The organism is Rhodopseudomonas sp. BR0C11 (assembly GCF_010820945.1).
GTDB classification, from domain to species: Bacteria; Pseudomonadota; Alphaproteobacteria; order Rhizobiales; family Xanthobacteraceae; genus Rhodopseudomonas; species Rhodopseudomonas palustris_H.
The window spans coordinates 1-53,078 of the sequence record NZ_QTKI01000001.1 but is presented as its reverse complement, the minus strand read 5'-3'; the positions used below and the strand labels follow the sequence as shown (position 1 = coordinate 53,078).

Here is a 53,078-nt window from a genome sequence, read left to right as displayed (position 1 = left end):
CGCGTCGATGATGGCAGCGCGAGCAGGTTCGTTAGTACGGAGAGACCTAACGGCTGCAGCTTCCCAGTAGTCCCAACGATAATCGTCGACGACGTTGGCGGATGGCTTTTCCGCCATCCCAGAAAGCTTCAGGACGGCATCGCGATAGGCGAGCACATCGCGGTACGGAATGCGCTGCTCTCGCGCGACCCGGAGAAATGGATAGCTGGTATCGGTCATCTAGATCACCACGGTCAGTGTTTCTGCGGCGCGGGTCACGCCGGTGTAGAGCCATCGGCTGCGCTCTTGCCGAAAGACCGAACTCTCGTCGAACAGCACGACGTCATTCCACTGTGAGCCCTGGGATTTATGGACGGTGAGCGCGTAGCCGAACGTGAACTGCTGGAATCCGATCAGGTCGTCATGATTGAGTTCGCCTTCGCGGCCTTCGAAAAAGTAGGGATGAACGTTGACTTCGGCCGGTCGCGCTGTGTCGCCGGCGTCCTCCGGCGCAACGATCATCCGGACCGACGCTGCGTTCGCCTTCCTGATCTCGACGGCGTTCCAGATGCCGCCGTTGAAGAGATGGAGCTGTCGATCGTTCTTCAGGCAAACGAGGCGCTCGCCAGGAACCGGGATCAGGCTGTCGATCTTGTTGAGCTCACGATGTCGTCGGTTGCAGCTGGTTCTAGTCTGGTTCTTCCCGACCAGAATCATGTCGGTCGAGATAGCCTTCTGCGGATCCAGCTGACCACGGGGGATGACCTTGCAAGCGCCGTGGTCGCCGATCTCGAGCGCGCGGCCTTCCCGAATGTCCATCGAAATGCGGATGATCGGATTATCGCGCGCCTGGCGGTGCACCTCGGTGAGCATGAAATCAGGAGGAGCGTTCGTGAAGAAGCCGGCATCCTTCACCGGGGGGAGCTGAGCCGGGTCGCCCAGGACCAGCACCTTGGTGCCGAAGCTAAGGAGGTCATGGGCCAGCTCGGCGCCGACCATCGAGCACTCGTCGATGATTACGAGTTTCGCGTCCCGGACGTCGCTGTGCTCGTTGAGAACGAACTGCGGGATCCCGGCCGTCTCCTCGTCGATCCGGTAGATCATGCTGTGGATGGTCGAGGCGCCGCGGCAGCCCTTTTTCCGCATCACCAGCGACGCCTTCCCGGTGAAGGCGCCATACAGCACGTCTCCCTTCCGGTCGGCGCCGCGCTCGCGCACGATCGTCTCGATCTCACGAGATAGGGTCGTCTTCCCGGTACCGGCGAAGCCGAACAGCCGGAAGATCTGCGGGCCGTTCTTCTTCCGGTACCAGGCCCGAGCTGCCCTGAGCGCTCGCTCTTGTTGAGCAGACCACGTCATGAACTACAAAACCTTGGTCTGATCGTCGACGTCGCTCTGCACCAGCACGACGTCGTGCTCTTTGCATCGCCACGGCCGCTTGAGGATCAGCGTCACGAGGGCGAACAAGAGAACGAAGGTGAGGATGAGCAGCTCGATTGTGTCGTACATCCGCGCTGCCTCGACTTGTGCGAAGTGCATGTCAGTTGTCCGCTGAGTCATTGTTTGACCGTGGCGTCGGCGTTCAGCCGACAGGACCCGCTATCGGGCGTGGCGCCCGAAACCGCGTCTCGCGGATTTCCCGCGGGATCGACCGGTCAGCCGGATCACGGCCGATCTTCGATTGCAGTTCGACAAGATCGGTGAAGGTGTCGGCCTGACGCCGCAGTTCATCGGCGATCATCGGCGGCTGGCTGGAGATGGTCGACACCACGGTGACGCGCACGCCGCGGCGTTGCACAGCTTCGACCAGCGAACGGAAATCCCCGTCGCCCGAGAACAGCACCATCTCGTCGATGCGGTCGGCCAGCTCCATGGCATCGACAGCGAGTTCGATGTCCATGTTTCCCTTGACCTTGCGGCGGCCGGAGGCGTCGACGAATTCCTTCGTCGCCTTGGTCACCACGCTGTAGCCGTTGTAATCGAGCCAATCGATCAGCGGCCGGATCGATGTGTACTCCTGATCTTCGATCACGGCAGTGTAGTAGAAGGCGCGTATCAGATTCCCGCGCGACTGGAATTCGGACAGCAGCCGCTTGTAGTCGATGTCGAAGCCGAGGGTCTTTCCGGTGGCGTACAGGTTCGCACCGTCGATGAAGACGGCAATACGTCTGTTCGTGATGGTCATGCAAATCTCCCTTTGGGTTGTGGTGATGGCGAATTAGTTGATCAGGCGGTGCCTTTGGTGGACTGCCGCAAATGAAAATCGTCGAGTTTTGCCAAGCGTTCGTACTCGGCGGGATCTTCGTTCTTCATGATGAAGGCCTTCATCACCGCGAGCATGTCGGCGCGATCGACCGTCGAGCCGTAGTTCATCGCGGGGAGTCGGTTCTCCGCCGCTGCAGCCTCCGGCGGCTCAAACATGAAGAGTGTGAATTGCCAGCCCGGCATGATCTTCTGCAAAGAGTTGAGTAGCTCGGTCATCACGTCCCGCTTGCCGAGCGTTTCGAGCCCGCGTACTGGCGCGAACGATCCGGGGAGGATGTCTTCCGGCCGAGCATCTCGTGCCAGCTTTTCGGAGCGGCGACGGTCTTTCCTGTTCATGCGGCGCCCCCGAACAGGTCCGATGTTTCAGCGCAACGGTAAGGTGCAGGCTGCGCTTGCTCATCGTAGATGCGCGGGCGCTCCTGAACGCGGAGGTCAAGCGGCCAATACTGCGGATCGTCGCCCTTGCCAGGAAACGAGAGCGGCTTGCCGAAGTCAAAAGGCGCATCGCCCATCTGCTTCTGCCAAAACGGTACCGGTCGCGAAGCAGAGCGACATTGCCGTAGAAGCGAGCGTGGCCAGGCCAAGTCGTATGGCCGCGGCAGATGTCCTGTCTGTTTGGACTCGCCGCCGCTGATCACCAAGTCGACGTCCGGCAAGATGCCATTGATGTCGATCATTTCGAGTTGCGGCTCGATCGACAGGCCGGTCCATTTCACGCCGAAGTCATACTTAACGCGGCGGATCTTGTCGGCGTCACGGTCAAGTTCGGCCTGGTTCACGGTGGTGGCGACGATGCCGACATGCTGGTAATCGCTGCCGTCGCCCCAGTCCGCCGGCAGCATTTTCGGAACGTTGCCGATGCGCTTGGTGAACAGCATCCAGCGTAGCGAGGGGGTGTTTCGGATGATGGCCCAGGCGCGGTCGCGCAGCCCATCCGGCCACTCGTTGTCGAAGAAATCGCTTAGCGAGCACGCGAAGATCCAAAGCGGCAGCAAGACCTGCTCGCCGGCGATCGTCATGGTCGACTTGCCAGCCATGCGCGCGGCGTGCCATCGCAGAGGGTCTTGGAAGGCGACTTTGGTCGGGCGGCGCTCGCCGCCGGCTTCGAAGACAATCCTCCACTTCTGAAATGCAAAGGCGGAGGCGTAGCAGCCGTCGCAGCCAGGCCCAACCGGAGTACACCCGATCACGAAGTTGACGGTCGCGCAGGCGTAAGAAATCCCAGTCCTCGCAGCCATCACCGATCTCCCCGTGGGCTGACGGTGGAGGCCATCCCGATGATCAGGTGTTGGAGCCGTTTCTCCGCATTCCAAACCGTCGAGCGGTCGCGGCACATCTTTCGGCCGACTTCCCCCCTCGTCGCTGACGTGACTACGCATCCGAGCATCATCGCGATTTGGCGAATTCGAGTGACGCCGAGAGCTCGGCTGGGCCCGAAGATCGCGTCCTCATCGACTTTGAAAGCTCCGGATACGGCGCGGCGGAGCTGGAGAAGGGCATTATCCGTTGGGCGGATTACACGAGCCCTGGCGAACCCCGCCAGAGCTCGCCGGATCGCGACGGCCTCAACGTCGAGCGGAAGCCGGCGAACATCTCGCGCATCGCGACGCCGCTGATCGGTGACTATGTCGCTGACTACGCTGCGCTCGATCTTCGGCGCGCGGGCAAACATGCTGGCGCCGAACCGGCGCGCAGCAAAGGCGCTTCGATTATTGGGGAGTGCCGCCGCCATCGGCAGCACCACGCCGCCAGACGCCGGATTCGATCGATGAAGCTCCGCCCGCGCTGCCGTCATCCGATGATCCTCTCGACTGCAGCCTTGCAAGCCTCCACGTCGGCCTCGCCGGTGACCCGGCGAAGGTGCTCCGCGTAGATCTTGGCCCTCTTGGTCTCACCAGCCCCGGAGAACGGTCCGTTCTGTTGAAGCCAGGCATCCGATTGCTGGCCCAGCTTTTGAGGGGAGCCAACGCGAAGCAGAGCCCCGCTGTAGCCGCGCAGGCGATCGGGGACGGACGGCGACGCATCACCAACACCGTCCGTCCCCGCGGCGCGCCCCGTGGTCGAGGGCTCACCAGTCTCGCCGCCGGCGGCGGATTGATCTCCGGTCGGCTCGCTCCGCGTCGCCGAACCGTTTCCTGCGGAATGGTTCTTTGCCGGGCCGGCCTCGGTCGCATCAGAACCCGATGCCGCTGCCGATGCGGCAGCATCGGTCGCCTGCGCCTTCGGCGCGCCGCCGTTCCGGACCAGCGGATTGTAAGTCGGGTCGGCGGACTGCTTTTCGGGCCGGCCGAACATCTCTTCGACGGTTGCCTCGCCATTCTTCAACGCAGCGAACATCCCGCGCATCACTGGGATGTGGTCGAGAAGGATGTCTTCGGCTCCGATGACGCCCAGCGCGCCAAAGACCTGCTCCGGCTTCACGCCGTAGATCGCAAACGCCTGAAGCGCGGACTCCCGACTTTGTGCCAGGGTCTTGATATCACCGGCGATGATCCGAACTACGGCGTCATACGCCTCGCGCCACACCGGCTTCGGCACCCCCTTGAGGATAGCCTCTCGCATCGCGATCGACGATGCAGCGTTCGCGGTGGCGCGGATCATGTCGTCTTTGAAGATCTTTCCGTGCCGATCGGAAATGCTCCTCTGGTGGCTGGCCTCGGTGACGGCATTCGTCTCGAAGTCGATAAACAGGCCGACCGACTCGACGAATTTTTCTTCACGATTGACTCGACGCACTTCGGACGAGGCCCAGCAATTCCCCCACGCTTGCTTGAGCGCTTCAGCAAAGCGAATAGAAGGTCCAGTGACCGGCTTGCCACCACGCGGGATCGCATACATCGATTCAACGGCGGATGCCGGATCGAGGGTCACAAGTTGAAGAAGATTAGTACGCACACGCGTAGGACTTCGCGGGCGACGTACCGCGATATCGTATTGTAAGGTCAGGCGCGAGCTAAGCGAGGCATCCCCCGTGATCAACACGGAAGATGATGACGCGTCGGCGATGGAACCATTCGCCAGGCTGTCGAGAATGCCATCGGTTTCGCGCTTAATGATGTCGGTCATTTGCTACTCAAAGCTCCATGGATTGAAATCGCCGTCGCCCCAACGTTGAACGACGGAGGCCGGCGCCCAGTCTTGGTCCAAACCGAACGTCTCGACGTTCGCCCGGTAGATGTTGACCGCGTCTTCGATCTCCGCGCCGGCGTGGCGGAAGATGTTGCTGCAAAGGTCGAATTCAGCGACGACGGGCTGCGGAGCGCCGGCCGCCTTGATCATGACCCAAACCCACTTCAAGGCGTCTTCGCTCTCGGGCGACGTCTTGGCGACATCGAGGGCGCGGAAGACAGCCTCGAGGAAACTGGAGTCATACGGGTTGTTGAAAACGCGACCGCTGGAAAAGAGATCAGCAGCGGCCCGGAGCGCGCGGAGGTAGGCCGCAGCCTGCAAGTCGTAGCGCATGCGTGAGATTGCACGCTTAGCGGCTCCGTTCTTGCGCTCGGCCATGATGGGCCTGAACGACTTGAGGTCGATCACGGCGTGGGAAAGGAGATGGTCTATCCTCGCCTTAAGCCGAACCCCATTGTCCTCGTAGAAGATGCTGACTTCGCTGGCGCCGGCGGTGATTGTGCCGTCCTCCATCACCGGCGCAAGCAAGCGATCCCGCTGCATCCACGCGCACGCTTGCTCAATCTGCCGGAGAGCCTCGCGCGGGATAATCGTTTTGCCGATGTTGTCGGCCTCGAACTTCGCGATGATTTCGTCCCAGATCGGAACGTCGGTATCGAAGTCGCGGATCGCTTTGATAGTCAGATCCTTGGTCTTGCCGGCCTTAACGCCGATCAGATTGGCGTAGGCGCGGAGTTGGTCCATCGTAACCAACAAATCGTCGCCGTAATCGGCCATCACCGGAGCTATCGGGAATCGTTCTTCGAACGACGCTCGACCTTCAAGAGCCCGGCAGTGAATTGCCGAGCCCCACTTCAGGGCCATTGTTTCCTTCGGTTCACTCCCATGCAGCCGCGCGTGCTGAAACTCGACCGGATCGAGGACGATGTCCTTGAGGTCGTGGGAGCCGAGTGACGAGTCCGCGTGATAGTCCTTCTCGGGCAGCCCGAAATAGATTCCAGGCTCAAAGAGGACGTTTTCCATTGAGGAAACGGGCATCACTTGGCCGCCAGCTTCTGGCCGCGCACATGGCCATCCTCGATGACGACCGCTGTGGGCCGGCTGCTGTTCACCGTCTCTGCGATGATCAGCAGATCTTTCTCCTCGGCGAGCTTCGTCATCGCCGCCCATGACTCATCGTCGAGCAACGCGGCATTCTTCGTGGTGATGAAGCGAAGCCGGGGCTGCATCGCTTCGGCGACAGCGATTGCGATCTGAAGCTTCTGCGCCTGGCTGGCGTTCTGGAGTGGGTGCCCCTCGTAGAGGATGATCCCGTCTCCGAAGGAGATCCCAGGAACCGGCATCTCGGCTTCTGAGATTGCCTTCTCCTTGGCGGCCTTGCGGCTCTCGATCGCGGCAGTGAGCGCGGAAGACTGTTCCTCGAGGATCTTGAGATCCGCCTCCAGCCGCGACCGTTGAGCGATCGCCCGCTCGTTCTCTTGCACGCGGGTGTTGTGCGCGCGGGCCTCGTTGATCTTCGTTCTCAGCGCGGTCGGATCAATCGGGTCGGGCAGATCCGGCGCGCTGTTGACGGACTCAGCAAGTTGGGTGGCCTCATCGCGCAGCGTTGCGGCATTCTGATCGAGATCATCGGCCCGCCGACGGAGATCTTGGGCCTCATCAACGAGCTGCTGAGCACGGCGAAGCGTTTCGATCGCACGGTTTTCGTTCGTTTGGATTTCGAGCTTCTGGCGCTCGATGGCCGCATTGTGATCCGCAGCCTTCGTCAGTTCCTCGAGGAGGGCGTCAACATCGATCTGTTCGGACGCCTCGTCGACCTTGATAGCATCGAGTTGAGCTCGGCGGTTCTTGATGTCGCGGTTTACGTCCGTGCGAATGCTGAAGTCGTCAGCGTTCGCCTTTTCGATTGCCTCGAAATCCACTCCAGGGACGAAGCGTTTGAGCAGGTCGAATTGGTCCTTCGGCTTCATGGCGATGAAGTCGAGAGGATCGCAGCTCAGCGAGCCGATCAGCGCATTGAGGATGGTCTGCGCGTTGCTGATCTTCGCGCCGTCGGCGTTCTCGATAATGAGACTGGGGGCGATCTCACCGTTCTCTTTCTGTTTGATCCGCTTCTGCACCGAATACTTGAGGCCGGTGTCGTCGCCGATCTCCACCAGGACCTGTCCCATCTCGGCGCCATCATGGATCGGATCGGGAGGAATCTTGCCGCCCAAGGCAATCCAGAGAGCGTCGATCACAGAGCTCTTACCGGCTCTGTTCTTTCCAGTGAGCTCGAGCACTTGGCCGTTTGGCTGGAGCCGAACAGCTACCACCCGAAGGATGTTTTCGACCTCCAGCGAGAGAATTCGAAGAGGCGATTGCTGTTTCTCGTCTTTGCCGGAGGTCATCTGTTGGACTCGCATTGGATGGGTTGGTGAGGGTTAACGGTTGTGAGTGAGAGTGGCTGCTAAGAACTGGATCGGGGGCAGACGCGACCGGGTCGGTAGAAGATCGTCACCAGCGCGATCAAATGGGGCCGGCCCCTGGTGAAGAAACGCTGGGATGGCATCTTCTTTGCCGTCGATCGGAGCTACTTCGTTGTCGGCGTCGGCGATCGTGGCCGTGGTGTCGGGATCCTCGAGAAGCGCCGTCTCCGCTTCGGTGTTCACGCTGGCGGTGGCCGGCGGAGCAGGTGAAGCGTTCGTCTCGCCGCGCGCCCCGGCGGAGGCGAAGCGGATAACGTCAAGACCAGCTTCAAGCTTTGCCAACCGCGACCGAAGCTGATCATTTTCAGTGCGCGCCTTTGCGAGATCAGCCTCAAGAAGGTCGGCTCGCTCGCTCACATGGTCGAGCAGACGTCTGGTACTGACGAGCTCGTCTTGAGCCGCATGCAGCGCGTCCACGTCGGCAATCCACGCCTCACGAATGGAATGAACCGATCCCAGGAAACGGTCCAACACGTCAGGGGCTAGGAGAGGGCGATGCTGAGTCAACGGTCACCTCTAGAAAGGAAGAACGGACTGGACTTGCACGACGATCGCGAACACCAGGCCCGCGATCGCAATCGTCGCTGCTGTCGTTGCTGCCCAGTTGGACAAACCGCGCAGCATCAATTGCCGCCGACGCACTCATTCGAGCACCATGTCTGTCGATATCGGACCGAGATGGCGCACCAACGTTGTGATCACGCCAAGGCGGGGCTTGAGGTCGTTCCACGAGTATGCGGGCTCGCGGTCACGGCGTGGCCGCATCATCAGGAATTCAATGATGCGGTCTTCAACCTCGGCCGGCTGACCACCGACGTCCTTGACACCAATCCGCGAGATGGTGGCGAGCGACAGCGTCAGGTCATCCACGTTGTCGAGATCCGCAGGGTCGAGGGACATTTCAGTCACCATGAGGCGCCGATGCGCCGTTCTGCGCGAGCGCGTTCATCACGCGGACCACCACCTGCCGATCACCAACGCCGATCCTGGTGAAGGATCTTGCGACATCGATTCCGCCAGGAGTGGCGATCATGGAGTTGATGGCGGAGGCGCCGACCAGATCATCCCCGGTCGCCTGCGGGAGCCCGTCGAAGAACCAGGTCATGGGTACCTTGAGATGCTCGGCGAAGAACGCCAGCAACCCGGCCGACATCCGGTTCTTGCCCTTCTCGTACTTCTGGACCTGCTGGAAGGTGAGGCCGACCGCCGCGGCCAGAGCCTCCTGGGACAGGCCGCGCTGAAGCCGGGCGGCCCTCAGCCGCGTTCCGGCGTACTCGTTCGCGCGTTGGATTTTCGCTTTCGCATCGCCGATAGAGGCGCCGCCGCGGCTCGTATTACATTCGCTGGTCATCTCGAAAGCACCTGTTGGTTGATGCGTCAGGTGTCGAAATGAAAGCATGGCTTTCAGTCGGCTGCAAGCGAAAAGAAAGCTTGGCTTTCAATTTTGCCACCGGTATAGCTCGGCCGATCCCGAATCTCAGCAAATTGGTGCGATGTCAGACCCATTCGCCCGGCAGGATGACCGGGAAACGCCCGGCCAGAAGCCTCCGCCAACTCCGCGTTGCCTGCGCGTTTTGACGGCAACGCGCCCATCGCGCGCTTTCCAGGGGAACGCATGAGCTCCCGGGGGTACGTCAGGCTCTACCGTTCAATCTTCGCGCACGAATTCTTCCGGCCGCCGTTCAGCGACCGCGAGGCGTTCATGTGGCTGATCTGCGAGGCGGCATGGCGGCCGCGGCAACGCCGCGTCGGTCAGTTTCTGGTCGCCCTCTCCCGAGGAGAGGTCGCTGCGTCATTGCGGCATTTGGCCGGCGTCTGGGGTTGGAAGGTCGGTGCCGTTCGCAGTTTTCTAGTCCGGCTGGAGCGTCAGGAGATGGCCCGGTCTCGAGCCGAGATGGGTGTCAACATCATCACGGTTCTGAATTACGAGAAATATCAACTCGATATTCCGACTGACGGCGAGCTCCAAGAGCCGGTTCTTCCACCGGCCGCCTGCTTGAGACCAGGTAATTCAAAGCCGCGTCGAACAGATGCAGCACAGTGCTTGGTCTATGTGATGGCGTCCAGCGATGGATGCCTGAAGGTCGGAATTTCCCGGAACTTGAGCCGGCGGCTGGGTGCATTGCAAACCGGAAACCCCAATCCAATTCGAGTGCTGGCGGAATCCGTTCCGTTGTCGGTGAACGAAGCGCGAGCGATCGAATCCGCCGCCCTTGCGGCACTGGCTTCTCACCGCGCTAAAGGCGAATGGCTCGTCTGTGAGAAGAACTCGGTGATGACCGCAGTCAACGCGGCGCTGGCGATCTCTGGAAAGCCAGCGATGAGCGAGCGGAGGGCGGAATGAGCGAGCGAGGGTACATCCGGTTCTATCGCTCGATCTTTACCCACCCCGCGTTTCGGAAAGAGGCGTTCACCGAGCGAGAGGCGTGGGTCTGGCTCTGCGCAAAGGCGGCATGGAAGCCGGTCCGACAACGTGCCGGCGACCATGTCGTTGACCTGGATCGGGGGGAAGTCGTTGGCGCTGTTCGGTATCTCGCCGCCGAGTGGCAGTGGACTCGAGGTAAGGTCGAGAGGTTCATTAGTAGGCTCAAAAATGAGGAAATGATCGAGACACGAACCGGGACAGGCGTAACCGTCATAACTATCAGAAACTACAGCGATTATCAGGGCGATGACTCGTCAGGCGGGACAACAACGGTCAGCGATTCGGGACAAGCCCGAGACAGGGCCGAGACAGGGCCGAGACAGGGCCGAGACAATAGAAAAGAAACTAAACCATTAAGAACTGAAGAAAGAGAAGAAGGGGAGGGGTGTCTACCTGGCTTCGATCCACCGGTCGTCCGAGCGGACGACCGCTCTCCACAGCTCCCCATGGCCTTGGGGACGCAGGAGGTGCTGGCGCCTGCACCAGTGAGGAAGCCTAAGCGCGCCAGGCCACGAACAGCGATCCCGGACGATTGGCAGCCATCGGAAGCTGATTGGAAATATGCCAGGTCGATGGGGTATTCGGATCGCGAGATCCCGTTCCAAGCTGAGCGCTTCAGAAACCACCACGTCAGCAGGGGGAACCTGATGGCCGATTGGCCGGCAGCTTGGAAGACATGGATCGGAAATGGTTTTGGGCCTCGAAGCCCCGGCGGTGGTGCCGGCCGGCCGCCGCAGAGCAGAGCGGATTCGGCCATTGAGGGAATGCTATCCAGCATGCCGAGAGAGGATTTCTGATGACGACGCCGGTGCCATCGAGGCGCGGAGACCCTGCGCCGCCGCCCGAGTATCGCGACTTCGAGGTGCTTGCCCAAGATCTCTTGGCGCTTCGCGTTTCCTGCCTCAACCAGGCTTCGTCGCCTGAAAAGCTGATCGAACGGCTGGATGCGGTGGCCGCCCGGCTGCCGATGGCCGAACTGGAGATCGCGGGCGCACGCGCGGAACGAGCCGAGGCGATGATCCATCTCGGTTTGCTGGTCAAATGCTACCCCGTCGGGGTCCAGGATGCGAAGGTGTTCGGGCGGCTGCTCATCGACGACGTCATGGCGCTGGAGCCGCAGTCGGCTGCAGTTGCCATCGCTTGCCGCCGCTGCCGGCTGAAGCACAATTTCATGCCATCGATAGCCGAGGTCGTGACCGAGCTGCGCGGGACCATCAGCTTGGTGACCAGCGCTTTGGAGTTTGCAGGTAGGATTCGTGCTGAGCGAGATCGACTGGCCGCGGATCGCTAAGGTACTCGGCCGACCATTACCGGAGCGCCGGCGACATGGACGCAGAAGAACCGAAACGTGGGGGTCTGCCCGGCGGAAATAGCGTCGATCTCGATCAATCGGTAGTCGGCGCCTGGCTGAACCTTCGCTGCCAATTCCGGCGGAAGCGGTTTGACCCGTGGCTGTCCGACGATCTCGATACCCGGAATCCGGGGCAAATGTGATGCCGCAGTAATCGAGCAGTTGTTCTCAAAATCAGCTGTAATTGCCTGGGTAGTTGAAGCAGCGATCAGTAGCGCTGCGAGTATTGCGCGTGTCATATCGGCCCGCTCATGACAATTCGGTGTACGGAAACTACGTCTTTTGACTTGAAGGTAATCACCTTCTTCGGGTTGAGCTGCCGGACCTTGAGGGTCTTCTCATCCCAGGACACGAAGCGTTTGATCCATCCGGTCCGCTCGCCGTGTTCGCTGGTGCGGATCTGGATGACACAGTCGTCGTCTTTGCGCGGTCGGAGGTAGGGATGAACGAAAACGACCTCCCCATCTCGGAAACGTTCCAGCATGGAATCGCCGACGACATAAACAGCGTAGGCGCCGGGAACGCCATGAAGTACCGGGGGCGCGAGTACGTCGCCCATGTTCTGTTCGGAGTCGAAAAGCAATGCACCGTAATTGCCACCCATTCCCTGACCACGCACTGGAACCCTCGTAAATCCATCAACCAGTTCACCTATCCGAGCATTGTTCGCGAGTTTCTCGGATGTTCCAGCAGGATTTGATTCTGGGATTAACGGGGCAGTAACGGTGGTTAACTCGGTGGCGTCGCCCGCGCCGGTGTCCGCCGGCGAACCAATTCCAAGCTCGAGCCAGTCCAGACGGACCTTGAACGTCGACGCGATCGCCCGGAGATTTTCCCGGCTGATACCGCCGCCGAGCTCCCAATTCCCGACAGCGCCGCGGGTGATCTTCTGGCCATCGACCTTGCCTAAGGCCTCCGCGAAACGCTCCTGAGAGAGCTTTGCGGTCTTCCTTACGTGCTTGATGCGGCTTGCTAAATCTTCCATCGGCATCCCCAGACAAAGGCGTTTGATACCTTCTCCGTCAACGGCTTTCATCGACAGAGACGCTTGCAATCAGATGAAAGCCGTGCTTTCAATTTCGGTATGAGCACCGAACCGAACCGCACGAATGATCAGATCAAGACCGCCGCTCTTGAGCGCGCGAAGCAGGTCTGCGGCGGCAATACCGGACTGTCGACTGCTTTGGCCGGGCTGGTAGCCGCGGCGCGGCCTCCGACGCCTCAGGCCATCTCCCAGTGGAAGCAGATTCCGGCTGAGAGAGTGCTTGCGGTCGAGGAGGTGACCAAGATCTCGCGCAACCTGCTGCGTCCGGACATCTACGGCCGGCCGAGCAGCGCAGTCATCGAGACCGTCTTCAACGAAGTCGAGGCGGCCGACGGGGTGTGACGTCATGCGAGCCATGTCCTTGCATCACGGTACGATGCTGCGAGGGCCGCGATCCTTCCGGCTCGCTCAATCAGCTCACGCTCCCGGTGCGCCCGTCTCGAATTCGTTCGGCAGCTGGCATGCAGCATCAACCGCGCTGACAGCTTGTCGAGCATTCCTGCGATCGAAGATCGCGGCACCAATTCTGTCTCGACGAGCAACACGATCAGCGCGTCGAAACTCTCTTCCGCGATGAGCGTGCGCGCGTCGTCGACCTCGCGGATCTTGCTTTCATCGCCCGCCGGAGCGCGGCGTCTCGCGGGCTCAAATTCATTCTGTGCAGAGGGGGTGTTCGTCATGCAGTCAGCATCGCTCGCGAGTGGAGTTCAGGCAAATTCACCCCTCTTACGTTCGTGTGAGTCGGTTCGTACGAACGTAAGAGCCGCGAAAATAACCTCTGAAATCATTCGTATTTGTCGTTCCGCGATCGGCGGAAATAGCTTCCGCAAGTCGATGGCGAAGCGAGCCCGTTGCTCGCTCAGCACGATCGACAATTGGATCGCGAGTAAGCGGTCGATCGACGTCGACCGTCTTCTGAACCTCCTCGAAGGCCCCGAAGGCATGGAGTGCTTCGAAGCGTTCCTTGCTCACGTACCGGAGGACCTTCGTGAGCGCTGGATCGCGCGTGAAAACCTGGAGCGCCGCCTTGCCGAGGCCGAGGCCGAGGTCCGCCGCGTGCGCAATGAGGTCGCGGAGCGCCAAATCAGCCTTGATCTGAACCGGAAGTAAGTCACGCGCCGCGCGTCCCGCGGTGAATATCAGCTGATCATGGAATGCGCCGTGGACCGATATCTCGCCGATGCCGCCTTTTGGATCAGCAAGGCATGTATCTCCGTTTCCGAGAGGATGACGGAGTGGTCACGATGGTGGCTCGACGTGCAGAGGTGGTTGCTCGGCGGCCGGGCGCGGCCGTTCTCCCGCATTCGGGAAGACCGTGAAGCGCGACACCGGGCTGATCGGAGGAGCCGCGATGGAGCCCGCTGATCGGTACTTCGTCAACCTCTACGCACCCGGAATCGGGGGCTCTCTCGGCTCAGTGTTCCCAACAAGGGAGGTCGCCGACCGAGCAGCCAGCGGGCATCGGAGAGCCTGCATCGAGGTTGCGCCGATATCGGCCGATCGCGGCCTAAAGCTCAGCCGCGAAAACCTTGCGCTGTTGGAGAAGCATGCCCAAGCCCGCCGGACCACAGTCGAGAGCCTGGTCGCGGAATCCGTAGCCTGTTTTGTGTCGTTGCATCCGGAGGTCGTATCTGCGGCGCGCCGCTATGCAGCTGAAACGGGAGCTACGTTCGGCGTCGTGATCGCTGAGGCGACCAGGGCGTACTTTGGAGGTAGCAGGTAATGCTGTGGCCGTTCGGGAGTCTCCGCCCGCTCTTCTACGATGTCATCGTTGCCGACGTCCCGGCCTATTTTGAGACGTATAGCGAGCGAGGACAGCTCAAATCGGCGCAGGCTCATTACGACTGCATGCCGTTGGAAGACATCATGGCCCTCCCAGTCGATAGGTTGGCCAGAGCGGACAGTCTTCTGCTGTTTTGGTCGTGGGGGTGGGCGCTCGCCACGTGTCAGGCGCACAGGATCGTTAAAGCGTGGGGCTTCACGCCGATCACCACCTTTACATGGCGGAAGGTCACAGCCCGCGGGAAGGTCCGCATGGGGCCAGGTTACCGGGTGCGTACTACTGATGAGCACATCCTGCTCTGCACGATGGGCAACCCCGACCATAAGCCGTTTCGATCGTTCGATGGGATTGCGCGCGAGCATTCGCGCAAGCCGGACGAATTCTACCAGCAAGTGATCAAATGCACGCCTCGTGCATTTCGCGCCGATTTGTTCTCGCGCGAGATCCGTGAAGGCTTCGACGGCTGGGGCGATGAGCTAGGGCTCTTTAACAAACACGGAATTGTCCGCCCAAAGCGACAGAAGATCATTGCGCCGAGCGCTCTGCCGCTCTTCGACGAATTGCAAGCTCCCAGCATCGTAAGCGCTCAGATCGAGCGCGCCTAACAACTACCGGAGAGGACGGAGTACCAGCATGGCAACGAATGAACCATCCCAAGACGCGATTGATGCAACCAGTCTGGGCATCATCAGAGCCGCGAAGGGAGCGAAGGACAAGAAGCAAGGCGAGCTTCGTGCAGCGTACAGCACCGCTGACCTGCGCGGACTGAACACCGATGCTGCGAAGATCGCGATCAAGCTTCGCGATCAGGGGCAGGAAGCTATCGACGAGCATTTCAAGACGTTCGAACGAACGGCCCACTACCTCAAGCTTATGGGCAAGGAGCTGTCGCCGGCGCAGTACGAGATGTTCGGCCTCAGGCAAGGTCCGACCCCGGAGACCGAGCGGGCCGAGATCGAAGGCCGCGCGGCCGGCTTCTCGCTCGATGGTGAGCCAGGCTCCCAGGAGAGCGACAACCCGTACCCGGGCTCTGTGAAGGGCAATCACTGGCTGACGGCATTCCGACAGGCGCGGTCGGAGCGCAATTCCGTGCTCTCGATGAAGATGCCCGAGAGCAAGGGCTCGGACGGCGAAGCCGAGACCGAGGGCGGCGCGGACGATGAAGGCGAGGAGTGATCGCGATGAACGCGACTCGCATGATGTCTCAGCAAGAGATGGCCGCGGCCTTTGATGAATGGATGCGGCAGTACACCGAAGACCCGGCGGCGTTCGAAGCGGAATTCCAGACCGTGCAGCGCTTCGTAGCCGACAAGGCGGATGGTCGCGAACCCGACTACGGTCGATCGTGCGCAGCCCTGATGTTCAAACTGAGCGACGCGCTGCTGCAGGCGGAAGGCTGACCGATGATCCTCGCCGGCCTTGACGTAGCAACCGTAACGGGATTCGCGATCCTAAAGGGCGACAGCTATGTCACGGCCGGCGCGTTTCATTGGCAAGGCAAGACCTCCGGAGAGGTGTTCCGCCACTGCAGGCGCATCATCTACAAGATGATCGACAAGTATCAGATCACGCACGTTGGCGTTGAGCAGCCGCTCCGCACAGACATTGATCTTCCTGGAAGAGCACTCGAAGACGGCTCTACGGGCCCGACGACGCGCCCGCCGATGAAGACATTCCAAAGGATCTACGGACTCTGTGCCGTGGTTGAGGAGGTGTGCGCGGCTCAGAACGTTGATCACCGTTACATCAATCAGGGCACGTGGCGGAAGGCGTTCACTGGCAACGGGCATGCGACCAAACAGGACTCGCTCGCATACGCGCAGTTGGTCGACCGAAATATCACGTCGTTGGACGCCGCGGAGGCGCTCGGCGTTGCGTGGTGTCTGCGCGGATTGCTGGACCCACGTTATGCAGTGCCGCGCGGCGATCTTTTCGACCCTCAGAGTCAACAGACAGAAAGGACGCCGTTTTGACGAACAATCTCAAGGCCTCAGTTGAGCAAGTACCGCTGCTGCGGTGCCTCACTCGCATGACGCGGGTCATCGAAAAGCGGAATACGGTGCCGATCCTCGCAAACGTCTTGCTACGCTTTGACGTCGATCGACTGTGGGTCACCGGTACTGACCTCGACATCAAGCTCAGTGACTCTCTCGCAGCGCGGGTCGAGCGTTCCGGCGAGACGACGGTGCCTGCGCAGTTGTTGCACGACATCGTTCGGAAGATGCCGGCCGGCGCTGAGATCGCCATCGAGCAACCCGAGGGCGGATCCGGCGGGACCATCGTTGTGAAGAGCGGGCGCTCGCGCTTTACGTTGCCGACCCTGCCGGTGACGGACTTCCCCAACCTGTCGGAGCCAGGGAGTGATGACGCGAGTTGCTTCGCGATGCGTGGGGCCGATCTCCAACGGCTGATCGGACGGACGGAGTTCGCGATCTCGAGCGAAGAGACGAGATACTACCTCAACGGTATTTACCTCCACACTCATGGTGGAGACAATTCGCAGACGCTTCGTGCGGTAGCTACGGACGGCCATCGTTTGGCCCAAGCTGATTTTCCGGTTCCGGATGGCGCCAGGGGAATGAGGGGCGTCATCGTTCCCCGAAAGACGGTTGGCGAGATCGCTCGTCTCTTCGACGCCGAGGATGATATTTCCGTCTCGGTGTCGGCGAGCAAGATCGCACTATCGAGCGGCGAGCTCGTGCTGGTCTCGAAGCTGATCGACGGCACATTCCCCGACTACAATCGAGTGGTGCCGATCAACAACAGCAAGACGTTGTCGGTCAACCGGGTCGACTTCGAAGAGGCGACGGGCCGCGTGGCGGTGGTGTCGACGGAGAAGGGCCGTGCGGTCAGGCTCGCGATCGAGCCCGGCAAGCTGGTGCTGTCGGTGACCAACCCGGATTCCGGCAGCGCGGTCGAAGAGCTCGAGGTCGAATTCAGTGGCGAGCCGATGCAGATCGGCTTCAACAGCCAGTACCTCGGAGACATGCTTCGCCGGCTGTCGGGCGACAAGATCACGGTGAAGCTGGCTGACCCCGGTTCCCCGACGCTCTTCTCTGGCAGCGATCCGGATGCGCTCTACGTGCTCATGCCGATGCGGGTGTGAGCAGCATGGCGCGCCGAAAGATCTTGGTTGCAGACCTGCTGTGCGGGGCCGGGGGAAGTTCGACAGGTTGCGCGCGAGCGCTCCACGAGCTGGGTTTGGAGATGGACCTGGTCTGTCTAAATCACTGGCCGACGGCCATCGAAACACACGCAAAGAATCATCCTCAGGCGAGGCATTACTGCCAGGACATCGCGACGGTGCGGCCGCACCTGATTGTGCCGGAAGGTTACCTAGATCTGCTGATGGCGTCGCCGACCTGCACGCATCACTCTGTCGCCCGCGGCGGGAAGCCAACATCTGACCAGCAGCGCTCTGACCCCTGGCACATCATCACGTGGCTGACCGAATTGCGGGTCAAGCGTCTGATCATCGAGAACGTGTGGGAGTTCATCAGCTGGGGGCCTGTCGACGCGCGCACCGGGAAGCCGGTGAAGTCGCGGAAGGGCGAATACTTCAACGCATGGATCAACGTGATCCGAGGGCTCGGGTTCAACCCCGAATGGCGGAAGTTGAACTCCGCAAACTATGGCGAAGCCCAAACGCGACAGCGCTTCATCCTGAAGGCGCGGAACGATCGCCGCACTCTGGGTTGGGCTCCGCTGACGCACATGAAGATGCCGGCCGACGGCAGTGTACTGCCCTTCGGTGATCTGAAGCCCTGGCGCCCGGCGCGCGAGATCATCGACTGGAGCATCAAAGGACGATCCATCTTCGGCCGCCAGGTGCCGCTTGCGCCGAAAACGCTGGCGCGGATCCTTGCCGGTGCGATCAAATTCAAATGGCCAGACATCTTGCTCGAGATGCTGGCTGATGAACTGCAGCGGTCGCTGAGCCGCTCCATTGCCGATTGCTACGCTAAGCGGCACTCGCGCCGCACTGAGGACCGCCAGCGATATAGGTTTCGGGCGCAAGCCTATTTGAAGTGGATGAGATCGCTCCGGAACGGCGATATCGGGCAGGTGGCCGGCAATCATCGCGGAGCCGCGCCGATGCTGGTGACGCTTCGCAGGAACGCAAACGGGCGTTCGTTGGCCTTGCCGCTTCCGACGGTGGCGGCCGGCGGCACCCATATCGGGTTGGCTGAACCGTTTTTGGTAAAGCAGAACTTCCGTCGCGATGCGCAAGGCGTCGACCAGCCAGCGCCGACCGTTATGACGCAGGCTCGTCTTGGTCTTGCCGAGCCTCTCCTTGTCAACATGAAGGGCAGGTCGACCGCCTCGGATGTCGGGGCGCCGGCGCCGACACAGACGGCGCACGCTGGTCATCTATTTCTCGCCGAGCCCTTCGTTATGGCGCCTGGCAGCACCGGTGCACCTCGGGCGGCGGCGGACCCGCTGCCGACCATCACGACAGGCGGCGCCGGATCAGATGATCCTGGCTGCGCACGGCCCATGCTCGTTGAACCATTCGTTCTTAACCGACACGGAGAGAACGGTTCAGGCCGCGCACATGCCGTTCATGACCCGCTGCCGACAGCGGACTGCCGAGGGGCCGGCTATGTCGTGGAGCCATTCGTATTGTCGCGGCATGCTGAAGGCGCGCCGCACTCGGCGACGCCGCAGTACGACATCCTGTTCCGGATGCTCGAACCTCACGAGCTCGCGGCCGCGATGGGCTTCACCGACGAAGAGACCAAGTACGAATTCGCGGGAACCAAGACTGAGCAGATCAAGCAGATCGGAAACGCGGTCTCGGTGGCGATGATGAAGGCCGAGGTCAAGGCCATCATGGCGGATGCGGCTGACCTTGATACCTCAGCCACTGAACGGCGCCAGAAGAGAGCATCGGCATGAGCGGGTTGAACCTCATCGTCATCGCCGGCGCGGTTGCGGTCGTGGTTGTCGGCTCGGTGCTGGGAGTGCCCGTATTGGCGCGCCGCCGTCGGCCGCTCGGCCGCGAGTTCTTTTGAAGCAGAAGAAAGAGAAGACCATGCTCAACGATTGCGACGACGACTTCAGAACGGGAGAGCAGCTGCTCGCTGAATGGGGCTGCACCAATCGGCAGGAGCGTTTGGAGCGTGCTGCTCTGGCGTTGAGAGAGCAGATCAGTGAGTTCGACGCCGTTCCCGAGCAAGGGGACACCATCGAAGCAAGTGTCAGGGCGATGATGTCTCAGTTGGACCGGCTCCACGTCGAACAGAAGAACCAGAGCCTCGCAGGCAGCATCGACGATCAAGAGGTATTTTGCTCGTGTTCCGATGCGTACCGGATGGGCGCCGCGGCGCTCGATCACTGACGTTCGGTTTGCCTAGGATCTGAGATGCCGAAATCGTCGAAACCGTTCGCGTCGGAGTCCGAACTCTGCGCGCGCTTCATCAGCGTGCTACCGCCGGAATGGACGCCATACAACGAGTGGGGAGGTTGGGACATCCTGCTCGTGCGTAACTCCGACGGTTTCCAGATCGGCATTGAGGCAAAGCTTCGGCTGAACGCCGAAGTGATATCCCAAGCGCTCGAAGAATACGGCTCGTGGGCGGCAGATCTGCCTGGCCCGGACTGCAGAGCGGTACTGGTGCCATCGACCGAGCCGCGTGGATTCCACCGGATCTGTAAGTATATCGGCGTGACCGTCATCTACTGCCCATCAGAGGCGGAGGTTGCTGATTATTTTCGGAAGTATCGTCCGAACAGGATGAAGCCGCTCTCTCCACTGCTTCCTGGCGATCGCTACGGAAACAGTGATGACTGGTACGAGTGGGCGCCGAGGTCGAGGATCAAGCTCCCTGAGTACGTCCCCGATGTTGAAGCGGGCCGGTCAGCGCCGGTGCAACTTACCGATTGGAAGATCCGAGCGATCAAGATCTCGATCATTCTGGAAAAGCGCGGCTATCTGCGCCGGTCTGACTTCAAGCATATCAACATCGATCACCGCCGGTGGCTGCCGTCTGCCAACGGCTGGTTGCTGCTCGGCGAGGACAAAACCTATCGGCCGGCGCCGGGATTGCCAGACTTCAGAGCGCAGCATCCGCGGGTCTATGCTGAAATTGAGGCTGACTACGAGAAATGGAAGCCGACAGAGCCCGCGGAATCCGTCACCTCAGCCGTGCAGGAGAGCATGCTGTGAGTGACCGGCTATCCTGCTGCGTTCCTTATTGCCGGCGGACGATTAAGCGCGGCCTGTACCAGGAATGGATCTGCGGCAAGCATTGGGCTGCTGTTAGCAAACTCACAAAGCGCCGGCGACGCTTGGCCGATCGCGCGGCGAAGCGGGCCAACTTACGCTTCGAGGCCGAATATACAGCGCAGGGGAATCGGTTTCTCGACTCGCAACTCGATCGCACGCTTGCGGCGATGCGTATCGCTGACGCGCTTTGGCAGCGATGCAAGCGTGAAGCGATTGAGCGGGCAGGTGGAATATGAGCCCGCAGAACGACGCTGAGGAAATCAAGACGCGGCTGAACAAAGATCTTGAGCGGCTGCTCGACCACTTCTGGCCTGGATGGGTGAAGCGTGGCCGGCTTGCGTATTGTGCCCCCGCTAATAAGCGCGATCTCGGGTCGTTCATGGTGTATCTCGCGCCGTCTCCAAAGTGCCCTCGAGGAGCGTGGGCCAGGAAGTCAGAGGGGGTTGGCGGCGACGAGCTGAACCTCTTTGCCTACGGGTTCAATGGGGGAAAGGGACATCGCGCGGATGCCGACGTGTTTCGGGCAGCTCGCGAGTTTGTTGGCATGGAAGAACGAAGGCAGGAGACGCCGGAAGAACGACGGCGTCGAGAGGAGTGGCTTGCTAAATGCGCCGACGAGAGGGCGGAAGCGGAGCGGCGGTCGATCGAGGAAGAACGAAAGCGGCTGGCGATCGCCAGCGTCGTTTGGCAGGAGTCGATCCCAATCAAAGGGACGCAGGCCGAAGCCTATTTCATGGAACGTGGCGTGCCGGAGCCGCCTGGCGGATGGTGGGATGTCGTGAGGTATCACCCGCGGCTTTGCTACGACCTGGACCCACGGCTTTGGTTTGGCGCAGTGGTAGCCCGCGTTGATGATGTCGTCGGCGATCTTACGGCGGTCTGGAGAATCTTTCTCGACCCGAAGAAGCCGACGAAAGCGCCCGTGGAAAACGCTAAACTTGGCCTCGGGCCGGCCGGCGGCGGCGCTGTGCGTCTTGGCGGAATGGCCGACCATATCGGTGTATGCGAGGGGTTGGAGACCGCCGGCGGAGCGGCGGCGCTGATCAGGCACCGCTACCCGGTCTGGCCGTGCTTGTCGACGTCGGGGCTGATCGGCTTTGAGCCCCCTCTAGGCGTGAACCACATCACGACCTTCCCCGATGGCGACAAGCCCTGGCGGAAACAACAGGACGACTTGCTCATCGCCGAGCCGGCCGGGCGGGCGGCGGCTCGGAAGCTCCGGGAACGTGTTCAGGCCATCGGCCTCCGCGCCGATACACAGCCTGAGCCCAAGATGCGGCAGGACTATCTGGACATTTGGAATGCGCGCCGCCGCATGGAGGAGGGCGCGTGAATCCGCTGGCGAACGTTCGTGCCGAGGAGGCGGTGATCGGAAAGATCATCGGGTCGGCGGATGCGTACTGGGAGATCGCCGGCATCCTCTCGGCCGAGCACTTCACGGTCCCCCATTTTCGCGACATCTTCTCGGCGGTGGCGAACTGCTGTCAAAGCGGGCGCAACCTGAGCCTGTCTCTTCTTGAAGCGACGTTGCCGGAGGAATGGGAAGGGGTCGGCTCGAGAGAGGCTGTGCTTCTCGTGTTGGTCGAGAAGGCACAGGACGTCAGCAGCGCAACGGATTTCGTCGATGCGCTGCTGACGGCATGGCGGGAGCGGGAGCGCGTCGCGATTGGGCGCATCGCCAACCAGCAGGGTAAATCGTTCGAAGAGACGCGCGTGGCGATCGAAGATCGGCTTCGCGCAGTCGACGATGCGGACCGCGCCAAGCACGCTGTTTCGATCGGCGAGGCTGCCGACACAGCACTGAGGAAAGCTGGGGAGGCCTACCAATCCCGCGGCCGCCGGGCGATCGGGATCACTACGGGAATCGCCGAGATCGACAAGGCCATTGGTCCTCTTACAGGGGGGACGCTGGTGACCATAGCGGCGAGATCTGGACACGGAAAATCTGCGCTGACGTCCCAGATCCTGCGTCATGCGGCATCGCCATCGCTTGACCCGTCCCAGGTCCATGCCTCGCTGTTCCTTAGCTTCGAGATGTCGCGCGAGCAAATCGGATATCGAGACCTGGCTTCAATGACGGGGATCTCGGTCCGCCGGCAGCGCACCGGCGATTTCACCGAGAAGGATTACGAGGCGCTGCTTCAGGCTCGGCGGCAGCTCGATGCGATGCCGATCCATATTCTTGACCGCGGCGCAATGACTGCGAAGCAATATGCAGCCGAGTGCCGGGCCGCGCACCGACGGTATGGCGTTCGTTTGTTCGTTCTGGACCACCTTCGGATTGTGCAGCCGGAGCGGGATGGTTGGAACGACATCAAGACGATCGAACATGCGTCGATGACGAATAAAGACCTCGCGAAGGAGCTCGACGCCGTATTCATTCAGCTCGCGCAGATTACCAAGGAGGGACAGAAGTCTGCAGGGAACTGGCGGTTCAAAGATAGCGACATCTACGGCGGCGGCGGCTTGAAGGAAGCAAGCGACGTAATCCTTGGGGTCAGCGTGCCGACCGAGTGGTTGAAGCAGAATCAGCCGGAGCCGCCATCAGAGGCAAATCCTCGAGGTCGTGAACCGTTCGATGAGTGGTGCAAGAACATGGAAAACTGGCGCGATAGAGCTGAGATCGCACCGCTTAAGGTACGTGACGGATCGAGCGGAAGCTGGAAGACGGTCGGGTTTAACGGCTCTCGTATGCTCTTTGGCGATGTCGATCAGGCGGACGTCCCGTTTTGAGGCGTTGACGGAGGGCCTTCTGAAAGGGTTGCTTTAGTGACAACCAACGCCGGCCGTCCTACTCGTTCTGCTGGGATCTCGCGCGTGAGGGAACGATGGGAGCGGATAAGCGGCGCAGAGCGAAGTCTGCGAAGAAAAATCAAGCGGACAATGCAGGCCAAGCTCCGGCAGATGCATATCAGGCACAGCTTGATCATGAGAAGCGACGCGCGCAGGAGCGGTTGATTCAGGAAGCTGGTGTTGCTTGGTCAATGGGATACGACACTCCTCAGGCGAAGTTGGTCGAGGCTTACATCGAAAGTAACAAGGCCGCGATCCGCGCTTCGGCGAGATCACATGCGGCGGCATCTGATCCGCTCAACATCACCGGCCATACACCGGCGCCGTCGAAGAAGCAGAAGAAGCGACAGGCGGAGAAAGACCGTCTGAATAGGGGTGAACGCCACGACGTTATCCCGGATCCGGATCATCCTAATCAGAACGTGCTGGTCACCACGCTTCAGCACTCTTTCCGACGGGTCAAGCAACTGCGCGTACCTCATCAGCCGGCCGCCGAGCGTTTCGTGAGAGACTGGGAGGCGGCGTTCTACTCTGGTCTTCGGTCTCCCGGATTCGATCCGCGGGTCGATGCGTCGGCGAAGGCGCACGCTGGCCATCTTCGAGCCGTAGAGGCTCAGAAGCGCCTCAATTCAGTTCAGCGTTACATCGGGGAACGGAACTACGACATCTGCGTGGGCGTGCTGATTATGGCGCAGACGGCTGCAAAGATTCATGCGCTGGGCGGCAGGGACCATCGATCGGTGAACCACGACATCGATGTAGCCCTCAATGCGCTGACCGAATTCTACGACCCGGCCAGGCTCGCGCGCGACCCGACATGGCGCGCTTTCAAGAAGGTGATCGAGGCAGGAGCCAAGGTTATTGGTCAGGGTGAGGAGGAGACCAGGTGAACGGGACTGTGACGTCGTTCGATAAGACGAAGGGCTACGGATTCATCGCAGCCGAGGATGGATCCCGCGTGTTCTTCCACATGAGCGAGCTTCGAAAGAACGGCATCCGGGCCGAGCCTGGCCTCGGTGAGAAGTGGTCGTTCGATGTTCAACACGGCGATCGTGGCCGGTTCGCCGCGAACATCAAGAAGGTCGAGTGACGATGTCTCTTGGTAGATTCGCGCCGAACTCCAGAGAGACCGCAGAAGAGACGAAGGTGCGGGTGTGGCGGATGCACGGGTTTGTCTGTTTGTCGATTGATGACCCAAACATGCCATGGGATCTCAGAGAGCAACTGGTCCGCTACATGACCAGAAGGTTTGGGGCGCGACACCAGCCGAAGGTGGGATGATGGTGAAGATGCTCGGCTCTCGAGTCGCTGTGCTTGATGCGCGGAAGGCCAAGCCGCTACCGAAGACGGCAGACAGCGACTATGGGTCAACCGCACACAAAACATGGGCGTTCGAGGTGAAGAGCCGGGCCGGATGGCGGTGCGAGCACGTTGAAAACGGCCATCGGTGCGAACGGAGCCGGGCGCGCGGCGACAGGATGTACGCTGATCACATCCTCGAGGTGAAAGACCGTCCGGAACTCAGGTTCGACCTAAGCAATGGCGCATGCAAATGCGCTGCCCACAACGTCAAGAAGGGCATTGAAGCCCGCGCTGCCAGGATGGACCGCAGCTCTGGCGGCGGCGCGACCTAGCCACATATGTCGGCGGCGCCCCGCCGGTGAGACGTGATTGCGGCGGCGGTAAGCGCCGCGGCTACCAGCGGCGGCGCCGTGCCGGCCGTGGTGTCGGCGGTGGATCGTGGCGCGCCAGCATTCGCAGGACGCCCATGCGGGCAAAGATCATCGGCCCGCCGTGGTCAGCCGCCTGGAGCAGGACATGGATGGCGACCTGCACCTCCGGGTGGCGCTGCTCGGCCGGCGGCAGGGCGGCGATGTAGTCGCCGGCCTCGCGCAGCGTGGCGATCTCGCCGCCATCGGGTAGCGGAATCGGCGGATCAAAGCGCAGCGTCCAGGACACCGCTCACACCGGCCGCGCGTGGCGGTCTGTCGTCGAGATGATCTTCATGCTGGCGGGTCCGCTCGCCAGGCCGAGGTGAACGGCGTTTTATGGAGCTTGTTGTCGTGCCAGTTCGGCACGACGTGGACGCACCCCGGCGTTCCGCATTCGGTGCAAAGCATCGCTCGGCACACGCGCCGCCACGGCCAATCCGGCGGGAGCTGGTCAAGCCTCAGGCTGCTCACCTCATGTCCACACCAGGTGCAGCGCACATAGGCCGTGCGGTGTCCGTCCGCGATCCAGGCACCCGGCGAGCTGATCGGATATTTCGGGGTGGCGCTCGGCACCCGGCGCCGCGTTCTGATGGTTCCGCGCTCGGTGAGGATGGCGATCGGTCCGGGCCGGATCGCGACGCGGCCGACCATGCGGACGGGTTGGCTCGTCATCGCCCCATGATCCATGCCCAAGCCGCTTGCCATTGCGAACCTCCGCCTATTTGTCGACGGTCTTCTGTTCAGCCACGTCGAGCACGAACTCGTAGTTTTTCTCGTCCTTCAGGAGCGGAAGCACCCAGTGCATCGCAAAGGGCACTGCGTCCGCGCCAGATTTCCAGCGGACCACCCGATCGGGGGTCGTCCCCCATGCAAAGGCAATCTCAGCGTCGGTCAGATCGGCCGCAGCTTGGGCGACCGCGAACTCCTCGCCGGTCATCTTCAGGAATTTCACCGCGCGGCGCAGGCCAGGCTGGTTCGGAACATAGGCTTGCCTTGCCGGCCGGCGGGCGTTGAGAGCCTCGAAAAGAACCTTGCGAGCCTTTGCTTCGGCGTCATCGGCGGTCGAGAAGACCTCGGGATCGTCGCCCTCATAGACGAAATTGGGGACTTGCCCGGGGGCTGCCCAGATCGCGTTGAACTGGCAAGGATCCTCACCAAGCGGCACCGCCTGGGCGATATAGCGCTTGGCGACGTTGAGGTCGCATATCGGTTTTAGTGACACTTCAGCAGTCCTCGTCTCTAGGTTTAGCATATCCATCCTCCGCAAGCTCTGCCATGCGGCCTGTGGAAGACCGCGGCTCGAATCTGTTCATGGGAAATCGGCCGTAGCCGTGGGGGGCGGCTATCGTCGGCCGGTCCAACGGCGAATGAGCCGGCGAATCCTGGGAAATCGGCCGTAGTCCGGGGGTGGGGCCAGAAGCGAGACCGGGTTCGCGCGTTCGTCGAAGCTGAAGGTCGTGCCGCGGCCTTGCTCGATCAGCTTCAGCCATTCAGTGGCCGAAGCCGTCAAACCGGGGCCTATGCTTGCGTGGTGGTCGGCCAGCCAGGAGGCGAGCTCGGCGGCGGACGGCAAAGGCGGAGAGAGCGGGGTGCCGTGGCTCGAGGTCTCGTACATCTGCCAATGCGTCCTTTCCTCCGGCGGCCAGTTCGGCATGAAGGTCGCCGCGACCGGACGCATCCCAGCAAAGTCTTCGTAGCTGCGCGAGACCGTGAAGCCATCGCGAGGGCGCCACGCCGGCGCGCCCGGGCGGCTGTCGTTGGTTGCCACCATGCCGGCATCCCACTGGGCTGCGCCTTCGTCCCAGGCGGCCGCCGCAGCGGCGTAGTTTCCGCCGCGCAGCGGGATGAAGCGGCCTTGCCGGTCCCGAGGATGCGCCCAAGTCGCCGGCACGCGCCGAACCTCGCGGCTCACGACGCCGCCTCGCAGCGGCGCAGCGCGTCGCCTGCGTCTGGGATCTCCGGCCAGTCGAGGGTAGGCGCCTCGTCGTCGAACAGCACCAGTCTGCAGTCCTCGGCGGCGGCGCGCGCCAAGCACCTCCAGAGGTCGGTCGGCATGCCTTCTGGCGGCGTGGTCACGGTGTCGTCGATAGCGCGATCGAAGCGTTTGACCAGCTCGGCGCCGTGCCGGCCGAGCCCGGGAGTTCGGAGCAGCATTTCACGACGCTCCAGCAGGACCTGCAGACGCGCCACAGCGCGACAAGGCTGCCCGAGCACCTGGACAAGCCAGCCGGCGCCAGTCGCCGCCAAGACGGTGGTTGCGGCGCGAGAGATCGGCGCGATCATCGTGCACGCGGACAGCCAGGCCTTCGCGTTCGGCGACAGGTGGCGAGTTGAAATTTCAAGGGTTCGGTGGATCATGTCGTGCTCCTCTCTCGGTCGGCACAGTTGCCGGGTTCAGGTCTTGGTCACGCGCGTAGGCCAGCAGCCCGCTCAAGTTCGGATTGAAGATTCCACGCCTCCCAGATCGCATGGGCCGCTTCCTCAAGCTTCCGGCGAACAGCACTCTCAAGCCGCGGATCACGCGACTTGGCGACGTCTTCGATGCGGGCTGAGAGGTCGCAGAACACGTCGTAGTGGAACGGGTGACGTTCGACCTTGCCGGTGCGCGCCGCCAGTCGGCCTGCCTCGGTGATTTCCAGCATGCCGGGGTCGACGCGGCGTGCCAGCCCGCAATTCACCACCAGGCGCTCGGCCGTTGTGTCGCTGTCCTCCACCTTGCTCGCGGCGAGCCGCCGCAGCAGGTCTTTCTCCTCAGTGGCTAGTTCAATCATTGGCATCGTTCGTTTCCTCTCAAATCGGCCGCAGCCGGGGATAGGGGAATCAATCGTAGGCGAGGGGGGCTATTCCGCGCCGGCTGAGGCGACGGGCCCGGCGGAATCGGCCGTAGCCGCGGGTGCATTCGGAGCCTCGATCACCAGCAGCGCGGCGTTCACCATGGTGCCCGACGACTTGAACGAGCCCGGCGGAAGGTCGCGCCACGTCGAGGCGATCGGCATAAGCCGGGCGCGTTGGCGCGGACCATTCGCGCAGATCGCGACCAGACGACCGCCGGGTTTCAGGAAGCGCAGCGCGTGCTCGATGTGTTTGATATCGGCGCCGTTCTCGAAGGGTGGATTCATCAACACGCGGTCGAATAACCATTCTTCGGACGGCCGAAGAGTAAGGAAATCCAAGGTGACGCCGTGCTCGATCCGTTGGCTGCAGCCGAGCCCTTTGGATAGAACCTCGTTAATCTCGACGGTGGTCACGCGGGCACCACGCTCAATTGCAGGCCAGACCAGCGCGCCGGTGCCGGCGGATGGCTCTAGGACGCGGTGCCCGGTCTCCAGCTCGGCGAGTTCGACCACCTCCGCAGCAAGGTCGCGCGGCGTCGCGAACAACTGCGGCGCCGCCACCACCTGCACCGCTTGGCCGGAACGGATCGCCGCCGCCATTGCTTCGAAATCAGCCGCGCGCGAGGGGGCTGCAGAATCAGCCGTAGCCGCGGGGGCGGCGCGCGGCCGCGCCGGTGGTGTCAGATCTTCGGAGAACGCAAGGCCTGCAAGGTCGCAGAACTCGCGCCAGGCATCCGCGGCAGCGTCGTGCCAGCCAGTAACGACCGCGCCGCGGCCGACACGATATTGGCCAAGGCCCATGATGATCTCGGCGCCGGCCCGCTCCGCTTCGTCCTGAGCGGATCCCAGCACGCGCTGCGCTTCGGCGGCACAGGAAGGCGCAGCCGAGGGGGTGGCGCCGGTTGTCGCTTCGGCGGGGCTCTCACCCGCTGCGGCGTCGATCTCCGGCGAGGCGGCGCGTTCCGCCTTCGCCGCGCTCGGAGGCGCGACGATCTCGGCGACGAATTCCGCCGGTGTGGTCGGCTCGGTCGGCGCCGGCGCCGCGGGAGGGTCAACGCGCTTAGCGTCGGTGATGAAGACGGGGAAGTAGCTATGCCGCTTGTTGTCTTCGCACTTGCCGCGGAACGCATAGGCGCCGATCGCAACACGTGTGCGATGCCGGCCGAGCCCGTCGGGCAGCTTTCGCAGCTCGCGATAGCCGCGGTATGACTTCGGCACCTTTTCGTATTCGTCCTTCGTCATGTGCACGAAGCCGTCACCGGGATAGTTGCAGAGCGGCGGCAGCTTCGCCGCTTCCTTCGCCTGCTCGACCGCGGCGGCGCTGGGCGCCTCGTAGGCCGTCACCTCTTCAACGCTGAATTTCCAAGTCTTCTGCCAATGCACGCCGGCCGGCGCCTCGGTGGTGATGCTGTTGACCGTCCCGCCGGTGCGGTTGACGCGCAGGATGGTCAGCCACTCGCTGCGGGCGTGGCTGCGCGACACTTGCACCTTGCCGCCGACGGTGAACGGAAATCGGTCGCCCATTGTCGCCGCCGCGCCTTCATCGCCGCCGCCGATCTGCTCGGCGAGCATGGCGCGCTCATAGACCAGGCGGTTGTCATAGTGCTCCAACCAACGGGCGGCGCGCTCGATCGATCGCGGATAGATGCTCAACGCGTACGCAATCACCTCGGCGACGGTCCGCGGCGCGAAAACACCCGGCGACGGTTCGTCACTGAGTGCCGTCCACGCGCTCGGGCCGTTCGGCATGTCCTCGCGGTCGCCTTCCTTCTTCGGCAGCGTCATGTAACCGACGTTTGCGAGCTTCCTAGCAAACGCGAGTTGGCGCGGCGGGTCGGTTTCTGCACTGGCAGCCGCCCAGAGCTTCAGCCACTTTTCGGACTCGGCTTTGCTGCGCTCCACCTTGCGGCGGTCCGCCTCGATACCCTTGATCCGCCGGTGACGCACCGCCGGCAGTTCCTTGTATTTGGCGTGACGGATCGCGCCCGCCGCGCGCCGCGCCCAGTATTCCGATGTGCGCCACAGCTTCACCGCGCGACGCATGCCCGACTCGATCCGCTCCGCGTCGCGGCGGGCGTGACGTTCGGAGTGGTGGCCGACCAGGATCGGCTGGCCAAGCGGGATTCCGTCTGCAATTTCCGCCACGGCTTCGCGCGCCGCCTCCGCTTCGGCTAGGCGCTTCTCGCCGTAAATCTCGAAGCGGTCGGCGCGTTGCTCGGCGCGGTCGGCCAGCGATGTATCCTCGTCGCCGATCTCTCCGCAGAGCTCGAGGAGCAAATCCTCGCGTTCCGGCGACCAGCACGGCGCAACAAAAAGGTCCTGTTTCGGTGCGTACTTGAAGCCAGCGGCTTTCACGCGTGCAAAGGTCTCGGCGTCAAGTCGCCGCGAAGCGTACAGGCGCAGCTTGTTGTCATCGGGCGAATAGGTTGCGGTCATAGTCATTTGTCTGGGCTCCTCATGCGGTGCGCACAATCGCGCGGTTGCAGTTCAGTAGTTCAGTAGTTCAGTGCCGCGCCATCCTCGAACAGGGACGCCGCGTCAAGAAGCGGGGCTTCGTATTTGCGCAGCGCCTCGGTGATGGCGTCAGAATTTCCGAGGATCGCGGCCCGCAGTCGCCCCGATTGCCGGCGAGCTTTGCGAAGCGCCTTCATGTACCTTGGCGACGCCAGGATGTGTGAATTCTGATCTTTGTCGTAATAGGTCAAGCTATCGAGTGTTTCGATAGCACTTCTCAAGACGACGGAAGATAGTTTGTAAGCGTGTTTGCGAAGCAGCCGAAGATGGTTCCATGCAGCATAACGAGGCATTAGAGACGGTGCGATGCTGATCTCGATATGCTCAACACCGCACGGCTCCCAGGTGTCCGGGACTGGGTAACAAGCGATACATGCGAGTTTCCCTGTGTCGTTCCCGTCGGCATCGAGAACGCCGTCTAGAAGATGGATATCTTCGGCGATGCCGCAGTAACTGCAGGTCTCGCGGTCGGCCGGATCATGTTCCTGGGTCATGATTTCTGTCTCCGAAATTAGCCGTAGTCGGGGGAATCAGATGGCGGCGGGGGGGAGCGGGAATGCGTGCTCCTCAATGCAGCACATGCCGCCGTCGGTTTCCGCCGCCCATTGCTCCGCCACATCCTCGGCAGTGTCGTTGTCCAGCACGTCACGCACGCGTTGCTCGGCATCCGGCCGGCTCGCATGCAGCGTCACGCGAGGCGTGAGGTTGTCGCCGTCGGTGTAGACGCTCCAGATAGTCACCGTCACAGGTGTGGGGCTGCCGGCGACGGCGGCGCGATAGGATGCCGCCGCTTCGTCGGCAGCGTCGACAGCTTCCTGAATCGTGCCGTCGGCATCGTCGAACATGCCGCGCATCTGGCTGATTTGGTGGGTGCAGGCGTCGAGCGCGCCGTCGAGTTCATGGGCGATGCGGCGCCAGTCCGGGGAAGGCGCAACCGGGTGGGCGTCGAGCTCGGCACAAATCTCCGGCCAGCGCTTGGCAAGACGTGCCGTCACGTCCGCGTGGTCGACGGCGGCGCCGGTCTCAAACTCCGGGTTGTCGGAACGAATGGCGCGCAGCACGGAAAGTGCGTTCCGACCCGCCGTGATATCCGCAACTGGGCGGCAAAGCCGCTCGCAAAGAGCCTCGATTTCATCATCTCCGAGCGGGTCGAACTCGCCGCCTCCGCTGGCGATGTCGTCCTCCTCATTCTGAACGCCCATGCGTTGGATCATGCGGAGCCCGGCGAGAATGATTGCGGTCTCCTGATCGTCAAGACCGGTCACCCTCTCGGCCTGTTCCGCGCCGTCACTGCGATTGTTCCAGGAGCCGCAGGCGTGGCACTTCCACTGCTCGTAAGTGCATTCGAACTCGTCCAAGCTGTCGATGTCGACGGGCTCCGAGCAGTTCGGGCAAGGTGTGAGCTTTGCGGTGGTTGCAGTGCCGGACATTTCTGGTCTCCTCATCGGGTGCCACTATTGGCGGTTTTGAGAAAATACGCAGCGGCTATGCTGCGATGGTCAACGGTTCAATTGCTGCCGGCGACGGTCTCAGGCTCGATAAAGTCGCGGATGTGTCCGTCGGACTCATCGAACACGTTTGTTATGCCGCGCTCGCCATCGACAGGCACATAAACGGTGAATGCCAGCCCTTGCGGTAATGGGTATTCGTCGATTTGCTCGACCGTTCCATGGCGACCGGCCGGCAAGTGGTGCTCAGTCCCTTCGTGGTCGTCACCGATGCACGGCACAAGTACACGAACGGCTTGCCCGACGCGGAAACCATTGGCGTTCTGTATTGCTTTCATTTCTCGATCCTCCAAATCAGCCGAACGCGGGGATAACGGAATCGGCCGTAGGGGCGGGACGTTCTGGGTCGATCCAGACTCGATAAGCGCCGCGCGACGGGAGCTTGCGCTTGCGGAGGCGCCCATCAACGAACGCGCGGCGGTATCTCTCGCCCTCCATGTGCGCGCCGCCGCCGCGCGCCGCCCGCGCGGCATCGATCATGTACCAGCAGAGTTTGAATAGCCCGCGGTCATCATCGCCGTAGCGCCACAGCGCATCCGCGAGCATGTCGTCGCCGCGCCACAGTTCCCAGCCGGCGCCGTGGTGAACGCGGACCAGCACGCCACAGAAATCGCCGACGGCCGCGCCGCCGCGGGCGAACGCCAGGAAGTGCACCGAGAAGCGATGCGACTCATAGGTGACGCCGGCGCTACCGTTGGCGCGGTCCTCGACAAAGCCGGGCAACTCGCGGCTGTGGACGATCGTTTCTGATCCGCAGATTTTCGCCGCCGGGTCGAGCTCGATCTCGCCACGGCCGCCAGGCCCGTAAATGTGGCCGCAGGTTTCGACGTTGATAAATGCGTGCATCTGCTCGGTCTCCTCGATTGTGCGCACAGTCGCGCGGTTCAAAAATCAGACGTAGCCGGGAGGGGGAATCGGCCGTAGCCGAGGGGGTTAGCGCAGCTCCTCGCATTGCGTGATGTGGCGTTCGATCATGTAGAACGGCCGCAGTTGCCGGCAGTGCGGGCAGCGCGATTTGCGGACCGCTTGGCGGCGCTGCTTCATGGTAGCGGCACCCTGCCATCTCGCCGCGCAGCTGCGGCAAACTGTCGGGCGAATTCAACCCGGCTGGCTCGGCAGCCTTCCTGCAGGCGGCGGCGGTGGTGCGCGATCATGTCGACCGCGGCAAGGTGGCCGGGCCCGTTGTAGCAGCGCATCCCGCCGAACGAAGCTTCGGCGTAGATGTACCGGTGCGACGTCCCGCACGGGAGGATGATAGTTCGGCCGACGCGCCCGCCAGATGCGCGGCGCGCCTCTCGGATAGCGCGTGAAGCGGCGCGCCATTCGGTTTGCGTGGTCGGCGGCGCGCGGCGTGCCACCGCGTCGCAGAGCTCGGCAAAGGTCGGCGGGTTGCGTTTCATGGCGCGCCGCTCCTATGCCGCAACCCGCAGAACGCAAGGCGGCGCCGAAGGTCGCAACCGGTCAACCGGAGCAAGCCAAGACGTCGCCAGAAGCCGCGGCGGGATCTTGAACCGCGCCGCGCGGGCCCGCGGTGCGGCTGGGCTCGGCTCGGCATCGTTGCGCGCCGTCTTGGCAACTGCTGCAGCCGTCTCCGGCGGCGCGTGGTCGCGGGTCTCGGCAGCCGCGGGCGAAACCATGTCGGCAGCCAGCGGCGCCACCGGCGGCGCCGTATCCGCCACGGCGGCGCTTTCCGTCTCGGCAGCCGCCGCCGCATCGCTGGCCGGCGCGCCGTGGCCAGCGCCGCCGAGCTCGGAATCCGCCGCGCCCGGCCAGAACGTCATTACGGCCCAGGTCAGCCGCATGGCCGCATCGGTGAATGATCGGCGGCCGGCGCGCGTCGCCGCCTTGATCGCCGCGACCATTGCCGGCCGATCCTGCAGCCATTCGGTGGCGTCAACGCGGTCCGCGTCGGTGTATTCCGTCGGCGCCATGTCGCCGAGCCCGGCGGCGCGGTGCGCTCGCAGCGCGGTCCTGTAAGCGGCTTGCAGGTGCGCCTCGCGTTGCAGGTGGTCGGCGCCATCGCCAGCGGTGGCGTCGAATTCCGCCAGCGTTGCGGCGACGTTGAACGCGCCGCGGCGGAGCTCTGCGGTTCGCGCCGAACACTCTGCAGGATCGAATTCGGCGCCCGTGGTTTCGCACACCGCGGAAACGATCGCGGGAACGTCGACGCATTGCGAGTCGTCGGATGTCCGTCCGTAGCGGATAGCGATGCGGGCTTGATAGAACGCCGAAGCGACGCGGAGCGCTCGACCGATATTGATCGGTTTACCCGAGAGCGAAACCGCCGGCGCGCGGACCGTTTCGCCATCGGCGAATGTCACCACCACCACGGGAGATTTCCCGAGGCGCTTGGATGAAACCGAGTTGACGGAATAATCCGACCACGGCGCAAAGCGACTCGGCTCGGCAGCCTGCGCCGCCGTCTTAGCAGTCCTGGAAGCCGGCAATGCGAGACGCAGCATATCGGCGACCGCGCGCCAATTCGCGTTCTGCGGATCGGCGGTCGCGGTGTCGTAAGCGATGATCGCCAGCGCCTTGCGGTCCGATGCCTTGGCCGCGCGGACCGATGCCGGGTTGACGGGTTGCATGGTGACTCCTCCTAAGGTGCGCACAGTTGCGCGGTTGCGGTGGCGTTTCGTGCTGCGGCGCTGCGGCGCGCCGCAGTGTCGAAACGTCAAAGGCACGAATTCAGAAACGCTCGTTTGCCGGTGCGCTCGACTTGGCGGCGGATACGCTTGCGGTCGAATTTGATCGGGATGCGTTTCGTCGACATTGTCCGGGCTCCTCTAGGTTTGTGGCCACATTTGGCCGGTTCGGCGCTTGCCGATCATGCCGCGCACATCGTCGCGGCATGGGCTGCAATCGCGAGGGTGAGACGGCGCCGCCGGTAGAGCTCGGCCGCGCCGCCGCGGATCAGGCGGCGAGGGGGACGCCTTTCAGCTTCGCCATTTCGGCCGCCAAGGTGAACAGCGCCCGGTTCAACTTGACGTCTTGATCGATGCCATTGACGCCGCGGGTGGTGACACGACGCGGACGGTTGTTAGCATCCCGACCAATTGCCCGGAGCCCGCCGCGAATTGCGTTTTCCTGTGCAACGTTAAACGTCGTCCAGAGATCATTCGCCATATCGTCGCGGCGGCGCGGTCGGACCATCTGCGCGGGAGTGATCGGCGTGTCAGTGTTGCCGTCGGCATCGCCGAACCGCAGGAGCCGAGCCGAGGCGCCGAACGCTTCCCGTTCGCGTTCGGTCAAAGTAATCCGCGACCACTGATCCGGTGCGGCAAGCGACTTCTGGGCTTCGCTCAGCACGGAATAGGTCCCCTCGATTACTTTGCTCGCAACGTCACCGGAATGGCGGACCTTGACGGTTTCGATGGTCGATTCCTGCGAAACCAGCGAATTCATGCACCGGATACGGAACAAACCCGCCAGCAGATCATAAGCGGACGTGCCGTCGTTCGCGTTCTTCAGAAGGATTTCGCAAATCGTGTCGCCAACCTGATACGCCTTGACGTTATCGAAGCGGCGAAGCCGGATCAGGTGTTTTGCATAGTCGCGGCGGTCACCCTCGCGCGCCATCGCTTGCTTCGCGCCTACCGGCTCGAAACCTTCCTTTCGCAGCTGGTCGAGTACGGCAATCGTCGGGATCGGCTGGAAACGATCGGAGCGCGAATGATGCGCCGTGGTCGCGAAGATTGAAGGCGCGACCTTGAACAGTTCCTCATTCGTCAGCGGGCGGCCGGTGTCAAAGCGAGCGGTGGCGGTGTAAATTCGCATAGTCTGTCCTCATTGGGTGCCACAGTTGGCGGTTTGAAGCAGGAGCGCTTCCCATTGCGCCGGCCAAACCGGCGCAAGGCGGAAGCGTTCATAGTTAGCGCATTGCCAGAATTGAAACGCTCAGCCGATAGCGGAAACCGAGATAACAACCGCGTTCCGTGCCGTCCTGGTTCATCACGAAGCGCGCTTCAACTGTCGCGGTGCCGTCACGGTGGCGGCGCTTGACGATGGCGCTAACTCGGTCCCCGTGTCCGCATTTGTAAGAGACGGGCGCGCCCTTGGCGATCTTATGCGAGTTCATGGTAACGGCTCGAGTTCATCACAGAGGCAACGGCGACGCGCGCGGTAGCGATCAAGTCGCGGCGCGTGGCCGATATGCTCGGATCGGCTACGGCCAGGCGGTCGGCGGAGCACATCAGGCGATGCGCGGCCGCGGCGTGGCCGGAGGTCAGCGCCGCAGCGGCGTCTAGCATGAGACCTTTGATTGTGTTGCTGTGCATGTTGTCCTCGTTCGGTGGTCACAGTTGACCGGTTGCGGGGAGTTAGGTGCGGCGGACCTTCCGACGGTGGCGCCGCGGCGTGGCCGGCGCTTCCAACCACATAATCAGGACGCCAACGGCCATGCTTAGGACGGTGGCCGGCAGGATCGGCTGTTCAATGCAGAGGGAAAGAATTGCGGACATTTTGTCCGGGTCCTCATTCGGTGGCCACATTCGGCCGGTGTCCGCACCATACAGAAGCCGGGCGCGGCGTCAAGCGGAAAACACAAAATAAATCAGAAAACGCCGAAAATATCACAAATCAGGTCGGCGGCGCACGCTTTTAGGCTTGGCGCCCATATGGCTAGCTGTTAGGGTTGTGATTGTCAGCAAGGGCTGGCGCCCGCGCCTCGGGGATCAGGGGCGGAGACCGAAAATGACCAACCACCCGAACCGCCAGCAGACGCAGTTTTTCGCCCGCACCAATTCCTATGGCAGCGATACGTCGGTCGGCTTCGACAACACCTTTTCGGCGATTGTTTTCGAGAGCCGCGCGGCGCGGGACGCATACGTGGCGGAAAATTCCGAAATCAACCTTGCGGTTAAGCCCTTGACCAAGGCGCAGGCCCTTAAGCTCGCCGACCGCAACGGCGACACGAGCTACCTACCGACCGTCGATGGTCGCTACATCGCGATCAAGTAATCCATGACCAACCTCATTGAGATTTACCGCCGCTTCCCGGATCGGGAAGCGGCTGGCGCTGCCATAAAGTTAGTTCTGCAGTGGTGTCATTTGTGGGCCACCGCCCGGATTGCCTCCAAAACATGGCGTAGCGCCCGCATTTCGGCGCGCCCCTCTGGCGTCCAAGGATCAAGCCCGACTTCGATCGCGGAGCAGGCGAGAGCAACGGTCCGCCCGGCGCCGTTCTGGCGGTAGTTGGTCGGGCCGTTCGTTGAGACACCGAGTTGCCTTGCGGCCATGTGATTCGGAATGCGTAAGCCCTCCTGCCAGTCTCGGAAGGCCTCTGCAGTCATCGCTGTTTCTTTCTTCGCGGCCATGCTTCCCCTGCGCTGTGCATATTCGGTTTGTGGAAGTGTCCCGAACGAGTATCGCTGGATTGTGAAACCGGGCAAGCGGCGGCCGCCTTTGGCAACCATCCGTCAACGCTTTGCGATCCCCGAGCGATTTGACAGCCGACTCAATCGGTGATTCACAAGCGGCACGGTCGGCGATTGCGCCACCGCTAACCCGCCGCGGTTCAACCCGTCGGCGGGTTTCGCGTTTCCGGGCCATGGCCACGGCGCCGCCAAGCGACGCACCGAACGCCGCCACCAGTCACCACCCCTCACCACGGGCAACCCGTGGTCTCTGATCAGAGCAGGGAAGTTGCCCGGGCATCCCCGGGCATTGCGGGGGGCTTCCCCGGAAGCCGCGCACCACCGCGGCCAGCCATCGCCGCGCCAGATCAACGCGCCTCGAAGCCTTCGATGCAGCCAGGCCGCAAACCCTTCGGCGCGGTCGCTCTCGGACGCATTCCGGTACCGCACCCCCCGGGGGCAACTTCCCGACGAACCGACGGGCCGCCACCGCTCGGGGTCTCACGCGCACGATTTTTTTGGGGCGGCCGGAATTTTGGGGCCGTGAGCAGAAAATGACCGAAAATACCGACGATGTCGGTTCTGCCGAAAAAATGGGCGAAACTTCTGAGCGCAATGCCAAACCCGCTCGGAAGGTGAAGCCGAAAAAATCGTCACGGCCAGCGAAGAAGGCGGCGCGCAAAACTTCCCCGGGCCGACCGCCCTGGCAGCCCTCGGTCGAGGACCGGATGACCGTCGAGCAGCTGAAGTACGCCGGTGAATCCGATGCGATGATCGCGCGGTCGTTGAAAGTCGATGTCGATACGCTGCGCAAGCACTGCGCGTATGAGCTCGAGAACGGCTACGCCAATCGGCGCCGCGAGGTGACGAGGCTGATGTTCGAGCAGGCCAGCAAAGGCGCCGGATGGGCGATCAAGCGGCTGGACGAAATCGGAAAGGTGTCGCGCGCGGCGGCCGCTGTCGGCGATCGCGGCAAGGCGCAGCCGCAGTCGCCGCCGAAGCCGCCGAAGCTCGGCAAGAAGGAGGAGCGTCAGGCCGCGGCAGAGAACGTTGGCGGCAAGTTCAAGGCGCCTGAGCCGCCGAAGCTGGTCGTGAACAATGGCAGCAAGGCCTGATGGCTGGAGCGGCCCGGATCTGGTCGACCGCGTGCCCGGATTGGGAACGCAGGATCGTTAATCGGGAAAGCCTGGTCCCCTTCCAGCCGCTGTTCCCCGACGAAGCGTACGCGGCGCTCGAGGTCTTCAAGTCGCTCCATATCGTGGACGCGACGCCGATCGAGGATCCCGTCACCGGCGAGATGCGGCCGCCGACGTTCGGCGAGGCCGGCGAGCAATGGGTCTTCGATTTTGTGCTCGCCATCTTCGGCGCGTACGACCACTCGACGGCGAAGCGGCTGATCGACGAGTTCTTCCTGCTGATCAGCAAGAAGAACGGCAAGTCGACCATCGCCGCCGGCATCATGATCACAGCGCTGATCCGCAACTGGCGGCCGTCTGCCCAACTGCTGATCTTGGCGCCAACGATCGAGATCGCGAAGAACTCGTTCGACCCTGCGCGCGATATGGTCTATCGCGACCCGGAGCTGATCGATCTTCTCCACGTTCAGGAGAACTTACGGCAGATTACGCACCGGATCACGAACGCGGTGCTCCGAGTTGTCTCTGCTGACGCAAAAACGGTAGGTGGCAAAAAAGCATCATTCGTTCTGATCGACGAGCTCTGGCTGTTCGGGAGACAACCCAACGCGGAGGCGATGTTTCGCGAAGCGACAGGAGGTCTGGTCTCGCGCCCAGAAGGCTTCGTCATCTACCTATCGACACATTCCGACGAAGCACCGACAGGGATCTTTCTTGAGAAGCTGAACCTGTATCGCGACATTCGCGACGGCAAAATCGTCGACCCGAAGAAGTTCGGGATGCTCTACGAGTATCCGCAGGAACTGCTTGACGCAGAGGCATATCTCGATCCGGCGTATTTCTACGTTACTAATCCGAACCTCGATATCTCAGTCTTCTCGAGTTGGATCGCCGATAAGCTTGCTGAGGCAAAGCGTGGTGATAAGTCAGGGCTCAACGTCTTTCTAGCGAAACACCTCAATGTCCAGATCGGAACGAAACTGCGCGCTGACCGCTGGGCCGGCGCAGATTTCTGGGATCTTGGGAAGGGAAGGGTGCTTAGCCTCGGCGATTTGCTCCGTCGTAGCGAAGTCGTCGTCATCGGAATCGACGGCGGCGGACTGGACGATCTTCTCGGTCTTGCTGTGCTCGGGCGCGAACGCAAGACCGGTAGATGGCTGCTGTGGTGCCGCGCATGGGCGCACGAGATTGTGCTTGAACGGCGAAAGAAGATCGTCAGCGATCTGAAGAAGTTCGAGCAGGAAGAGACACTCACGATTGTCAAAGTGCCTGGCGACGACGTCGCCGCGGTTGCCGATATCGTCATGCAGGTCGAGGAAGAGGGGCTTCTCGCGGATGAGCATGCCATCGCGGTAGATAGCGTCGGAATTGGCGATATCGTCGACGAGCTTACTTCGGAAGAACGCGGGATCAATGCCAGCCGGATCGTTGGTATCTCGCAAGGCTGGAAGCTGAACGGAGCTATCAAGACTACAGAGCGCCGTGTCGCTGGAAACATGCTGGTCCACGAGCACTCCGAGTTGATGAGATGGTGTGTTGGCAACGCCAAGGCCGAAGCCAAGGGAAACGCGACGGCAATCAACAAAGCCGCCAGCGGGTCGGCGAAGATCGACCCGTTGATGGCGGTTTTCAACGCGGTGTCGCTCATGGCGCTCAACCCGCAGCCGGCCGGATCCGCGTACGAAGACGAAGACGTTCTGGTTTGAAGTGGAGTTAGTTATGCCCGAGCTCGCCGAGCGAGAGTTGTTCGCACTTGATCGTCTGCCGGCCGATGGGGCGATAGTGATTGTTTCGAGCCCCGAAATCCGGTCTCACGTTCGGCGCGAGATCAACGATGAGTTCGGTTCAGAAGTGACCGGCAAGACGAAAGTGATCGTCGGCGTGAGCCGTGAGCAGATCGCTGATGCTCTTGTTGGTGTTCGCGTTCCGGTGTTTCTGCACGAAGCGTTCGTCGCGAACGCGCCGAAGGATGCCGCAGAGTTTGCCGCCTCCATGGCGCGCAGCGTGAACACGGTGGTGGCATCGCGCAAGCGCCTTCGCGGTTGATGCCATGCGCGGCCGGCCGAATGATGTGGCCGGCGCACCCGCGGAAGTAATCGGCTCCTCGTAGACGTTCTGGTGTGACGCCCGCGGCCCCGCGGAGGCCGACCGCCGACGCACGCATGATCATCAGGACGGTCAGCCAATGGGTTGGATCAATAACACCGTCGCGGCGATCTGGTCGCTGGGGCGGAGGGCCGACGACTCGGAAGATCAGGAGCGTTACGGCGACGACGCCGACTTCTGGTTCGCCGCGCCCGGCCGGAAGACGCCATCCGGAAAGAGGGTGACCGCAGATCTCGCCTTGAAGGCGTCGGCGGTCTTCGCCTGCATCAAGGTCTTGGCAGAGACGATGGGAAGCCTGCCGTTGCAGGTCTACCGGAAGCTGCCGGACGGAAGCCTCGAGCCGGCGAACGATCATCCGGTTGGTGATCTGATCCGATACCAGCCGAACAAGATTCAGACGGCGGTCGAGTTCTGGGAGACCACGATCCTGCATGCCGCTCTGCGCGGCACTGGGTATGCGGAGATCGTCTCAGGTCCGCGAGGGGCTGTCGACCAGCTGCGATCGCTGCATGCAGATCGCGTCGTACAGGAGCTTCTGCCAGACGGAACTCTGAGGTTTCGGGTAACCGATCCGTTCACCGGACGGACGCGAGTGCTGCTGCAGGAAGAGGTCTTCCGGATCCCGGGTCTTTCGAGCGACGGCGTCAACGGGTTGCGAGCTGTCGACCTCGCCGCGGATGCGATCGGCCTCGGCATGTCGGCCGACGAGTACGCGTCGCGGGTATTTTCGAACAGCCTGAACATCGGCGGCTTTCTCTCCGCGCAAAAGCGCATGTCGGTCCAGGCGCAGCGTCGCCTGATCTCAAAGCTGATGGAGCTCTACGCCGGCGGCAACAACTCCGGCCGGCCGATGCTGTTGCAGGACGGCATCAAGTTCGAAAAGGCGTCGATGGACGCCAGCGAAGCCCAGCTGCTTGAGGCGCGGAAGTGGCAGATCGCCGAAGTTGCGCGGTTCTGGCGGATTCCGCTGCACATGCTCGGTATCGACGACCAAACCAATCGGTCGACGGTGGAAGAGCAGTCGATCAACTTCGTCAAGTACACGATCCGGCCGTGGGCGCGCAGAATTGAGCAAGCCATCAGGCGCGACCTGATCACCGCGACGAACCTGTACGAAGCGAAGTTCAACCTCGATGCCCTGGAGCGCGGCAACCTGACCGCGCGGGCTGAATACTTCTCCAAGGCTCTCGGCGCCGGCGGCGCTCCGGCCTGGCTGACACAGAACGAGGTTCGCCTCATCGAGGGCTGGAACCGCCGTCCGGAGCCGTGGGCTGATGTGCTGCCGCAGGGATCGATGGCGCAGCGCTCCGACAACACGCAGCCTCCATCAGATCCGCCTGCGAATTCCGCACTGGTCGAACCTGAGCCGCCGAAGGCGATCGAGGATCAGCGGATCGATGGCGGCGCTCTGCGGGTGGCGCAGAAGGAAAATAAGGCGGTTCGCAAGGCGCTGATGCGCCTGGCGGCAAAGCCGGACGAATTCCGGGAGTGGGTGGCCGCATTCTACGGCGGCCACGTTAGCTTCGTCATGGAGACGCTCGGCTTCGACAGGACAAAGGCGCGCCGATACTGCGCGTTTCAGCGCGACGAGCTGATCGCCGCGAACGATATCGAGGCCGTGGTGGATCGGCGCGAGCAGGAGCTCGCCAAGGTGCTCAGCGCGGCCGTCAAGGTGCAGGGAGTTGCAGATGGGCGCAATGCAGCGGTTCAAGCGTGAGATCCGAAACAGCATCGGGGCTCCGCTTGCCTACGAGATGCGGCACGGGTTCGGCGCATCTCTATCGGTATTGTTGGAACGCATCGCGCGTGGAGAGCGCGTGCACGACGGCGAGATCAAGGAGTTCTTCTCGGATCGCCGCGCCGATGCTGAGGACGGCATTGAGCCGGAACACATCACCGCGTTCTCAGGTCAGCAGCTCGTCCCGAGCGCGAAGCAGGGGAAGTTCACCGCGGTAGTCCCGGTGCAGGGAATTGCTCTCTACGATCTCGAGTACCAGCCGTATTGCTTCAGCACGAAGCTGCTGGCAGAGACCATGAACGAGATGGCCGCGGACCCGGCGATTGATCAGATCGTTCTGATCATCGACACGCCTGGCGGTCGGGTGACCGGAACGCCGGAAGCTGCCGATGCGGTGTTCAATGCCCGCAAGGCGAAGAAGGTTACGGCGGTCATTGACCCGTTGTGCGCATCGGCTGGTTACTGGATCGCTTCGCAAGCGACCACCATCATCGCTGTTCCGTCTGCGGACGTCGGATCGGTTGGCGTGTTCATGATGCACACCGACTGCTCAGCGATGCTCAAGGACGCCGGTATCAAGCCGACGTTCATCTATGCCGGCGAGTACAAGACCGAGGGAAACGCGTACGAGCCGCTGTCGGATGAGGCGCGTAACTACTACCAGACCGAAGTCGATCAGACTTATCGCGATTTCATCGGCGGTGTTGCGCGCGGACGCAGGATGAAGGCCGACGCCGTGATCAATACGTTCGGCAAGGGCCGGTGCATGTCGGCTCAGATGGCAAAAAGCGTCGGCATGATCGACGACATCCAGTCGATGCGCACCGCTCTTCTCGGGTGCGGAGTACAGCTGCAGCCCGCTGACGCACGAAGGCGCCGCGGTTGTGAGGATGGCACTCCGCCGACGTCCGCTGCCGGCGGAGAAGAGCCGGCGGCTGAGCAGGACAAGGCCGCGAATTCGGCCACCACGGTGAGTGAAGAGCCCGCGCTGTATCAGGTGGTCACGACGGTCGACGGAGACATTAGCGGCGTCAGCCTTTCCGCCGTCGCGAGTCTTTCCGCGGTCGCGGCCAACGTCGGAGAGCTTGTCGTTGATGTTGTAGCGCTCTTCGGGGACGCGCGGGCGATCGTGTTCAGGCAGGACTCGGACGGAGATCAGAAGAAGGTCTTCGTTGTCGAAGACTGGCCGAAGCAAGCGAAGCTCGACCCTGCAATCCTAGAGCGCGGTCTCGCGAGTTGTGTCGGAAACACTGTGACCGTCGCGGTCGCGAACGGCGCAGCTGTCTACACGAAGCTTGGCGAGAACGCGGCTGGCGAATGGCTCTGCGTACTGGAGCCGAATGCGTCGTTCTCTTCGCCGCCGCCGACGGCGGAAGAGCGCGCCAGCGCCGAGCGCGCTGCGCGCCGCCGCCGTCTCGCGCTCGCCAGCCTCTCCTGATGATCGGAGCGAACATGAACAAGCAGTTCGTGAGCCTTGCTGAATTCCTTGTCGCCGTGCTCGGCGCCGGCGGCGAAGTCTCGGATCGTCGGCTGCAGGTTAAGTCGGTGGCGACCGGTCAGTATGAGGGGGGCGGATCGGCCGGCGGCTACCTTGTCCCTGACGACATCGCGTTGGGGCTGTGGTCGCGGGTCTACGACACCGGTCGGATCTTGGCGCGGTGCGATGAGCAGATGACCTCCGGGAGGAAGGCGTTCCGCATCCCGGCGATCAAGGAAGGGTCGCGCGCTGAAGGCAGCCGCTTCGGCGGCGCCAGGATGCTCTGGACGGATGAGGGTGGCACCGGCGATCCGTCTGGGATCGATGTCGAGCTGCTCAAGCTCGAACTGAAGAAGCTGTTGGGCTTGATCTATGCGTCCGACGAGCTGCTCGAGGACGGACCCGCTCTGCAATCACTGGTCGAGCGGCTGTTCGCCCTGGAGGCTGCATTCGCGATCGAAGACGGGATCGTGAACGGAGACGGCGTCGGCAAGCCGCTTGGGATCATGAAGAGTGGTGCGCTGATCGTGGTTGCGCCAGAGGCGGGCCAAGCCGCCGGCTCCGTCACCAGGAAGAATCTCGTCGATATGGCGAGCCGGTTGTGGGGGCCGTCGCATCGCGAAGCGATCTGGCTCATGGGCAACGACATCTTCGCGAAGATCGTGGAGCTTGAAGAGGAGCTCGGCCTCGAGCTCTTCACTGAAGGTGCGGAGCCTGGCTCGCGCCTGCTGCTCCAGATGCCCGTCGAGCTCTGCGAATACACGTCGCCGATCGGTTCATCCGGTGACCTGATGCTGTGCGACTTCAGCCAGTACCTGCTGATCAAGAACGACCCGCAGATGCTGAGTTCGATCCACGTATCCTTCGACACTGACGAAACGGCGTTCAAGACGCGGTATCGCGTCGACGGGCAGCCGGCCTGGGCAACGCCGATCACGCCGAAGAACTCTGACAACACCCAGTCGCCTTTCATCGCGCTCGGCGAACGCAAGTAGCAACAGCGCACCGAATTCGTGGAGTAGCGGCTCTGTTGAGACCGTGATCTCCGCGTGTCTAGGCGGGCTCATTTGAGCCCCGATTGAACTAACACCCGAAACTGACGATCAAAGCGCCCCCTCGCCGGGCGCTTTTTGCGTTTGGAGACAATGTGATGCGTATCAAGACCCTGCGGGACAAGAAGGCGGCGCTCCTGAAGGAGGCCGGCGAACTGACCGCGAAGGAAGACGCCAACACGATTACCACGGAAGAGACCGCGCGGTTGGCGGCGATCGTCGACACCGAGCTGCCGGCCGTGAACTCGCAGATCGCCCGCGAGGAAACGCTGATGGACGAGCGCCGCTCCATGGAGTCGGCGTCGAACCTCAACGGTCAGACCGAAGAGGAACACGCCTCGACTGTGCCGGCCGAGCCGACGAAGAAGTTCGGTTCGCTCGGCGAGCAGATGCAGGCAATCGTCGCTGCTGGCCGCAAGCTGGGCGTCGATGATCGCCTGCAGTGGAACGCTGCGAGCGGCATGAACGAGGGCGGCGGCGCGGATGGCGGCTATCTCGTGCAGCAGGACTTCGTGCCCGAGCTGATGCGCCGCGCCTATGAGCGCAGCGATCTGCTGGCGCGTACCCGTCAGCTGCCGGTCGGCCCGAACTCCAACGGCGTCAAGATCAATGCGCTGAGGGACTCGAGCCGCAAGAACGGCACGCGGTTCGGCGGTGCCCAGGCGTTCTGGACCGGTGAAGGCCAGCAGAAGATCGGTACGGACCTGAAGTTCCGGCAGATGGACATGCGGCTGCACAAGCTGACCGGCCTGCTGTACGCGACGGACGAGATGCTCGATGACTCGGCGCTGCTCGGCGCTCTGATCCCCGAGATCTTCGGCGACGAGTTCGCGTTCAAGATCGACGACGCGATCTTCGAAGGCGTCGGCAGCGGCATGCCGCTCGGCGTGATGAAGTCGGGCGCGCTGGTCACCGTCGCGCCGGAAAGCGGGCAGGGCGCCGACACCGTGGTGGTCGAGAACATCGTCAAGATGTGGGCCCGCATGTGGCTGCGTAGCCGCGGTTCGATGATCTGGACGATCAACCAGCAGATCGAGCCGCAGCTCATGACGATGAAGATCGGCAACACGCCGATCTACCTGCCGCAGGGCACCATCGAAGGCGAACCGTTCTCGCGTCTGCTCGGCCGCCCGGTTGTGCCGACCGAGTTCAATTCCCAGCTCGGCGACAAGGGCGACATCGTCGCCATGGATCTCCAGCAGTACCTGACGATCCAGAAGGGCGGCATCAAGCAGGACATCTCGATCCACGCCCGCTTCATCAACGACGAGACCACGTTCCGCTTCGTCGTGCGGATGGACGGCCAGCCGATCTGGGACACCCCGCTGGAGCCGTTCAAGGGCTCCGACACGCTCAGCCCGTTCGTGACGCTCGGCGAGCGCGCGTAACCCACCTCGGCGGCGCCGGCGAGGTCGGCGCCGCTCGTTTCCACCAGTTCACCGCCGGGAAATCCGGACACGGGAGTGAAGTCAATGTTGAACGCGAAAGCGAGCGAGCAGATCGCAGTGCTCGGAGTGATCAGCCCGGCCTCGATTGCGGCCGGCACCGCCGACACCGCGTGGATCGACACCGCGAAGGTTCCCTGCCTCATGGCCATCATCAAGGCCGGAGTGCTCGGCGCGAGTGCGACGATCGATGCCAAGTTCCGCCAGGCTCAGGACAGCTCCGGCACCGGCGCCAAGGATGTGAGCGGGAAGGCGATCGTCCAGATGACCAAGGCCGCCTCGGACAACAAGCAGGCGATCCTCGATCTCAATACCGGCGATCTCGACAAGCAGAACGGGTTCACCTTCGTGCAGCTGCGGATCACCGTGGCGACGGCGGCGAGCCTCGCCGATGCGGTCGTGCTCGGCATCAATCCGCGCTACTCGCCGGCGAGCGACAGCAACCTGACCAGCGTCGCGGCCGCGGTCTAGTCCGTAGCCGCACACTGAGCAAAGGGCGCTCCGGCGACGGGGCGCCCTGAAGCTGTGCAGCTCAACACATGGGAGAGAGCGAAATGGACGAGAACGTCAGCATCAAGTTCACCGAAACGCGAGTGGTCGACGATCACCGCAAGGGAACACCGGAAGAGCAGCGCTTCGTCGCTGGCAAAACCTATGAGATGTCGGCGCGATCGGCCGATCGGTGGGTCAAGCGCGGCGTCGCGGAATGGGCGAGCGATGACGACCGCACCAAGGCGGCGGGAGCATCGGCTGACGTCAATCTCGTCATCTCCGATCTCAATCGCCGCCAACTCGGAACGGCGTCCTTGCCGAACAAGGACGGTCAGCAGGATCTCGAGCTCGACGGCGGCGGCGACAAATCTGTCCTCAAGACAGACTACAATGATCTCAAGGTCGCCGAGCTGAAGGCGCTGCTCGAGACGCGCGGCATCCCGGGCGGCGACGTCAAGACCAAGGCCGACGCCGTCAAGCTGTTGGAGCGTGACGACGTTGTGAAGGCTGCGATCGCTTCTGGCGATTACGATGCTCTGCATGTCGACGAGCTGAAGTCGCTTGCCGAGCAGGACTTCATCGACATCACCGGCCTCACGACCAAGGCTGAAATCGTCGACGCGATCAAAGCGCACGCGAAGAGCTGATGTCGGCAACGCTGGCGGGCGGGGATACGTCCCCGCAGCCAATGCCTTCTGGAGTAGCTGCCGATGTTCACCGTGATCACCCGAGCCACGAGCCGGCAGCTCACGACGCTCGACAACCTTAAGCTTGAGCTCGACATCTCGGGAACGGCGCAGGACGAAAAGCTGCAGCGACTGATCGACCGCGCTTCTGCGGCTGTCTGCTCATACCTCCGCGTTCCTGCGGCGAATGACGGATCGGTCACGCTTGGCCTTGAAACAATCGCCGAGACCTTCTGGCAAAGCCCTTGGACAGGATCGCGTTACAACACGCTGATGCTGGCCAGGATGCCGGTGACAGAGGTCGTGTCCGTTGTCGCCGCTGGCGAACCGATCGACCTCGATGACATCGAAATCGACGGAGCCGCCGGGATTCTACGTCGGGTCCGCGGCAGCAGTTTACGCGCAGCTGAATGCGGCCGCCGGAGAACGGTGGTGACTTACAAGGCCGGATGGACGCTGCCGGGAACGGCGGACTTCACGTTGCCGCTTCCGATTGAGGGGGCAACGATTGGGCTGATCCGCGGAGCGCGGTTCGCCGCGACACGCGATCCTGCTGTGAAGTCGGAATGGACAACTGATATCGAGCGGGTCGACTACTGGGTTGGCCAGATCGGCGAGAACGGGGCATTTCCGCCGGATATTGCCGCTACTCTTGACCCGTTCTGCTATGAGTCGGTGGGATAATGGACGATGCCGCTGCGGCGCGCGCAAGGCGCGGGATCAACCGTCGGGGCCACCTCATAAGCTTCCGGCGGATGACGAAGACGTTGCCGCTCGCGATTCAGAGCCAGGCTGACGTCAAGGCGATCGTCGAGGGGTATTCGCCGGATGAGTTTGCACCTGGTATCACGGCCGGGACTCGCAAGATCATCGTCTCGATCCTTGATCTTCGGGACGCAGGGTTTCCACTCCCGCTCACCAAACTCGACAACGTCTACATCGGCGGTCTGAAGACGACGATCAACACGATCGACCCAGACCATCGAGAGTACCAAGGATGCCTTGAGATCGTCACCGAGGGTCAGTGATGGCGAGGATTTCGACCTTCGCCCGCGATCTGCAGCTGGCGACCGCCGGCATCGCGCCGGAGAACATCGCGCGAGAGCTTGCAGCGTTCGCGAAGCGCGAGCTGCTCAAGGCAATCCATGAAGGTGAGGCGTCAGATCAGTACGATCGGTACGTCAATGGAAGGTTAGGTGCGCCAGAGGAAAGCGTACAGCCGCCCGGGCCGATCCTCTATGTGTTCAAGTATTGGCGCGAGATCGTAGAATTCGCGCTGGATACGCTCATTGAGCGATCGCCAGAAAAGTCGGGGCGCTACAAGCAATCGTGGTTCGTGATGCTGCCCGGCGGTGGTCGCGTGCAAGACATTGACGCGATCCCAATCAATGCGACCGTGATCATCTGCAACGACCAACCGTACTCGCGGAAGATCGACGTGGGGCACATGCGAATGTCGGTGCCTCCTGGAGTAGTTGAAGATGGCCGTAAGGCCGTCTTGTCCAGGTACGGTAATATCGTGACGGCCAAGCGCACAATGATTCCGCTTCCAAATGGGTATGTCCTCAAGGGGCGGTTTCGTCGCGGGTATCGCACATACGCGCGGAAGAAGCTCCGTAAAGACACCCAGGCAGGCGCGCAGATGACGTATCCGGCGCTCGTTCTGTCGATGAAGGTTAGCTGATGGATGCGCCCTACGACGACGTCTATGACGCGATCAAAGAGCATCTGGACAACAACTGGGATTCGACGCTCGCGTCGATCTATTTCGAGAACGACTACAAAAACGACGAACCGGACGACGCGCCTGATGTTTGGGTCCTCGTCGTGCTCGACACAAACCTCTACGCGCAGCAGTCGATCGGCGGCGGAGACGACGCCGCTGATAATCGCTGGGATGAGGATGGAACGTTGTGGTTCCATGTGTTCGTGCCGCGCGGCATCGGTTCGCGCGAGTCTCGGCGTATAGCGAAGGCTCTGGCGAACCTGTTTCGCGGTGTCAAGCTTCTGGACGGTGAACTCGAGTTCCTCGACGCAGATCTCGGGAGCCGCGCCGCACGAGGAACTGCCAACGTTTATGCGACGGCCGTCTCAATTGATTGGCGTCGCCCCGAAGCACAATGAGGGAAAGCCGATGTCCGAATTCAAGGTTGTGAAGCCATTCAAGACTGTGAACCGCCGGCTGGTCGAAGGTTCCACGATCGGCGATGGCGAGGATATCTCGCCGTTCACGCGCGAAGAGCGTGAGAAGAACGGGTTCATCAGGAAGTCTGCTGCACCTGAGCCGGTCTCTCAGCCAATCGATGAAGAGCCAGCTCGAGTGCTGCCGCAGAAGGCGCGCCGGCCGCAGAGCGGTGCCGAGTAGTAGTTCAAGCTTGCAAGATCAGGGTTTCGAGCAGGGCGCCGCGAGGCGCCTTTTTCATTGGGAGACATCGAGATGACGTCGTCGAACCGGATGTACTTGGCCCTTGTACGTGAGGGCACGCCAGGCACTCCGCCTGACACGCCGCGCATGCGCAAGATGCGCATCACCGGTGAGTCGTTGTCGTTCTCGCCGACTTACGTCGACTCCGAGGAGATGCGGGACGATCGGATGTTGGGAGATCCGATCAAGACGATGCAGTCGTCCGGCGGCGGCATCAACTTCGAGCTGTCCTATCCCGAGGACAATAGCCCGCTGTCGGAGCTGATCCGCTCGACCATGTTCAACCCGTGGGTGAATACCCCCACTTTCGAAAACGACGGTGCGGCCGACAGCGTGATCACGGATGCGGGTACCACGCTCGACACATTCGCGGTGGTCGGCGGTGGCGCGGCGGTGAAGCTCGGGCATCTCGTTCGAGCGACTGGGTTCGGCCAGTCAGCCAACAACCAGATTTTCCGGGCTGCGAGCGCAACCGACACGACAATCGTCGGCAGCGGTCTCAACTTGGTCGCGGAGGCGGCGCCGGCCGGCACCGCCAAGCTGAAGGTGGTCGGTTTCCAAGGGGCTGCGGGCGACATCACGGCACTCGCCGACGGACTTGGATCGACAGCACTCGATTTCACGACGCTCGGGTTGACGGTCGGTCGGTGGCTGAAGATCGGCGGATCGGCTGATGCGTCCCAGTTCGCCTTCCTGGTCTCCGCCGGCGCGAAGAAGCGGAAGGCTGCTTGGGGCCGGGTGGTGAGCGTCACTGCGAACAAGATCACGCTGGACAACTTGCCGTCCAATTGGACGGCAGACGCCGGAACCGGGAAGACTATCAAGGTGTGGTTCGGCGATTGGATCGCGAACGGCGTATCGCCCACTTCGGTGACGATCGAGCGCGGGTTCATGGGGCAGGCGACCCCGTCCTACATCTGGAACTACGGCATGGTTGTGAATACCATGTCGCTCGACATCAACAGCGGTGACAAGATCAAGGGTTCCTTCAACATGATGGGGCTCGGTGGGGGCGCGGACACGACGCCGCTCGACGCCTCGCCGGATCCTGTCACGACGAACCTCGTCATGGCCGCGAACGCGAATGTCGGTCGCCTCGGGGTGGCCGGCGCTCAGCTGGTTGGCCCGAACTGGGCGAAGTCGCTGTCCTTCCAGATCGACAACAACCTTCGAGCACTCGACGCGGTCGATGATGACGCGCCCGTCGCGATCAACGACGGCGAGTGCAAGGTGACGGGGAAGTTGGAGACCTATTTCGGCAGCTTGGCCGAACTCCAGTCCTTCTATGCAGGCACGCCGCGGCAGATCAACGGCCGCGTCGACAAGGCCGGTCAAGCGGTGGTATTCCAGGCTCCACGAGCCATCTACCGCGGCGACGGAAACCCGTCGGCCTCGGCGAAGAACACCGACGTCATGCTCCCGCTTTCGTGGCAGTCGTCTCACGATCCTGCCACCAATGCTCACTTCATGATCGACCGGCTTCCGTATTTCGAAGCCTGATTTAATCGGCGGTCGGCTTTCTTCATGGGGCCGGCCGCTTCCCGTAGTTCTGGCGTGCTCCCGGAGTGGGTTGGTGCCCACGGAGGATTGGTGTCCTCGAGGAGCGGCCATTGCAGCGCCGGCGCAATGCCGGTGCATCTCCCTTGCTCCAACAAGGTGACACCAAATGTCCCCCCAGACGAAGACTGCTCACAAACCCGTCATCCTCAATTCACTGAAATCGGACATCGACAAGGAACGCGAAGGCGACTGGCAGGAGTCGACGGAAATTGGTCCTGGCGTCGCGTTCAAGGTGCGCAGCACCAACTATCCCGCCTATGCGGTGGCGCGTGATGCCGCTTCGGCGCGGCTCACGAGGAAGTATCCGAACGCATCGCTGTCCGCTGACCACGACGACTATCAGCCCATTCCGGAAGAGGTCCTGGCCGAGGTGAACGGCGAGATCATCGCTCAACACTTGCTGCTGGACTGGCGTGGCCTGGACATTCCGTACTCGCCGGATGCTGCACTCAGCGCGCTGACCGATGTTACGTTCCGGGTGCTCCGTAGCGCTGTCATGCTGGCGGCTACCCGCGTCGGTCGCTACGAGGTCAAGTTCGTCGAGGATACCTCAAAAAACTGAGGGGTGCCCTGCGCTACGAGCTCGAGCGCAAGGGCACCGACGAATGGCTGCGGCGGGTCGCAGAGGAAGAGGCTGATGCCGAGCACCTCGGCGAGTCTGCCGTCAGACCGGCCGATGCTCAGGTGCCGGAATGGTGCGGCACGGTGTGGCGCGCCTGGCATGCGCTTCGGTTCGACCGACACTACGGCGCGTTCGGCGGCCAGACGCAGATCTCCTTCCTCGCGATCGATCGCTACGCAGCCCGCTACGGCATCTCCGGAACTGAGTTCGAGACGTTCTTCGCGCTGATTTGCGCGATGGATGACGAGTACCTGCAGCACGTCGCCCGTGAGGCAGAGAAGACCAAGCCGCCGAAGGAAGAATGACCCAAAATGGCTGTCGCTCTCTCATCGCTGAGGGTCACGTCCGACATGGACGTGACTGGTTACGTCCGCGGCGCCGCCCAAAAGGTGGCCGCGGACCAGCAGATGATTGCGGCCGACCGGGCGCGCAATGCTTCGTTGGCGCAGGCCGATGCCGCACTGGCGCGCGCCGTCCCGGGGATGGCGTCGATCAGCAAGTCGCTGCTCGAAGGTTACAGCGCCGGTCAGCAGTTCGAAGGTGCGGTGCGGCGGATCGGCAATGCTGTCGATCGAGGCATGGGACTGGACCGGGCAAATGCGCTGCTGGATGCCGCGTACCGGAAGTTCGGACTTACAGCCGACGCGTCGGTGCTGGCGGCGCAGGGGTACGTGTCGATCGCCGAGGCCGTCGGCGTTCTGAACGGCCGGTATGAGCAGCTTGCCGAGGCCGCCGCGAGCGCGGCCGAGGCGGTGCAGCGTGCTTCGACCCAAGCCGGCATCAATGAATCGTTCGGCATCGGCGTATCGCCGGCAAAATCCGCGCAGGAGAGCGCGGACGCGTTCCTGGCCGAGTTCGGCGGTCTCGCCGGGATCGCGAAGGCCAAGGCGCAGGAAGCCGGCGCCGCGTTTGCCGCGGAGCTGGATTCCCGACTGGTTTCGGCTGCCAGC

At 62.4% G+C, this 53,078-nt stretch carries 70 protein-coding genes (1 of these 70 running past the window's edge); 38 read left to right on the top strand and 32 right to left on the bottom strand.

Annotated elements, in window-relative coordinates; all coding sequences use genetic code 11:
• The 13 genes from DYI24_RS00350 to DYI24_RS00290 all read right to left on the bottom strand — a co-directional run.
• Positions 1 to 219: the 5' portion of a hypothetical protein gene (locus DYI24_RS00350; RefSeq protein ID WP_164570843.1), read on the bottom strand. It extends 60 nt beyond the left edge of the window; the window shows 219 of its 279 coding nt (coding positions 1–219); the start codon lies at positions 217 to 219; its stop codon lies beyond the left edge, outside the window.
• Positions 220 to 1,338, bottom strand: a complete 1,119-nt coding sequence (locus tag DYI24_RS00345) for an ATP-dependent DNA helicase (RefSeq protein WP_164570842.1) — start codon at positions 1,336 to 1,338, stop codon at positions 220 to 222. It abuts the gene before it with no gap.
• Between the two features lie 3 nt (positions 1,339 to 1,341).
• Positions 1,342 to 1,518, bottom strand: a complete 177-nt coding sequence (locus DYI24_RS00340) for a hypothetical protein (protein ID WP_164570841.1) — start codon at positions 1,516 to 1,518, stop codon at positions 1,342 to 1,344.
• A 43-nt stretch (positions 1,519 to 1,561) separates the two neighbouring features.
• The gene (locus DYI24_RS00335) at positions 1,562 to 2,164 is read right to left on the bottom strand and encodes a LabA-like NYN domain-containing protein (protein WP_164570840.1); all 603 of its coding nucleotides are present in this window, start codon (positions 2,162 to 2,164) and stop codon (positions 1,562 to 1,564) included.
• Positions 2,165 to 2,205: 41 nt separating this feature from the next.
• Positions 2,206 to 2,580 carry a hypothetical protein gene (locus DYI24_RS00330; RefSeq protein ID WP_164570839.1) on the bottom strand — a complete coding sequence of 125 codons (375 nt, stop codon included), beginning with the start codon at positions 2,578 to 2,580 and terminating at the stop codon, positions 2,206 to 2,208.
• Positions 2,577 to 3,482: a DUF5131 family protein gene (locus DYI24_RS00325; RefSeq protein WP_164570838.1), complete on the bottom strand. Its 906-nt coding sequence runs from the start codon at positions 3,480 to 3,482 to the stop codon at positions 2,577 to 2,579. Before DYI24_RS00325 ends, DYI24_RS00330 begins: the two co-directional genes overlap by 4 nt.
• A complete protein-coding gene (locus tag DYI24_RS00320; protein ID WP_164570837.1) occupies positions 3,482 to 4,039 on the bottom strand; it encodes a helix-turn-helix domain-containing protein in 558 nt (185 codons plus the stop codon). The genes DYI24_RS00325 and DYI24_RS00320 overlap by 1 nt, the downstream gene beginning before the upstream one ends.
• The gene (locus DYI24_RS00315) at positions 4,036 to 5,310 is read right to left on the bottom strand and encodes a hypothetical protein (protein WP_164570836.1); all 1,275 of its coding nucleotides are present in this window, start codon (positions 5,308 to 5,310) and stop codon (positions 4,036 to 4,038) included. The genes DYI24_RS00320 and DYI24_RS00315 overlap by 4 nt, the downstream gene beginning before the upstream one ends.
• 3 nt (positions 5,311 to 5,313) lie before the next feature.
• The gene (locus DYI24_RS00310; RefSeq protein WP_164570835.1) at positions 5,314 to 6,396 is read right to left on the bottom strand and encodes a PD-(D/E)XK nuclease-like domain-containing protein; all 1,083 of its coding nucleotides are present in this window, start codon (positions 6,394 to 6,396) and stop codon (positions 5,314 to 5,316) included.
• A 14-nt stretch (positions 6,397 to 6,410) separates the two neighbouring features.
• A complete protein-coding gene (locus DYI24_RS00305) occupies positions 6,411 to 7,763 on the bottom strand; it encodes an ATP-binding protein (protein ID WP_164570834.1) in 1,353 nt (450 codons plus the stop codon).
• Between the two features lie 33 nt (positions 7,764 to 7,796).
• Positions 7,797 to 8,258, bottom strand: a complete 462-nt coding sequence (locus tag DYI24_RS00300) for a hypothetical protein (protein ID WP_164570833.1) — start codon at positions 8,256 to 8,258, stop codon at positions 7,797 to 7,799.
• Positions 8,259 to 8,483: 225 nt separating this feature from the next.
• Positions 8,484 to 8,753, bottom strand: a complete 270-nt coding sequence (locus tag DYI24_RS00295) for a hypothetical protein (RefSeq protein ID WP_205523306.1) — start codon at positions 8,751 to 8,753, stop codon at positions 8,484 to 8,486.
• Positions 8,743 to 9,192, bottom strand: a complete 450-nt coding sequence (locus tag DYI24_RS00290; protein ID WP_164570831.1) for a helix-turn-helix domain-containing protein — start codon at positions 9,190 to 9,192, stop codon at positions 8,743 to 8,745. Before DYI24_RS00290 ends, DYI24_RS00295 begins: the two co-directional genes overlap by 11 nt.
• A 264-nt stretch (positions 9,193 to 9,456) precedes the next feature.
• Here DYI24_RS00290 and DYI24_RS00285 point away from each other — a divergent pair, with 264 nt between their 5' ends.
• From DYI24_RS00285 to DYI24_RS00275, 3 genes are read left to right on the top strand one after another with little or no spacing between them, the layout of a single operon-like run.
• Positions 9,457 to 10,185, top strand: a complete 729-nt coding sequence (locus DYI24_RS00285) for a GIY-YIG nuclease family protein (RefSeq protein ID WP_164570830.1) — start codon at positions 9,457 to 9,459, stop codon at positions 10,183 to 10,185.
• Entirely contained in the window at positions 10,182 to 11,063 is an 882-nt protein-coding gene (locus DYI24_RS00280; RefSeq protein ID WP_164570829.1) for a hypothetical protein, read from the top strand. The genes DYI24_RS00285 and DYI24_RS00280 overlap by 4 nt, the downstream gene beginning before the upstream one ends.
• Positions 11,063 to 11,557 (top strand): hypothetical protein, encoded by a 495-nt coding sequence (locus tag DYI24_RS00275; RefSeq protein ID WP_164570828.1) that lies wholly within the window; start codon positions 11,063 to 11,065, stop codon positions 11,555 to 11,557. Before DYI24_RS00280 ends, DYI24_RS00275 begins: the two co-directional genes overlap by 1 nt.
• A 295-nt stretch (positions 11,558 to 11,852) precedes the next feature.
• Here DYI24_RS00275 and DYI24_RS00270 read toward each other — a convergent pair whose 3' ends face one another.
• The gene (locus DYI24_RS00270) at positions 11,853 to 12,653 is read right to left on the bottom strand and encodes an XRE family transcriptional regulator (RefSeq protein ID WP_164570827.1); all 801 of its coding nucleotides are present in this window, start codon (positions 12,651 to 12,653) and stop codon (positions 11,853 to 11,855) included.
• 48 nt (positions 12,654 to 12,701) lie between these two features.
• Here DYI24_RS00270 and DYI24_RS00265 point away from each other — a divergent pair, with 48 nt between their 5' ends.
• The gene (locus DYI24_RS00265; protein WP_164570826.1) at positions 12,702 to 13,004 is read left to right on the top strand and encodes a YdaS family helix-turn-helix protein; all 303 of its coding nucleotides are present in this window, start codon (positions 12,702 to 12,704) and stop codon (positions 13,002 to 13,004) included.
• Positions 13,005 to 13,006: 2 nt separating this feature from the next.
• Here the strand turns inward: DYI24_RS00265 and DYI24_RS00260 are convergent, their stop codons facing one another.
• Entirely contained in the window at positions 13,007 to 13,342 is a 336-nt protein-coding gene (locus tag DYI24_RS00260) for a hypothetical protein (protein WP_164570825.1), read from the bottom strand.
• A 154-nt stretch (positions 13,343 to 13,496) separates the two neighbouring features.
• Here DYI24_RS00260 and DYI24_RS00255 point away from each other — a divergent pair, with 154 nt between their 5' ends.
• The 15 genes from DYI24_RS00255 (at position 13,497) to DYI24_RS00185 (ending at position 25,101) form a co-directional block, all read left to right on the top strand.
• Entirely contained in the window at positions 13,497 to 13,772 is a 276-nt protein-coding gene (locus tag DYI24_RS00255; protein ID WP_164570824.1) for a hypothetical protein, read from the top strand.
• Between the two features lie 205 nt (positions 13,773 to 13,977).
• Positions 13,978 to 14,385, top strand: coding sequence for a hypothetical protein (locus DYI24_RS00250; RefSeq protein ID WP_164570823.1), 408 nt, complete (start codon positions 13,978 to 13,980; stop codon positions 14,383 to 14,385).
• On the top strand, positions 14,385 to 15,050 hold the full coding sequence (locus DYI24_RS00245) for an MT-A70 family methyltransferase (protein WP_164570822.1): 666 nt from the start codon (positions 14,385 to 14,387) through the stop codon (positions 15,048 to 15,050). The genes DYI24_RS00250 and DYI24_RS00245 overlap by 1 nt, the downstream gene beginning before the upstream one ends.
• Before the next feature lie 28 nt (positions 15,051 to 15,078).
• Positions 15,079 to 15,621 (top strand): hypothetical protein, encoded by a 543-nt coding sequence (locus DYI24_RS00240; protein ID WP_164570821.1) that lies wholly within the window; start codon positions 15,079 to 15,081, stop codon positions 15,619 to 15,621.
• On the top strand, positions 15,618 to 15,845 hold the full coding sequence (locus DYI24_RS00235) for a hypothetical protein (RefSeq protein WP_164570820.1): 228 nt from the start codon (positions 15,618 to 15,620) through the stop codon (positions 15,843 to 15,845). The genes DYI24_RS00240 and DYI24_RS00235 overlap by 4 nt, the downstream gene beginning before the upstream one ends.
• A gap of 3 nt (positions 15,846 to 15,848) precedes the next feature.
• Positions 15,849 to 16,418 (top strand): RuvC family protein, encoded by a 570-nt coding sequence (locus DYI24_RS00230; protein WP_164570819.1) that lies wholly within the window; start codon positions 15,849 to 15,851, stop codon positions 16,416 to 16,418.
• Positions 16,415 to 17,551 carry a DNA polymerase III subunit beta gene (gene dnaN / locus DYI24_RS00225; protein ID WP_283810824.1) on the top strand — a complete coding sequence of 379 codons (1,137 nt, stop codon included), beginning with the start codon at positions 16,415 to 16,417 and terminating at the stop codon, positions 17,549 to 17,551. Before DYI24_RS00230 ends, dnaN begins: the two co-directional genes overlap by 4 nt.
• Positions 17,552 to 17,556: 5 nt before the next feature.
• On the top strand, positions 17,557 to 19,344 hold the full coding sequence (locus DYI24_RS00220; RefSeq protein ID WP_164570818.1) for a DNA cytosine methyltransferase: 1,788 nt from the start codon (positions 17,557 to 17,559) through the stop codon (positions 19,342 to 19,344).
• Between the two features lie 112 nt (positions 19,345 to 19,456).
• Complete coding sequence (locus DYI24_RS00215; protein WP_164570817.1) at positions 19,457 to 19,786, top strand: hypothetical protein; 330 nt, start codon at positions 19,457 to 19,459, stop codon at positions 19,784 to 19,786.
• 24 nt (positions 19,787 to 19,810) lie between these two features.
• On the top strand, positions 19,811 to 20,614 hold the full coding sequence (locus DYI24_RS00210) for a hypothetical protein (RefSeq protein WP_164570816.1): 804 nt from the start codon (positions 19,811 to 19,813) through the stop codon (positions 20,612 to 20,614).
• Between the two features lie 292 nt (positions 20,615 to 20,906).
• The gene (locus tag DYI24_RS00205; protein WP_164570815.1) at positions 20,907 to 22,007 is read left to right on the top strand and encodes a DUF7146 domain-containing protein; all 1,101 of its coding nucleotides are present in this window, start codon (positions 20,907 to 20,909) and stop codon (positions 22,005 to 22,007) included.
• Positions 22,004 to 23,407 (top strand): replicative DNA helicase, encoded by a 1,404-nt coding sequence (locus DYI24_RS00200; RefSeq protein WP_164570814.1) that lies wholly within the window; start codon positions 22,004 to 22,006, stop codon positions 23,405 to 23,407. Before DYI24_RS00205 ends, DYI24_RS00200 begins: the two co-directional genes overlap by 4 nt.
• Positions 23,408 to 23,502: 95 nt before the next feature.
• Positions 23,503 to 24,357: a hypothetical protein gene (locus tag DYI24_RS00195; protein WP_164570813.1), complete on the top strand. Its 855-nt coding sequence runs from the start codon at positions 23,503 to 23,505 to the stop codon at positions 24,355 to 24,357.
• Positions 24,354 to 24,557 carry a cold-shock protein gene (locus tag DYI24_RS00190; RefSeq protein ID WP_164570812.1) on the top strand — a complete coding sequence of 68 codons (204 nt, stop codon included), beginning with the start codon at positions 24,354 to 24,356 and terminating at the stop codon, positions 24,555 to 24,557. Before DYI24_RS00195 ends, DYI24_RS00190 begins: the two co-directional genes overlap by 4 nt.
• A 190-nt stretch (positions 24,558 to 24,747) precedes the next feature.
• Complete coding sequence (locus tag DYI24_RS00185; RefSeq protein WP_164570811.1) at positions 24,748 to 25,101, top strand: HNH endonuclease; 354 nt, start codon at positions 24,748 to 24,750, stop codon at positions 25,099 to 25,101.
• A 61-nt stretch (positions 25,102 to 25,162) separates the two neighbouring features.
• Here the strand turns inward: DYI24_RS00185 and DYI24_RS00180 are convergent, their stop codons facing one another.
• From DYI24_RS00180 to DYI24_RS00105, 16 genes are all read right to left on the bottom strand, one after another.
• Entirely contained in the window at positions 25,163 to 25,426 is a 264-nt protein-coding gene (locus DYI24_RS00180) for a hypothetical protein (RefSeq protein WP_164570810.1), read from the bottom strand.
• Between the two features lie 44 nt (positions 25,427 to 25,470).
• A complete protein-coding gene (locus DYI24_RS00175) occupies positions 25,471 to 25,884 on the bottom strand; it encodes a hypothetical protein (RefSeq protein WP_164570809.1) in 414 nt (137 codons plus the stop codon).
• 13 nt (positions 25,885 to 25,897) lie between these two features.
• Positions 25,898 to 26,401, bottom strand: coding sequence for a hypothetical protein (locus DYI24_RS00170; protein WP_164570808.1), 504 nt, complete (start codon positions 26,399 to 26,401; stop codon positions 25,898 to 25,900).
• Positions 26,402 to 26,521: 120 nt separating this feature from the next.
• A complete protein-coding gene (locus tag DYI24_RS00165; RefSeq protein WP_164570807.1) occupies positions 26,522 to 27,091 on the bottom strand; it encodes a hypothetical protein in 570 nt (189 codons plus the stop codon).
• Positions 27,088 to 27,537, bottom strand: coding sequence for a DUF5983 family protein (locus DYI24_RS00160; RefSeq protein WP_164570806.1), 450 nt, complete (start codon positions 27,535 to 27,537; stop codon positions 27,088 to 27,090). The genes DYI24_RS00165 and DYI24_RS00160 overlap by 4 nt, the downstream gene beginning before the upstream one ends.
• A gap of 47 nt (positions 27,538 to 27,584) precedes the next feature.
• A complete protein-coding gene (locus DYI24_RS00155; protein WP_164570805.1) occupies positions 27,585 to 27,956 on the bottom strand; it encodes a hypothetical protein in 372 nt (123 codons plus the stop codon).
• Positions 27,957 to 28,019: 63 nt separating this feature from the next.
• A complete protein-coding gene (locus DYI24_RS00150) occupies positions 28,020 to 30,449 on the bottom strand; it encodes a DUF3560 domain-containing protein (RefSeq protein ID WP_164570804.1) in 2,430 nt (809 codons plus the stop codon).
• A gap of 59 nt (positions 30,450 to 30,508) precedes the next feature.
• Positions 30,509 to 31,021 carry a hypothetical protein gene (locus DYI24_RS00145; protein ID WP_164570803.1) on the bottom strand — a complete coding sequence of 171 codons (513 nt, stop codon included), beginning with the start codon at positions 31,019 to 31,021 and terminating at the stop codon, positions 30,509 to 30,511.
• Positions 31,022 to 31,057: 36 nt separating this feature from the next.
• Positions 31,058 to 31,957 carry a hypothetical protein gene (locus DYI24_RS00140; protein WP_164570802.1) on the bottom strand — a complete coding sequence of 300 codons (900 nt, stop codon included), beginning with the start codon at positions 31,955 to 31,957 and terminating at the stop codon, positions 31,058 to 31,060.
• A 77-nt stretch (positions 31,958 to 32,034) separates the two neighbouring features.
• On the bottom strand, positions 32,035 to 32,313 hold the full coding sequence (locus tag DYI24_RS00135) for a hypothetical protein (RefSeq protein ID WP_164570801.1): 279 nt from the start codon (positions 32,311 to 32,313) through the stop codon (positions 32,035 to 32,037).
• A 16-nt stretch (positions 32,314 to 32,329) separates the two neighbouring features.
• Entirely contained in the window at positions 32,330 to 32,881 is a 552-nt protein-coding gene (locus tag DYI24_RS00130; protein ID WP_164570800.1) for a hypothetical protein, read from the bottom strand.
• 194 nt (positions 32,882 to 33,075) lie between these two features.
• Positions 33,076 to 33,435, bottom strand: coding sequence for a hypothetical protein (locus DYI24_RS00125; protein WP_164570799.1), 360 nt, complete (start codon positions 33,433 to 33,435; stop codon positions 33,076 to 33,078).
• Positions 33,436 to 33,447: 12 nt separating this feature from the next.
• Entirely contained in the window at positions 33,448 to 34,623 is a 1,176-nt protein-coding gene (locus DYI24_RS00120) for a hypothetical protein (protein WP_164570798.1), read from the bottom strand.
• Between the two features lie 325 nt (positions 34,624 to 34,948).
• Positions 34,949 to 35,812, bottom strand: coding sequence for a DUF932 domain-containing protein (locus tag DYI24_RS00115; RefSeq protein ID WP_164570797.1), 864 nt, complete (start codon positions 35,810 to 35,812; stop codon positions 34,949 to 34,951).
• Positions 35,813 to 35,906: 94 nt separating this feature from the next.
• The gene (locus DYI24_RS00110; protein WP_164570796.1) at positions 35,907 to 36,113 is read right to left on the bottom strand and encodes a hypothetical protein; all 207 of its coding nucleotides are present in this window, start codon (positions 36,111 to 36,113) and stop codon (positions 35,907 to 35,909) included.
• Positions 36,100 to 36,312 carry a hypothetical protein gene (locus tag DYI24_RS00105; protein ID WP_164570795.1) on the bottom strand — a complete coding sequence of 71 codons (213 nt, stop codon included), beginning with the start codon at positions 36,310 to 36,312 and terminating at the stop codon, positions 36,100 to 36,102. The genes DYI24_RS00110 and DYI24_RS00105 overlap by 14 nt, the downstream gene beginning before the upstream one ends.
• A gap of 415 nt (positions 36,313 to 36,727) precedes the next feature.
• On the opposite strand from DYI24_RS00105, the gene DYI24_RS00100 reads away from it, so the two are divergent.
• On the top strand, positions 36,728 to 36,994 hold the full coding sequence (locus DYI24_RS00100; RefSeq protein WP_164570794.1) for a hypothetical protein: 267 nt from the start codon (positions 36,728 to 36,730) through the stop codon (positions 36,992 to 36,994).
• Positions 36,995 to 37,080: 86 nt separating this feature from the next.
• On the opposite strand, the gene DYI24_RS00095 is transcribed toward DYI24_RS00100, so the two are convergent.
• On the bottom strand, positions 37,081 to 37,449 hold the full coding sequence (locus DYI24_RS00095) for a hypothetical protein (RefSeq protein WP_205523305.1): 369 nt from the start codon (positions 37,447 to 37,449) through the stop codon (positions 37,081 to 37,083).
• Between the two features lie 668 nt (positions 37,450 to 38,117).
• On the opposite strand from DYI24_RS00095, the gene DYI24_RS00090 reads away from it, so the two are divergent.
• The 18 genes from DYI24_RS00090 to DYI24_RS00005 all read left to right on the top strand — a co-directional run.
• The gene (locus DYI24_RS00090) at positions 38,118 to 38,504 is read left to right on the top strand and encodes a hypothetical protein (RefSeq protein ID WP_164570792.1); all 387 of its coding nucleotides are present in this window, start codon (positions 38,118 to 38,120) and stop codon (positions 38,502 to 38,504) included.
• On the top strand, positions 38,504 to 40,231 hold the full coding sequence (locus tag DYI24_RS00085) for a terminase large subunit (RefSeq protein WP_164570791.1): 1,728 nt from the start codon (positions 38,504 to 38,506) through the stop codon (positions 40,229 to 40,231). The genes DYI24_RS00090 and DYI24_RS00085 overlap by 1 nt, the downstream gene beginning before the upstream one ends.
• 13 nt (positions 40,232 to 40,244) lie before the next feature.
• Positions 40,245 to 40,571, top strand: coding sequence for a hypothetical protein (locus DYI24_RS00080; protein WP_164570790.1), 327 nt, complete (start codon positions 40,245 to 40,247; stop codon positions 40,569 to 40,571).
• Between the two features lie 280 nt (positions 40,572 to 40,851).
• Positions 40,852 to 42,348, top strand: coding sequence for a phage portal protein (locus tag DYI24_RS00075; RefSeq protein WP_164570789.1), 1,497 nt, complete (start codon positions 40,852 to 40,854; stop codon positions 42,346 to 42,348).
• Positions 42,320 to 43,807, top strand: a complete 1,488-nt coding sequence (locus DYI24_RS00070; protein WP_164570788.1) for a S49 family peptidase — start codon at positions 42,320 to 42,322, stop codon at positions 43,805 to 43,807. The genes DYI24_RS00075 and DYI24_RS00070 overlap by 29 nt, the downstream gene beginning before the upstream one ends.
• Before the next feature lie 14 nt (positions 43,808 to 43,821).
• Complete coding sequence (locus DYI24_RS00065) at positions 43,822 to 44,841, top strand: phage major capsid protein (protein WP_164570787.1); 1,020 nt, start codon at positions 43,822 to 43,824, stop codon at positions 44,839 to 44,841.
• 155 nt (positions 44,842 to 44,996) lie between these two features.
• Entirely contained in the window at positions 44,997 to 46,286 is a 1,290-nt protein-coding gene (locus DYI24_RS00060) for a phage major capsid protein (protein WP_164570786.1), read from the top strand.
• 84 nt (positions 46,287 to 46,370) lie between these two features.
• A complete protein-coding gene (locus DYI24_RS00055; protein WP_164570785.1) occupies positions 46,371 to 46,814 on the top strand; it encodes a hypothetical protein in 444 nt (147 codons plus the stop codon).
• 83 nt (positions 46,815 to 46,897) lie between these two features.
• The gene (locus DYI24_RS00050; protein WP_164570784.1) at positions 46,898 to 47,482 is read left to right on the top strand and encodes a hypothetical protein; all 585 of its coding nucleotides are present in this window, start codon (positions 46,898 to 46,900) and stop codon (positions 47,480 to 47,482) included.
• Positions 47,483 to 47,545: 63 nt separating this feature from the next.
• Positions 47,546 to 48,205 carry a phage head-tail connector protein gene (locus DYI24_RS00045; protein WP_164570783.1) on the top strand — a complete coding sequence of 220 codons (660 nt, stop codon included), beginning with the start codon at positions 47,546 to 47,548 and terminating at the stop codon, positions 48,203 to 48,205.
• Positions 48,205 to 48,549: a hypothetical protein gene (locus DYI24_RS00040; protein WP_164570782.1), complete on the top strand. Its 345-nt coding sequence runs from the start codon at positions 48,205 to 48,207 to the stop codon at positions 48,547 to 48,549. The genes DYI24_RS00045 and DYI24_RS00040 overlap by 1 nt, the downstream gene beginning before the upstream one ends.
• Positions 48,549 to 49,205 carry a hypothetical protein gene (locus tag DYI24_RS00035; RefSeq protein ID WP_164570781.1) on the top strand — a complete coding sequence of 219 codons (657 nt, stop codon included), beginning with the start codon at positions 48,549 to 48,551 and terminating at the stop codon, positions 49,203 to 49,205. The genes DYI24_RS00040 and DYI24_RS00035 overlap by 1 nt, the downstream gene beginning before the upstream one ends.
• Positions 49,205 to 49,645: a phage tail terminator-like protein gene (locus tag DYI24_RS00030; protein WP_164570780.1), complete on the top strand. Its 441-nt coding sequence runs from the start codon at positions 49,205 to 49,207 to the stop codon at positions 49,643 to 49,645. Before DYI24_RS00035 ends, DYI24_RS00030 begins: the two co-directional genes overlap by 1 nt.
• A gap of 10 nt (positions 49,646 to 49,655) precedes the next feature.
• Positions 49,656 to 49,886 (top strand): hypothetical protein, encoded by a 231-nt coding sequence (locus DYI24_RS00025; protein ID WP_164570779.1) that lies wholly within the window; start codon positions 49,656 to 49,658, stop codon positions 49,884 to 49,886.
• Between the two features lie 72 nt (positions 49,887 to 49,958).
• Positions 49,959 to 51,446, top strand: a complete 1,488-nt coding sequence (locus DYI24_RS00020) for a phage tail tube protein (RefSeq protein WP_164570778.1) — start codon at positions 49,959 to 49,961, stop codon at positions 51,444 to 51,446.
• A 166-nt stretch (positions 51,447 to 51,612) separates the two neighbouring features.
• Positions 51,613 to 52,068: a phage-derived protein YdaY family protein gene (locus DYI24_RS00015; protein ID WP_164570777.1), complete on the top strand. Its 456-nt coding sequence runs from the start codon at positions 51,613 to 51,615 to the stop codon at positions 52,066 to 52,068.
• A 122-nt stretch (positions 52,069 to 52,190) separates the two neighbouring features.
• A complete protein-coding gene (locus tag DYI24_RS00010; RefSeq protein WP_164570776.1) occupies positions 52,191 to 52,433 on the top strand; it encodes a phage tail assembly chaperone in 243 nt (80 codons plus the stop codon).
• A gap of 45 nt (positions 52,434 to 52,478) precedes the next feature.
• Positions 52,479 to 53,078, top strand: a 600-nt coding sequence (locus tag DYI24_RS00005; protein ID WP_164570775.1) for a hypothetical protein, incomplete at its 3' end; no start/stop codon positions are given.

Bases quoted from the DNA above. Each gene is read 5' to 3' on its own strand.
- DYI24_RS00080 (WP_164570790.1), top strand. From the start codon at position 40,245: ATGCCCGAGCTCGCCGAGCGAGAGTTGTTCGCACTTGATCGTCTGCCG.
- DYI24_RS00340 (WP_164570841.1), bottom strand. From the start codon at position 1,518: ATGCACTTCGCACAAGTCGAGGCAGCGCGGATGTACGACACAATCGAG.
- DYI24_RS00285 (WP_164570830.1), top strand. From the start codon at position 9,457: ATGAGCTCCCGGGGGTACGTCAGGCTCTACCGTTCAATCTTCGCGCAC.
- DYI24_RS00150 (WP_164570804.1), bottom strand. From the start codon at position 30,449: ATGACCGCAACCTATTCGCCCGATGACAACAAGCTGCGCCTGTACGCT.
- DYI24_RS00130 (WP_164570800.1), bottom strand. From the start codon at position 32,881: ATGCACGCATTTATCAACGTCGAAACCTGCGGCCACATTTACGGGCCT.
- DYI24_RS00275 (WP_164570828.1), top strand. From the start codon at position 11,063: ATGACGACGCCGGTGCCATCGAGGCGCGGAGACCCTGCGCCGCCGCCC.
- DYI24_RS00210 (WP_164570816.1), top strand. From the start codon at position 19,811: ATGCCGAAATCGTCGAAACCGTTCGCGTCGGAGTCCGAACTCTGCGCG.
- DYI24_RS00030 (WP_164570780.1), top strand. From the start codon at position 49,205: ATGGATGCGCCCTACGACGACGTCTATGACGCGATCAAAGAGCATCTG.
- DYI24_RS00115 (WP_164570797.1), bottom strand. From the start codon at position 35,812: ATGCGAATTTACACCGCCACCGCTCGCTTTGACACCGGCCGCCCGCTG.
- DYI24_RS00290 (WP_164570831.1), bottom strand. From the start codon at position 9,192: ATGACCAGCGAATGTAATACGAGCCGCGGCGGCGCCTCTATCGGCGAT.
- DYI24_RS00315 (WP_164570836.1), bottom strand. From the start codon at position 5,310: ATGACCGACATCATTAAGCGCGAAACCGATGGCATTCTCGACAGCCTG.
- DYI24_RS00125 (WP_164570799.1), bottom strand. From the start codon at position 33,435: ATGAAACGCAACCCGCCGACCTTTGCCGAGCTCTGCGACGCGGTGGCA.
- DYI24_RS00265 (WP_164570826.1), top strand. From the start codon at position 12,702: ATGAGCACCGAACCGAACCGCACGAATGATCAGATCAAGACCGCCGCT.
- DYI24_RS00320 (WP_164570837.1), bottom strand. From the start codon at position 4,039: ATGACGGCAGCGCGGGCGGAGCTTCATCGATCGAATCCGGCGTCTGGC.
- DYI24_RS00045 (WP_164570783.1), top strand. From the start codon at position 47,546: ATGTTCACCGTGATCACCCGAGCCACGAGCCGGCAGCTCACGACGCTC.
- DYI24_RS00100 (WP_164570794.1), top strand. From the start codon at position 36,728: ATGACCAACCACCCGAACCGCCAGCAGACGCAGTTTTTCGCCCGCACC.
- DYI24_RS00090 (WP_164570792.1), top strand. From the start codon at position 38,118: ATGACCGTCGAGCAGCTGAAGTACGCCGGTGAATCCGATGCGATGATC.
- DYI24_RS00105 (WP_164570795.1), bottom strand. From the start codon at position 36,312: ATGCACAGCAACACAATCAAAGGTCTCATGCTAGACGCCGCTGCGGCG.
- DYI24_RS00205 (WP_164570815.1), top strand. From the start codon at position 20,907: ATGAGCCCGCAGAACGACGCTGAGGAAATCAAGACGCGGCTGAACAAA.
- DYI24_RS00020 (WP_164570778.1), top strand. From the start codon at position 49,959: ATGACGTCGTCGAACCGGATGTACTTGGCCCTTGTACGTGAGGGCACG.
- DYI24_RS00330 (WP_164570839.1), bottom strand. From the start codon at position 2,580: ATGAACAGGAAAGACCGTCGCCGCTCCGAAAAGCTGGCACGAGATGCT.
- DYI24_RS00260 (WP_164570825.1), bottom strand. From the start codon at position 13,342: ATGACGAACACCCCCTCTGCACAGAATGAATTTGAGCCCGCGAGACGC.
- DYI24_RS00325 (WP_164570838.1), bottom strand. From the start codon at position 3,482: ATGGCTGCGAGGACTGGGATTTCTTACGCCTGCGCGACCGTCAACTTC.
- DYI24_RS00175 (WP_164570809.1), bottom strand. From the start codon at position 25,884: ATGGCAAGCGGCTTGGGCATGGATCATGGGGCGATGACGAGCCAACCC.
- DYI24_RS00060 (WP_164570786.1), top strand. From the start codon at position 44,997: ATGCGTATCAAGACCCTGCGGGACAAGAAGGCGGCGCTCCTGAAGGAG.
- DYI24_RS00345 (WP_164570842.1), bottom strand. From the start codon at position 1,338: ATGACGTGGTCTGCTCAACAAGAGCGAGCGCTCAGGGCAGCTCGGGCC.
- DYI24_RS00145 (WP_164570803.1), bottom strand. From the start codon at position 31,021: ATGACCCAGGAACATGATCCGGCCGACCGCGAGACCTGCAGTTACTGC.
- DYI24_RS00245 (WP_164570822.1), top strand. From the start codon at position 14,385: ATGCTGTGGCCGTTCGGGAGTCTCCGCCCGCTCTTCTACGATGTCATC.
- DYI24_RS00230 (WP_164570819.1), top strand. From the start codon at position 15,849: ATGATCCTCGCCGGCCTTGACGTAGCAACCGTAACGGGATTCGCGATC.
- DYI24_RS00040 (WP_164570782.1), top strand. From the start codon at position 48,205: ATGGACGATGCCGCTGCGGCGCGCGCAAGGCGCGGGATCAACCGTCGG.
- DYI24_RS00310 (WP_164570835.1), bottom strand. From the start codon at position 6,396: ATGGAAAACGTCCTCTTTGAGCCTGGAATCTATTTCGGGCTGCCCGAG.
- DYI24_RS00120 (WP_164570798.1), bottom strand. From the start codon at position 34,623: ATGCAACCCGTCAACCCGGCATCGGTCCGCGCGGCCAAGGCATCGGAC.
- DYI24_RS00055 (WP_164570785.1), top strand. From the start codon at position 46,371: ATGTTGAACGCGAAAGCGAGCGAGCAGATCGCAGTGCTCGGAGTGATC.
- DYI24_RS00070 (WP_164570788.1), top strand. From the start codon at position 42,320: ATGGGCGCAATGCAGCGGTTCAAGCGTGAGATCCGAAACAGCATCGGG.
- DYI24_RS00335 (WP_164570840.1), bottom strand. From the start codon at position 2,164: ATGACCATCACGAACAGACGTATTGCCGTCTTCATCGACGGTGCGAAC.
- DYI24_RS00280 (WP_164570829.1), top strand. From the start codon at position 10,182: ATGAGCGAGCGAGGGTACATCCGGTTCTATCGCTCGATCTTTACCCAC.
- DYI24_RS00095 (WP_205523305.1), bottom strand. From the start codon at position 37,449: ATGGTTGCCAAAGGCGGCCGCCGCTTGCCCGGTTTCACAATCCAGCGA.
- DYI24_RS00015 (WP_164570777.1), top strand. From the start codon at position 51,613: ATGTCCCCCCAGACGAAGACTGCTCACAAACCCGTCATCCTCAATTCA.
- DYI24_RS00270 (WP_164570827.1), bottom strand. From the start codon at position 12,653: ATGAAAGCCGTTGACGGAGAAGGTATCAAACGCCTTTGTCTGGGGATG.
- DYI24_RS00305 (WP_164570834.1), bottom strand. From the start codon at position 7,763: ATGACCTCCGGCAAAGACGAGAAACAGCAATCGCCTCTTCGAATTCTC.
- DYI24_RS00135 (WP_164570801.1), bottom strand. From the start codon at position 32,313: ATGAAAGCAATACAGAACGCCAATGGTTTCCGCGTCGGGCAAGCCGTT.
- DYI24_RS00025 (WP_164570779.1), top strand. From the start codon at position 49,656: ATGTCCGAATTCAAGGTTGTGAAGCCATTCAAGACTGTGAACCGCCGG.
- DYI24_RS00185 (WP_164570811.1), top strand. From the start codon at position 24,748: ATGGTGAAGATGCTCGGCTCTCGAGTCGCTGTGCTTGATGCGCGGAAG.
- DYI24_RS00240 (WP_164570821.1), top strand. From the start codon at position 15,079: ATGGCAACGAATGAACCATCCCAAGACGCGATTGATGCAACCAGTCTG.
- DYI24_RS00140 (WP_164570802.1), bottom strand. From the start codon at position 31,957: ATGTCCGGCACTGCAACCACCGCAAAGCTCACACCTTGCCCGAACTGC.
- DYI24_RS00160 (WP_164570806.1), bottom strand. From the start codon at position 27,537: ATGATCCACCGAACCCTTGAAATTTCAACTCGCCACCTGTCGCCGAAC.
- DYI24_RS00035 (WP_164570781.1), top strand. From the start codon at position 48,549: ATGGCGAGGATTTCGACCTTCGCCCGCGATCTGCAGCTGGCGACCGCC.
- DYI24_RS00065 (WP_164570787.1), top strand. From the start codon at position 43,822: ATGAACAAGCAGTTCGTGAGCCTTGCTGAATTCCTTGTCGCCGTGCTC.
- DYI24_RS00050 (WP_164570784.1), top strand. From the start codon at position 46,898: ATGGACGAGAACGTCAGCATCAAGTTCACCGAAACGCGAGTGGTCGAC.
- DYI24_RS00220 (WP_164570818.1), top strand. From the start codon at position 17,557: ATGGCGCGCCGAAAGATCTTGGTTGCAGACCTGCTGTGCGGGGCCGGG.
- DYI24_RS00255 (WP_164570824.1), top strand. From the start codon at position 13,497: ATGGCGAAGCGAGCCCGTTGCTCGCTCAGCACGATCGACAATTGGATC.
- DYI24_RS00110 (WP_164570796.1), bottom strand. From the start codon at position 36,113: ATGAACTCGCATAAGATCGCCAAGGGCGCGCCCGTCTCTTACAAATGC.
- DYI24_RS00085 (WP_164570791.1), top strand. From the start codon at position 38,504: ATGGCTGGAGCGGCCCGGATCTGGTCGACCGCGTGCCCGGATTGGGAA.
- DYI24_RS00155 (WP_164570805.1), bottom strand. From the start codon at position 27,956: ATGCCAATGATTGAACTAGCCACTGAGGAGAAAGACCTGCTGCGGCGG.
- DYI24_RS00295 (WP_205523306.1), bottom strand. From the start codon at position 8,753: ATGGTGACTGAAATGTCCCTCGACCCTGCGGATCTCGACAACGTGGAT.
- DYI24_RS00195 (WP_164570813.1), top strand. From the start codon at position 23,503: ATGGGAGCGGATAAGCGGCGCAGAGCGAAGTCTGCGAAGAAAAATCAA.